The sequence below is a fragment of the Anaerococcus sp. HMSC075B03 genome (genome assembly GCF_001815585.1).
GTDB lineage: Bacteria > Bacillota > Clostridia > Tissierellales > Peptoniphilaceae > Anaerococcus > Anaerococcus vaginalis.
Genome location: NZ_KV821168.1, coordinates 1 through 57,671, shown reverse-complemented (window position 1 = coordinate 57,671; position 57,671 = coordinate 1). Strand labels below are relative to the sequence as shown.

Sequence of the window (57,671 nt, the reverse complement as noted above, 5' to 3'; positions counted from 1 at the left end):
CCTATCTTTTATGACAAAAATTACATTTAGGAATTTATTTAGGTATAAATCTAGAATGTTTATGACAATTTTTGGAGTAGGTGGTTGTACTGCACTTTTATTTTTTGGTTTTGCTATGATTGATTCTGTTAAAGATACATCTAAATTGCAAAAACAAGAAATTACAAAATATGATTTTATATCAATTTTTGATAAAAATGCCAAAGAAGAAAATAAAAAATCTTACGAAAGTATTTTAAAAGATACAGAATCTATGAAAATCATCTATGAGAATGTAGATGTAAGTTTGAAAGATAAAAATAAAAAAGTTAATTTAATTGTTTTTGATGATAGAGAAAGAATTGATGATTTTATAAAAATAAGGGATAAAAATAAGAAAAAAATTTCGCTTGATAATAATAAAGTTGTAATTAGTAAAAATTTATCAAATAATTTAAAATCAAATAAAAAATTAAAATTTGAATTAGATGATAAAATTGTAGAAACAGACATTAAAGATGTTGCCGAAAATTATATTGATGATTATATTTATATGACAAAAGACGCATATAAAAATAATTTTGGCAAAGATTTTATTGCAAATGCAAATCTTGTAAAAGCAGGCGGTCAAATTAAAAATAAAATATTGGAAAATAAAATAAGTCAAAGTATTATAGAGCCAAGTAAATTTTACGAAACGATGGACACTTTAATGGCAAATTTAAACCTAGTAATTGGAATTATTACCGTGGTTTCTATGCTACTTGCCGTTGTAGTTTTGTATAATTTGACTAATATTAATGTGAGCGAGAGAAAAAAAGAACTTGCTACTACAAAAGTTTTGGGATTTTATCCTAGAGAAACAACTTCCTATATTTATAGGGAAACATATATTTTGACATTTTTTGGCATTATTCTTGGATATATTTTAGGATATATTATGCTAAGATATGTTTTAATTGTAGCTGCACCAGATGGAATTTTTATTTCTTACAAAACTCATTTATCATCATATATATTTTCTGCCTTTATAACATTATTTACATCATTTTTGATAATGTTGATTGTTCATTTTAAATTAAAAAAAATAAATATGGCAGAAGCAATGAAAGCAGGCGAATAAAAAGCATTCGAGCCTGCTTTTTTTATATGTTATAATAATAAAGGTGATAATATGAAAATAATATTTTTAAGACATGGATTAACAGAATCAAATAAAGAATTAAAATTTTCAACTCCTAAGACAAAACTTTCAAAAAAAGCTTATATTGATTTGGATAAAAGCAAAAAAAATTTAAAAAATTACAAAATAGATAAGGTATTCACATCAAAATTAATAAGAAGTCAAGAAACAGCAAAATATTTGGGCTTTGATGAATTTATTGAAGATGAAAGACTAAATGAATTAGATTTTGGAGATTTTAAGGGACAAAAAGTTATAGAAACAAAAGAAAAATATAAAGATTTCTATAATAATTTAAAAAATAATCCTTACTCAACTAAATATCCTAATGGAGAAAGCGTTGAAGATTTAATAAAAAGAGTTAATGATTTTATAAAAGAAAAATCTATTTATGATGGAAATATTTTGTGTGTAAGTCATGGAATTGCAATTAGAGCAACTTTATTTACAGTCTTAAAAGATTTGGACAATTTCAAAAATTTTTGGATTGATAATGGTTCTATTACAGTTTTTGACATAAGTGAAAATAAAACAATGATTGAGTGTGTGAATTTGATATGAAATTTATCCATATTTCTGATATACATTTGGCTGATAAATTGGATTTTGATAGTTCATATAGCAAGCTAATAAGAAAAATAAAATGGGATAGCTTTGAAAAAATTTTGAAAGAAAATAAGGATGTAGATTTCTTGTTAATTTCGGGAGACCTTTTTGAAAGAGATTATTTTAGTCTAAAAGATTATCAAAAATTATTTGAAATATTTGAAGAATTTTCCAAAAATATATATTATCTTTGCGGAAACCACGATTATATAGATTCAAAAAATGAAATATTTTTCTCAGATAAACCTAAAAATCTTCACATATTTTCTAGTGAAAAATTTGATTTTTTTGAATATGAAAATGTGAGAATTTATGGAATTTCTTATAATGATAGGATATTTGATAAAAATTTTAACTATAATATAAGGCTTGATTACAATTTTTATAATATCTTTTTAGGCCATGGGGAATTTAATCAAAATAATTCAACTTATATGAATTTAGATTTGGAAAAAATAAAAAATCTTAAATTTGATTATGTTGGTTTGGGACATATTCACAAAAGAGAAAATTTTTTAAAAAATATTTTTTATGTAGGAAGTATAGAACCTGTTAGCTTCAAAGATAAGGGCGATTTTGGCTATAATTTAGTAGATGATTATGGTATAAATTTTATAGATTCTTCACAAATGAGTTTTAAAAGTTTAAAAATTGACTTAAATAATTTTGAAAACTTTTATGGATTAGAAAAATATTTGGAAAATCTTTTGGCTAAAAAATATAATTTTTTAGATATAAATTTATTAAATTACGATAAATTTGCTTTTGATGAGAAAAGTTTAAAGGAAAAATTAGATATTACTTATCTTAAAATTAATAGGGAAAAAAGCATAGATTATTATGAAAATTTAGGAAAAATTTATGAATCTTCTTTGCTTGGAGATTTTTATAAAAATGTTAAAGATTTGGATATGGAAGATCCTATTAATAAAAGATGTTTGGAAATTGGCTTTGATGCTATATTGAGGAGCAAGGATGAGCAAGATTTTTATTAAAGAGTTGAATTTAATTTCTTTTGGTAAATTTCAAAATAAATCCATAAAATTAAATCCAAATTTCAATTTAATTTATGGGGATAATGAAAGTGGTAAATCTACAATTTCTGATTTTATTGAAGGTGTATTTTATGGTTTTGATGATGGAAATAATAAAAGGCATTTCTCCTATAAAAAAGAAAAATACAAACCTTTAGGCTCTTATAAATATTTTGGAAATTTGATCCTATCATCTAATAATGAGGATTTTAGGATAGAAAGAAATTTTGATGATGGTTCATATAAAATATATAACTTGTCTTTGAAAAAAGAAATTTTTAGCAAAAAATCAAATTTAAATTTTCCTGGAGAATATTTTTTAAAATTAAATTATTCTTTGTATAAGAGTATAGCAAACAATTACCAACTTCAAAGTTTTGATAAGGATTCTAAAAAAGTTGTAATAGATTTTTTAAAAAATCCATCAAATGATATAATTTTTTCTCAATTAAAAGCTATTGATAATATAAAAGATTGCCTAAATAAAATTGGAAGTTCAAGGGCATATACAAAGCCTTACGCAAAAACTTTAAAAGAATTGGAAAATAAAAATGAAAAATTGGATAATATTAGAAATCTTAGAAAATCCTATAATAATGACATAATAAATTTGAAAAAACAAAGGGATGAAATAAAACTCTTAGAAGAAAAACTCAAAAAATCAAAAATAGATAGGGATAATTACAGAAAATTTAAAGCAAATTCTAATTATATTGAAGAAAAATCTAGGAAAGACCAGCTTAAAATAGTTGATAAAAAATTAGAAGAATATAAGGAATTTTCAGGAATTGACAAAGTATTTTTTGATAATCTTGATAGGCTTTTGGAAAAGCAAGATGATTTTTATAAAAATAAAAAAGATTATAAGATAAATTTATTTTATTTTTTAATAGGATTTATAATTTTACTTGTATCAATTTTTACAAAAAAATATTTTATTTTATTACTCCTACTTCCACTTTTTTTATTTTGTTTTTTTAAAGGTAAAATTTTAAATATAAATAGCAGAGAAGAGATTAGCAATTTAAATATAAAAATAAAAAATGAATTTTCCAAAATTTCTGTAAATTCTAAATCTTCTTATAAAAATGCAAAAAACAAATACAAAGACTATGAAAAATTAATTATAGAAAGAGATAAGACTTTAGAAATTTTAAAAATTCTTCAAAAACAGGAAAAATATGATGTGCCTATTGATTTTTCTTGTGATGAAATTGATATTTTGAAATTAGAAAATAAAATTAAATTTTATGAGAATTCATATTATAAACTTTTAGATGATAATTTAAAACTTGAAAAGAAGCTTGTAAGTGTTGAGGAAAAAATATCAAAAGAAGTTGATTTGATTGATGAAATTAATCAATTAAAGGAAAAATTAAATAATTTAGAAATAGAAATTTATGCGTGCAATAAAGCTATAGATATTATAAGTTCAAACAAGGATAAATTTATTTATAATAAAAAAATTCTATCTCAATTTATTAGTCAAATAATTAGAGAAATTTCAAAGGGGAAATATAAAAAAATTGATTTTGACAAAAACCTAGATCCTATCATAATAAGTTCTGATAATGAAATAATTGATATTGATAAAGTTTCAATAGGTTTTTTTGACCAAGTTAATTTTTCTCTAAGATTTGCTCTTTGTGAAAAATTATTAGATAATTTATTTTTGATTTTTGATGATGCTTTTATAAATTATGACAATGATAGGTTGAGGATGGCTCTGTTAAATTTGTTGGATTTATCAAAAAAATTTCAAATTATTTATTTTACATGTCACAAAAGAGAAAAAGATATTTTGGATGCAGAGGCTATTAATATAGATATAAAAAATATGGAGCAAGTATGATATATGCAATAGGAGATTTACATCTTGATTATACAGAAGAAAAATCCATGGAAGTATTTGGAAAATCTTGGCTTAATTATCAAGAAAAAATATTTAACAATTGGAATAAGATTGTAAATTCTGATGATACAGTTTTGATTGTGGGGGATATTTCTTGGGCTATGAATATAGAAGATGCCTACATTGATCTTAAAAAAATCGATGATCTTAACGGAAATAAAATAATGCTAAAAGGAAATCATGATTATTGGTGGTCATCCTTAAAAAAACTCAATGAATTAGATTTAAAATCTATTAAATTTTTGCAAAATAATTCTTTTTTTGAACAAGGCTATGAAATTTGCGGAACAAGAGGATGGATTAGCAGGGATAATAGTGAATTTACAGAACACGATGAGAAAATTTTTAAAAGAGAGCTACAAAGACTTAAAAATTCATTGGACTCTAGTAAGACAAATAATAAAAAAATTGTAATATTACATTATCCACCTCTTAATAGCGATAAGTCTTTGAATGAATTTTTTGGAATTTGTAAAGAGTATCAAGTAGAATGTGTATTGTATGGACATCTACATGGACCAGGGCATAAACAAATTTTTGAAGGTATAGTAGATGGTATAGAAATAAAATGTGTGGCAGGAGATTATATAAATTTTTTGCCAGAAAGGATAAGTTAATGGATAGAGAATTAGAAATCAAGGTATTAAATATTAATATCGAAGAAATGGAAGAAAAATTAAAAGCGAAAGGTGCAGAATTTTTGGGAGTAGAAATTCAAAAAAATCATACCTTTGCTCCAAAAAACGCAAAAGAATTTTCTAATGGTTATTTGAGAATTAGAGAAAAAACTGTAGATGATAAAAGAGAAGCAACAGAGCTAACTTTCAAAGAGGTTGTTGATAACAAAGATAATATAAGAGTAAATAATGAATACACAACTACAATAAATTCAACTTCAAATATGATAAAAATTTTAGAAGAAATTGGATTAGTTGAAAGATATGTTGGCGATAAAAAAAGAATTTCTTATAATTATAGGGGGCAAAGATTTGATATAGATATTTGGTCTAAAGATGTTTATCCTGATCCTTATATGGAAATTGAATTTACAAATGTAAATTTAATGGAAGAAATTCTAGATGAATTTGAAATTGATAGAAAAAATGTGACAAATGAATCAATTAACGAGTTAATCGAAAAACGTAAATAATTATTGACGAGTCTATATGCTTTTGGTATAATAGTAAAAACAAAAAAAGGAGTGTCAAATGCTAAAGATTAAAAATTTGTTAAGTGCAGAAGATTTGTTTAAAGATGATTTACTTGAAATAATTGATTTAGCAGAAGACATAATGAAGAGTCCTGAAAAATTTTCCAATTATTGTAATGGAAAGTTATTAGGGACTCTTTTTTTTGAGCCTTCTACTAGAACAAGACTTTCTTTTGAATCAGCAATGTTAAGACTTGGAGGAAGTGTTGAAGGATTTTCAAATCCAAAAGCATCAAGCCAAGCTAAGGGAGAAAGCTTACAAGATACAATTAGAACCGTAAGCCAATACGTTGATGTAATTGCTATGCGCCATCCACAAGAAGGAGCTGCAAAATTATCATCAGAAACATCAGATTGTCCAATAATAAATGCAGGAGATGGTGGACATCAACATCCAACTCAAACTCTTACAGATATTTTGACAATTTCAACTTATAAGAAAAGACTTGAAGGATTAAAGATAGGAATTTGTGGAGATTTAAAATATGGAAGAACAGTTCACTCTTTACTTAAAGTTATGACCTTGTTTGATAATAACGAATATGTTCTAATTTCTCCAGAAGAATTAAAACTTCCTAACTACATTAAAAAAAGTGTTTTTGAAAAAAATAATATAGAATATGTTGAAAAAAGATCTTTGGATAATTCTATAGATGATCTAGATATTTTATATATGACAAGAATTCAAAAAGAAAGATTTTTCTCTGACAACCAATATACAAGATTAAAAGATTCATACGTATTAAATAGAGAAAAATTAGCAAATGCAAAAAAAGATCTTGCAATCCTACATCCACTTCCAAGAGTAAATGAAATTGACAAAGATGTGGATGATGATCCTAGAGCTTTATATTTCCAACAAGTTAAATGCGGAATGTATGCTAGAATGGCACTAATTATAAAATTATTGGAGGCTAATAATGATTGAGATTACTTCATTAAAAAATGGAATTGTAATAGACCATATTAAACCAGGATTAGGAATAAAAATTTTTAATCTTTTAAATCTAGACCAACTTGATGATGAAGTTGCCCTAATATTAAACGCAAACTCTTCCTCTCAAGGAAAAAAAGATATAGTAAAAATTGCAAATAACTTAGATATTAATTTAGATGCTGTATCAATAATAGACCCAAGTGCAACAGTAAACTTCATTGAAGAAGAAAAAGTTGTAGAAAAGAAACAATTAGAATTACCAGAAGTTAGCAAGGGAATTTTAAAATGTCAAAATCCAACTTGCGTATCAACCACAGAAAGAAATATTGAAAGCAAATTTATATTGATAGATAAAAAAGAAAAAATGTACAAATGTGCTTATTGCGATCACATATATGACGTGGAGGAGTAATGAAACAAATTTTTACAAATCTTGTTGCCATTGATGATATAAATATATCAAAAAGGGACATCTTTGTAGAAGATGGATTTATAACAACTGAATTTAAATCTGATGAGGAAACTGAGATTATAGACTGTAATGGTCTTGTCTTGGTTCCTTCTTTTGTGGACATGCATACTCATTTTAGAGATCCTGGATTTACCTACAAAGAAGATTTAAAAACAGGATCAATGTCAGCTCTAAAAGGTGGATATACAACTGTAAATTTAATGCCAAATACAAATCCAATTGTATCAAGCAAAAAAGTATATGAAGATATTGTTAAAAGAGCAAAAGATTTAGACTTAATAGATATAAAACAAGTTTACTCAATAACAAAAGATTTTAAAAGCGATGACCTATCTCATTTAAAAGATTTACCAGAAGGATTATTGTTCTTGTCAAATGATGGTAAGGGAGTTGATGATGATTTTTCCATGTATCAAGCTATAAAAATCGCAAAGAAAAATAATTTAAAATTTACCTTGCATGAAGAATGTAAGGAAATTTCAAAATATGATTATGAAATAGCAGAAGATGTGATGACTTTGAGAGATTGTTATTTATCTTATAAGATGGATATGCCGATTCATTTTTCTCACGTTTCTACAAAAGGAGCAATTGAGGCAATAAGATATTTTAGAGATTTGGGAGCGAATATTACATGCGAAGTAACACCTCATCATATATATTTTTCTGATAGAAAAGAGTTAAAAGTAAATCCACCAATTAGAAAAGAAAAAGATAGATTGGCCTTATTAGATATGATAAAAAAAGGATATGTTGATTGTATAGCCACAGACCATGCTCCTCATTCAAAGGAGGAAAAAGAAAACGGTAAGCCAGGTTTCATTGGACTTGAAACAGCTTTTTCAACTTCTTATATGACTTTAGTAAAAGCTGGAATTATTTCATTAAATGATTTAATTAGGTTAATGTCAACAAATCCATCAAAACTTCTTGAAATAAAAAAAGGAAAAATAAAAGAAGGATACATGGCTGATTTTACTCTTATAGATTTGGATAAAATATATGAATATAAAGAAGAAGATATTTTATCAAAATCAAAAAATTCATTATTTATAAATCAAAAACTCCAAGGACAAATAGTAAGAGTTTACAAGAAAGGAATTTTGAAATATGACCTTAATGGAAAGACTTTATAAAAAAATCGAAGAAAATGGATTTGTTTGCGTTGGTCTTGATACATCACTAGATTATATTCCAGAAAAAATGAAGAAAAATAAAAGCGTAAGCGAACAATTATTTGATTTCAATAAGGAAATTATTGACAATACAAAAGATGTTTGTGCAATTTATAAAGTTCAAATTGCCTACTACGAATCTTATGGTATAGAAGGATTGCTTGCTTACAAAAATACCTTAAAATATTTAAGAGAAAATGATTTGTTATCAATTGCTGATGTAAAAAGATCAGATATTGCTCAAAGTGCAAGTCAATATGCAAAAGCACATTTTTCTGGAGATTTTGAGGCTGATTTTATGACTTTAAACCCTTATATGGGCATGGATTCAATTTCTCCATATCTTGAATTTATAAAAAATAAAGATAAAGGAGTGTTTGTTCTTTTAAGGACTTCAAATCCAGGAGCAAATGATTTTGAATGTTTAAGATTAAAGGATGACAGCGAATTATTTTATACAATTGGAGATAAATTAAAAGAATTAAATGATAAATTGATTGATGATTCAGTATACGGACCAATTGGACTTGTAGTTGGTGCAACTCACAAAGAAGAAGTTGAAAAAATCAGAAAAAGATATAATAATATGTTTTTCTTAATTCCAGGTTTTGGAGCACAAAAAGCCGATTCTTTAAATGTTTATAAATTGTTAAATTCATTAAACGGAGGAGTTGTAAATTCTTCAAGGGCAATTCTAAAAAATTATTTAAACTATGATGATGGAGAAGATAAAATAGGATATTATGCAAGAGAAAAATGCATAGAAACTAGAAAGGAAATCCAAGCTAATGGAATCTTATAGAGAAGCTTCTGTAATTTTTAATAAAAAAATAAAGGATGATATTTATTTTTGTAAAATAAAAACCAAATTGAATGCAAAAACTGGTCAATTTTTTATGTTAAGATGCGATAGCTTTAGAAATTCGCCACTTCTTTCAAGACCATTTGGAGTATGTGATCAAGATGATGAGTCTATGTCTTTTTTATACCAAGTAAAAGGCGTTGGAACAAAAATTTTAAGTGATTTAAAAGAGGGTTCAAAAGTAAAAATATTAGGACCTTTGGGAAATGGATTTGAAATAAAAAAAGGAAAAAAAGCTGCAATAGTTGCTGGCGGAATTGGAATAGCTCCACTTTTATATTTGGCAAAATCATTAGATTTAAAAGCAGATTTTTACGCAGGATTTAGTGATGAAGAATATTTTACAGATTATTTTAAAGATTATGTAAATTCTACAACTGTAACTATCGATAAAAAAGATAAAATTTTTATAACTGAAAAAATTGATACAGAAAAATATGATGTAATTTATGCTTGTGGACCCAATCAAATGTTAAAAACTTTGGCAAATAAAAATAAAAATTCTGAAATTCAAATTTCAATGGAAGCCCACATGGCATGTGGAATAGGAGCTTGTCTTGGCTGTACAGTAGAAAATGTTCATGGAGATTTTATAAGAGTTTGCAAAGATGGTCCAGTTTTTGATTCAAAGGAGATTTTCTAATGAGTTTAAAAGTGAATATTTGTGGAATTGAATTTAATAATCCGGTCATAGCTGCAAGTGGAACTTTTGGTTTTGGAAAAGAATTTGCAGACTATATCGACATAAATAAACTTGGAGGAATTTCTTCAAAAGGACTAACCCTACATAAAAATTTGGGGAACAAGGGAATAAGAATTTATGAAACTGCTGCTGGAATTATGAATTCAATTGGACTACAAAATCCTGGAATTGAATATTTTATAAAAGAAGAATTACCATTTTTGGAAACAAAAGATGCTGTAACAATTGCAAATCTTGGTGGACACAGCGTAGATGAATATGTTAAGGGAGCAATTTTACTCGATAAAACATCTGTCCCAATAATTGAATTAAATATTTCATGTCCAAATGTAAAAGAAGGCGGAATGGCTTTCGGAACAAATCCAAAAAAAGCTTGTGAAGTTATAGAAAAGGTAAGAAAAACTACAAAAAAAGTTTTGATGGTAAAACTTTCTCCGAATGTTGGAGATATAAAAGAATTTGTAAAAATTGCAGAAAATTCTGGAGCTGATTGTATTTCTCTAGTAAATACTTTTAATGCCCTTGCAATTGATGTTGATAATAAAAAAGCTGTTTTTGAAAATAAAACCGCAGGTCTTTCTGGACCTTGTATAAAACCAATTGCTTTAAGAATGGTTTATGAAGCAAGCAACGCTACAAATTTACCAATAATTGGTATTGGTGGAATTTCAAATTACAGGGACTGTTTGGAATTTATTATGGCTGGAGCAAGTGCTGTACAAGTTGGAACAAGTAATTTTGTAGATTTTAATACAATGATAAATATAATTGATGATTTAGAAAAATACATGCAAAGAGAAAATTTAAATTCATTAGAAGAAATAAGAAAAATTATATAGGAGAGATTATGGATAGAACAATTGAATTATTAAAAAAATCTGATGCGCTATTAGAAGGACATTTTTTATTATCAAGTGGTAAACACTCAAAAAAATATATTCAATGTGCAAAATTAATAGAAAATCCTGTTTATTGTGAAGAAGTTTCAAAAATAATTGCTGAAAAAATAAAAGAATCTGGCATAAAAGTAGATTTGTGTGTTGGCCCTGCAATGGGCGGAATAATTATAGCTTATGAAGTTGCAAGAGCTTTGGGAGTTAATGCAATTTTTACAGAAAGAGTAGATAATATTATGACTTTAAGAAGGGGATTTGAAATAAAAAAAGGTATGAATGTAATTATAGTTGAAGATGTAGTTACAACAGGAAAATCTTCTTTTGAAACTGTTGATGTAATTGAAAGCTATGGAGCAAAAGTAAATGCTTTAACATCAATTGTAAATAGATCTGGAAAAAAAGAAATTAATGGTTTAAAATTATTATCTGCAACTGAGCTTAACATTGAAACTTATGATCCTGATAATTTACCAGAAGATTTAAAAGATACACCAGCTGTAAAACCAGGTTCTAGAAAATAAAATTTGCAATCTAGCATGAGAAATGATATAGTAGTTGTAATTGTTTTGTTACTATTTATTTATGAAAGAAGGAAGATAAAGGATGAATAAAAAGAGATTTAAAATTTCATTTTTATCTTTTTTAGCTATTGTTCTTGTGCTAGTTATTTCGACAGGATTGGAAAAATCATCTCTAGCTGCAAAAAACAAAGGTAAAAGAGATAGCTTGATTAATGGAGTAAATGAAATTAGCAATGAAACCTTAACTTTAAGACAATCTAGAATTGAAAGATTTGAAAAATTAGAAAAAGATTATAAAGAATTGAACGATAAAGGATCTGATGAATTAAGCAAAACATCAATGTTGTATTTAACAAACAAAACTAATTTAACTGCTGAGGAACTTGAATATGGTCTTAAAAATACAAATTTACAAGGTCTTGGAAAAGATTTCAAAAAAGCAGAAGAAAAGTATGAAGTAAATGCGATTTTATTGATGGGAATGGCAAAACACGAAACTGGAAATGGTCATTCATACCTTGCTAAAACAAAAAATAATTTATTTGGCTTTAATGCTATCGACCAAGATCCTATTAACAGTGCAAATACTTTTAAAGATAAGGGCGAATCAATAGATCATGTTGCTAAATTTCTAAAAGAAAATTATTTAAGTGAAGATGGAAAATATTATAATGGAATATCTACAAAATCTATAGGAAAGTTATATGCTAGCGATCCAGAATGGTCAAATAAGGTAGATTATATGATGAGAGAAGTTTGTAGAAATATTCTTCAGGAAAAATAGACTAAACTAAAAGTTTTAGTCTATTTTTTTGTTTAATTTTAAAATGAATTTAACTCTTTTATTATTTAAAATAATTTGAATAAAAATTTTATAGACTTATTAGCCTTTAATCTGTTATAATTTTTTTATGAATATAAAAGATAAATTAATTATTAAAATTGCAAAATTTAGTAAATTTTTACTAAAACTTACAAATCATAAAGCTACAAGCTTGCCAGGGAAAATCGCTTATAATTTAGATAATGATATTTTGGATGCTTTAAGCGAAAATACAAAATTTATTTTTGTAACTGGTACTAATGGGAAGACTATGACAACTCATTTTGTTACAAATATTTTGAGAAAGCACTATAAAAATGTTTTTACAAATGATTCTGGTTCTAATATGATTCAAGGTATAATAACAGTTTTGTTGGATATTCCTAAAAATGAAAATGCACTTGCGATCTTGGAGGTAGATGAAGCTAATCTTGTTAGGATAAGTAAATTTTTAAAACCAGATTATGTTATTTTAACCAATATTTTTAGAGACCAAATGGATAGGTTTGGAGAAATTTATAATGTTTATAAAAAAATTATGGATGGACTTAGCGAATGTAGAGATGTAAAAATAATTGCCAATGGAGATTTGCCAATTTTTTCATACGATGAGCTAAAAAAATATAATCCTATTTATTATGGAATAAGAGAAGATGATAAAGAATTTAATTCTTATAATCTTGAGGCAGAATTTAATAGTGATGGAATTTTATGTCCAAAATGTAATTCAATTTTAAAATATAAATTAGTTAATTATTCTTCTTTGGGAGATTTTTCTTGTCCAGAATGTGATTTTCATTCTCCTAAATTATCTTATAATATTGGAGAGATTATTTCTATGGATGCAAATTTTTCAAAATTTAAAGTAAATGGAGAAATTTATGAAACTCAAATTGGAGGATTTTATAATATTTATAATGCTTTAAGTGCAATAGCTCTTGCTAAAGAATTGGAAATCCCTTATGAAAAAATCTATGAAGGCTTAAAATTTCAAGAACACGTATTTGGTAGACAAGAAATAATTAAGATTGAAAATAAAGAAGTGATAATAAATCTTGTCAAAAATCCTACAGGTTTAAATCAAATTATTAATCTAATGCTATTAGAAAAAGAGCCAATTAGCTTATATTGCTTGTTAAATGATAATTACGCTGATGGGACTGATGTTTCTTGGATATATGATTCTTATTATGAAAAACTTAAAAAATTAAATATTAAAAGCATAAAAGTTTCGGGAACTAGAAAAACTGATATGAAAAGAAGACTTGAGATATCTGATATTTATGGTGGGGAAATCGTAGAAATAGACTATGAAAATGAAATTTTTGATAATATAAAAAATGAACCAACAGAAAAAATTTATATACTTTCTACTTACACAGCTATGCTAAGACTCAGGGAGGTACTAAAACTTAAATGATTATAAATATTTGTCATCTATATGGAAATTTATTAAATACTTATGGTGATGTAGGAAATATTATGGCTTTAAAATATTTTGCTCAAAAAAAAGGTCACGAAGTAAATATTGAAGTAGTAAGTTTAAAAGATGAATTTGATTATAGAAAATATGATTTTGTTTTTTTTGGCGGAGGACAAGATTATGAGCAATCAATTGTAGAAAAAGATTTGGAAAGTAAAAAAGAAAATTTAATAAAATATATTGAAAATAACGGCTTATTTTTGGCAATTTGTGGTGGCTATCAATTAATGGGACAATACTATTTTGATGCTTACAATAATAAAATTGAAGGCTTAAAAATATTTGATTATTATACAAAAAACCAAGAAAATGGAAATAGATTTGTTGGAAATATTGAAATTAAAGATTTGCAAAATGGACAAATTTATCATGGTTTCGAAAACCACGGTGGGATAACTATTTTAAATGATAAAAACAAAGCTTTTGCAAGTGTTGTATCAGGCAATGGAAACAATGGTGAGGATTTAACAGAAGGGTTTAGATATAAAAATAGTTTTGCATCTTATTTACACGGACCACTTCTTGCTAGAAATGAAAATTTGGCAAATACATTCATTAAGATTATAGAGAGTAACAAAAGATAAATAAATAAATTTTAATTCGCTTTAATCGACTATTGCACTGAATGTAATAAGTTGATATAATATACATGAAAAGCAAAACGTATTGTAATTATAATTATAGGAGTTTAAATGAAAAAAGATATTGAGATTGCTAGAGAAGCAAAGATAAAAGATATTGAAGAAATAGCAAATTATCTTGAAATTAGTGATTATGAAAAATATGGCAAATACAAAGCCAAAATTAATCCATGCTTTGATGAAAAAAAAGATTCAAAACTTGTTTTAGTAACAGCAATTTCTCCAACACCTTTTGGTGAGGGAAAAACTACTATGAATGTTGCCTTATCTATGGGATTAAATAAATTGGGCAAAAAATCTATTTCAGTTCTTAGAGAGCCATCTTTGGGACCTTCTTTTGGAATTAAAGGAGGAGCTTGTGGAGCAGGATATTCTCAAGTTATTCCTATGGAAGATATAAATCTTCATTTTACAGGAGATTTTCATGCAATAACAAGCGCAGTTAATTTAGTAGCTGCTATGATTGACAATCATATCTACCAAGGAAATGAAAAAAATATTGATCTAAATAATATTTTATGGAAAAGATGCGTTGACTTAAACGACAGAGCTCTTAGAGAAGTTGTTGTAGGTTTGGGCAAAAAAACTGATGGAGTTACAAGACAAGATGGGTTTGATATAACTGTTGCAACAGAAATGATGGCAGTATTTTGTCTAAGTAATGATCTTTACGATTTTAAGAAAAAAGTTGCAAAAATGATAGTAGCTTATGACACAGATGGCAATGCTGTAACGGTTGACGATATAAAAGCAACAGGTCCTGTTTGTGTATTAATGAAAGATGCATTAAAACCAAATTTATGTCAAACTTTAGAAAACACACCAGCAATCATTCATGGTGGGCCATTTGCAAATATAGCTCATGGTTGTAATTCAATTATTGCTACAAAAACTGCACTATCTTTGGCGGATTTCGCTGTAACAGAAGCAGGATTCGGTGCAGACCTTGGAGCTGAAAAATTCTATGATATTAAATGTAGACAAGCTGGACTAAAACCAAATATGACAGTTGTTGTAGCTACAATAAGAGCATTAAAATATCATGGTGGACAAGATTTGAAAAAAATTGATGAAGAAAATATTGAAAGTCTAAAAAAAGGATTTGATAATTTAAGAATTCATCTTGAAAATCTAAAGAAATTTTCAAAAAATATCGTTGTAGCTATAAATAAATTTGATCAAGATACAAATAAAGAATTAGAAACTCTAAAAAATCTCGTAGAAAACTTATCACTTAAAGCATTTGAATGTGATGTTTACCACAAAGGTTCTGAAGGTTGTCTTGAAATTTGTGATTATATCATAGAAAAAAGTAAAAACGAAAATGATTTTAAAGTTTTATATGATGAAAAATTACCTATTGAAGAAAAAATTGAAATCATAGCAAAAGAAATTTATAGGGCTAGTGGAGTAAAATATTCTAAAAAAGCTTTAAATGAAATTAAAAGAATTAACAATTTAAATTCTGATAAATTACCAATATGTATTGCTAAAACTCAATATTCCTTATCAGATGATCCAACAAATTTAAATCCAGATAGCGAATATGAGATTACTATAAATGATATTAGATTAAATCAAGGTGCAGGCTTTATAGTAGCCCTAACTCAAAATATTTTAACAATGCCAGGTCTTCCAAAAAGACCAGCAGCATACGATATAGATATTGATGATGATGGTAATATCATGGGATTATTTTAGGAGATAAATATGACAGATTCAAAATTACAAAGTAAAGAATTAGATGAATTTTTTGATGCTATTTTAATGTTAAAAAATAGAGATGAATGCTACGATTTCTTTGAAGATGCTTGCACAGCAAGAGAACTTCAATCAATTTCTCAAAGACTACAAGTTGCAAAATTATTAAAAATCAGAAAAACTTATAGTGAAATAGAAGAACAAACTGGAGCATCAACAGCAACAATTTCTAGAGTAAATAGATCACTTCACTATGGAACTGATGGATATGATTTAGTTTTGGAAAAATTAATTGAAAATAATTTAAAAGAAGAAAAAAATAAAAAATAAATTAAAAAAATTTAGAAATTAAGACGAATTTATCAATTTGATAGATTCGTTTTTTTATTTTAAAATTGTCTTTGATCTGATTAATTTATTTTTTTATAAAATTTTTATGCTTTAGATTACTTTGTTTCTTGTGGTATAATTATTAGGATGAAAGGATGTGAAAAATGGACTTATCTAATTTAAATGATAAACAAAAAGAGGCAGTTTTACACGACAAAGGTCCCTTGCTTGTTGTTGCAGGAGCTGGGAGTGGAAAAACTAGAGTATTAACAACAAGCATTGCTTATTTAATAAAAGAAAAAAATGTAAATCCAGTTAATATTTTAGCTATAACTTTTACAAATAAGGCTGCCAATGAAATGAAAGAAAGAATATCAGATCTGTTAGATGAGGATGTTTCTCACTTATGGATTGGTACTTTTCATTCTATTTGTGCAAGAATACTTAGGATGAATATAAATAAAATAGGATATGACAATAATTTCACTATATACGATACAAATGATCAAAAAACATTAGTAAAAGAAATTATTAATGATTTAAATTATAAAGATGATATTAGCCCAAAAGAGGCTTTAAACCTTATAAGCTATTGTAAAAATAAATCAATTAGTCCAAAAGAATTTTTAAATATTAATACTTTTTATGCAAAGCAAGAAGAATATTATAATATTTATAAAAATTATGAAAAGAAAAAATTTGAATACAATTCTTTAGATTTTGATGATTTGATTTTAAAAACTTTGGAATTATTTGCTGAAGATTCAAATACTTTGAAATTCTATCAAGATAAATTTGAATATCTTTTTGTAGATGAATACCAAGATACTAACAAAAGCCAATATGAGTTTATTAAATTTATTGGAAAAGCTCACAATAACGTTAGAGTTGTTGGAGATGCAGACCAATCAATTTATAGTTTTAGGGGAGCTGATATTAATAATATTTTGGACTTTGAAAAAGACTTTAAGGATGCAAAGACTATAAAACTTGAAGAAAATTATAGGTCAACTTCTAATATTATTAATGTTGCAAATAAACTAATCAAAAATAATAACGAAAGAAAAGAAAAAAATCTTTGGACATCAAAAAATGATGGTTCAGAAGTTTTGTATAAAAAATCTTCTGTAGAATCCGAAGAGGGAAAATTTGTTATAGATGAAATAAATTCCTTGTTAAATGATGGATATAAGCTAAAAGATATGGCGATTTTATATAGGATGAATGCTCAATCAAGGATTTTTGAAGAATATCTTATGAAAAATTTACTTGATTATAAGGTTGTTGGGGGACTTAAATTCTATGATAGAAAAGAAATAAAAGACCTAGTTTCTTACCTAAAAATTTTAGTAAATCCAAAAGATGATATTAGTTTAAAAAGAATAATAAATGAACCAAAAAAAGGAATAGGCGATAAAACTGTAGAAAAATTAGAAAAAGAAGCTAATAAATTAGGATTTTCTTTAACAGAACTTGTTTGTGATCCGTCTTTGTTTTCAAATCTTTCTACAAAATTAAAAAGTTCTTGTGAAAAATTTTATAAGCCATTAGCAGAAATTTTTGACAATTATAAAGATTATGACATTGTGGAATTGATAGAAGAAATACTTGATAAAAGTGGATACATAAAAGCTTTGGAAGAATCTTATTCTGTAGAAAATAGGTCAAGGATTGATAATTTAAATGAATTTATTTCCTCAGCAGCAGAATATCAGTCAAATAATCCGGAAGATAATATCTATGATTATTTAGAAAATTTATCTCTTTTATCAGATCTTGATAAAACTGAAAATAGTGATGATGCTATTTCTCTTATGACGATTCATTCAGCCAAAGGACTTGAATTTAAAGTTTGTTTTGTTGTTGGAATGGATGAGGGATTATTCCCATCAAAAAGATCTATAGATGAGGGAAATATTGAAGAAGAAAGAAGACTTTGCTATGTTGCAATAACAAGAGCAATGGAAAAATTATATCTTTCAAGCGCAGAAATTAGAAGGCAATTTGGTCAGGCTGTATATTATAAGCCTTCAAGATTTTTAAATGAAGTGAAATCTCTAATCAAAAAAATTGACCAAGATAAAACTCCTGCCTACTCTCCTTATGTAAAAATGAAAAGCAATGAAGCTTATATGAGAGATAAGGCAAGAGAGAGTGTTCTAAAGAAAAATACTGTAAAAGAATCATCAAAAGAAGATTTTCAAATTGGAGATAAAATTATTCACACCAAATGGGGCGAGGGAATGATAGTTCAAGTGAAAAAATCAGACGATGGCAATGAGCTTGTTGTAGCTTTTGATAAAAAAGGATTAAAAAAGCTAAACCAAGATTATGCTCCAATTAAGAGGATTTAAAAATGGATAATATAGATAAAATTAAAATAGATGAATTAATAGATAAAATAAATGAATTAAATTATCACTATTATACCTTAGATAATCCAATAGTTTCAGATGGAGAATATGACAAGTTGTATGATGAGCTTTTAAATCTAGAAAAAAAGACAGGTTATGTAAATGAATTTTCTCCAACCCAAAGAGTTGGTGGAGCAATATTAGATAAGTTTGAAAAGCATTTTCATATTACAAGGTTATATTCCCAAGATAAATCGCAAAATATAACTCAATTAAAAGATTGGCTTATAAGAACTAAAAAATTACGAGACCAATATAGTAAAACCCATGAAGATAAATTAGAAGAATTAGAATTTATTACAGAATATAAGTTTGACGGTTTAACCATTAATTTAACTTATGAAGATGGATTATTAAAAACTGCAGCTACAAGAGGAAATGGTATAGAAGGAGAAGATGTAACCAAACAAGTTTTAACTATTCCGACCATTCCAACAAAAATAAAAGAAAAATCATTATTAGAAATTCAAGGAGAAGCTGTAATGCCCTTGTCTAGTCTTAAAAAATATAATGAAGAAAATGAAATACCTTTAAAAAATGCAAGAAATGCTGCGGCAGGCGCAATAAGAAATCTTGATACAAGTCAAACAAAAAAAAGAAATTTAAAAGCTTATTTTTATCAAATTTCAACAAATAGTCTTGATTTTAAAACTGAAGAAGAAAAATTAGAATTTTTAAAAGAACAAAAACTTCCAGTTTATCCTTATAAAAAAGTAATAAAAAAATTTGATGATATAGTAAAAGAAATTGATTTTATAAAAGAAGAAAGACATCATATTGATGTTTTGACAGATGGTGTTGTAATTAAGGTTAATGATGTAAAAACTCAAGAAGTTTTAGGATATACTAATAAATTTCCAAGATGGTCTATTGCTTATAAATATGATCCAGAAGAATACACAACAACTTTATTAGATGTTGTGTGGAATGTAGGTCGATCAGGAAAAGTTACACCGTCAGCAATCCTTGAACCAGTTGACTTTTCTGGAGTGACTGTTCAAAGAGCCACCCTTAATAATTACGATGATATTTTAAGAAAAAAAGTAAAAATTGGTTCAAAAGTTTTTATTAGAAGATCAAATGATGTAATTCCTGAAATTTTGGGAGTTGTTGATGAAAATCAAGAAAACACAAAAGAAATAGAAAAACCGGATAAATGTCCTTATTGTCACAGTGAATTAATTGAAGGGAATGTTCATATATTTTGTCCAAATTCAATTTCATGTACTCCTCAATTAAAAGCTAGAATGGTACATTTTGCATCAAGAGATGCAATGGATATAGAAGGTTTGTCTGAAAAAACCATTGAATTATTTATAAATAAATTAGGCATTAAAGAAATCTATGACCTTTATGATATTACTTATGAAGATTTGATTAATTTGGAATCTTTTAAAGAAAAAAAGACCAATAATTTATTAAATGCCATTGAAAATAGCAAATCTTGTGAATTAAATCATTTTATCCATGCAATTGGAATTCCAAATGTAGGGATAAAAACTGCAAGAGATTTGGCAGAAAAATATAAAAGTTTTGATAAACTTAGAGAAAGTAAGCAAGAGGACTTAATCGAGATTGAAGATATAGGGGAAAAAACGGCAGAGGACATAGTTGATTTTTTCAACGACCCTAATATCAAAAAATCATTAGATATTTTATTGTCTAAAGGAATTAAAATAAAAGCTATTGACACTAGCGAAAAATCTAATTCACTTGATGGAATGAAAATTGTTATAACTGGTACAATAGAAAATTACAAAAGAAATGATATTAAAAATTTAATTATAGAAAACAATGGAGATGTTACTTCTTCAGTATCAAAAAATACTGATTTGGTTTTGTGTGGCGAAAAACCTGGAAGTAAAAAAGAAAAAGCAGAAAAATTGGGTGTAAAAATTTTAGAAAATCAAGAATTATTTGAATTTTTAAAAAATTTAGAGGAGGAATAAATGGACAAAAATGAAGTTATAAGAATTTATAAATTAGCAAATCTTGATTTATCAAATCAAGATATTGATATAATTTCTGATAAATATAATAAAATTTTAGATTTTATTGACCATATTTTTGATGTGGATTGTGAAGATGTAAAAATGACTGAAATGTTAGATAATCATAATGCTGTATTAAGAGAAGATATTGAAGGAAAATCATTAGATAGACAAGAGGCTCTAAAAAATGCAAAAGATACAGAATATGGTTATTTTAGATTGAATTGGAAATTATAAGGAGCTATTATGGATATTAAAAATACTATAGATAAATTTATAAATAAAGAAATTTCAGTCTATGAAAATACAAAAAATGTATTAGAAAAAATTAAAAATGATAATTTAAATGCTTATATTTCTTTTAATGAACAAGATAGCTTGGATAGGGCAAAATATTTAGATGAAAAATTAAATAAAGGCGAAAAAATTGGAACTTTATTTGGAATTCCTGTAAGTGTAAAAGATAATATTTCGTATAAAAATATGAAATTAACTTGTGCATCAAAAATGTTAGAAGATTTCGAGCCAGTTTATAATGCAACTGTTGTAGAAAATCTATTAAAAGAAGATGCTATTATTATTGCAAAAACGAATATGGATGAGTTTGCAATGGGAGGCTCTGGAGAAACTTCATATTTTGGCCCAATAAAAAATCCTTTAGATGAAAGTTTAATTCCAGGTGGTTCTTCATCAGGCTCTGCCGTTAGTGTTGCAAAAGGAGATGTTTTAGTTTCTCTTGGAACTGATACAGGTGGGTCAGTAAGACAACCTGCAAGTTATTGTAGCATCATTGGTTATAAACCTACATATTCACTTATGAGTAGGTATGGTGTTGTTTCTATGGCAAACAGCTTAGATCAAGTTTCATTATTTGCAAAAAATGTAGAAGATTTAAGAATAATTGCTAATGCAAGTCAATCGCCTGATAAGTTAGATATGACTTCTTGCCTAGATTTTTATAATTTTGAAAAAGAAAATTTTAATTTTTCTGGTAAAAAAATTGCGGTTATAAAAAATGAAGCTAATATTTATAATTTAGATAAAGAAGTAGAAGATGATTACAATTATGCAATAAATATTTTAAAAGAATTGGGTGCAGAAATTTGTCCAATAGATTTAAAATATTCTAAATACGCAAACGAAGTTTATAATGTTGTAATGAGCTCTGAAGTATCAAGCAATCTTTCAAGATTTGATGGAATTAGATATGGTCACCAAACTGATGAGTATAAGAATGTTGAAGAATTATTTATAAAAAATAGGTCTGAAGGTTTTGGAGAAAATGTTCAAAGAAGAATTGCACTTGGAACTATGTATTTATCAAGTGAAGATGATCAAAAAATTTATAAACAAGGTTTAAAATTAAGAACATTAATCATAGAAGAGTTTAAGAATATTTTTGAAAATCATGATTTATTCATTACTCCAACAACTGTAGATTTACCTTCTAAATTAGGAGTTTATACAGATAATCCGCTTAAAGATTTTTCTTCAGATATATTTAATGTTTGTGTAAATCTAACAGGTTCTTGCGGAATTTCTATTCCAGTTAGAGATGGAATATCTGGAAGTATTCAAATTATTGGAGATAGATTTAAGGATAAAGATATAATAAATGCTTGCGAAACTTTCGAAAGGAAAATAAATGAAAACTAGAACTATTATAGGATTAGAAATTCACGTCGAATTATCTACAAAAACCAAAATGTTTTGTTCCTGTAAAAACGAATTTGGAGCCGTTCCAAACACAAACACTTGTCCAATTTGCTTAGGACACCCAGGAACATTACCTTTAATTAATAAAGAAGCTGTAAGATATGCTATAAAAGCAGGTCTTGCCCTAGATTGTGAAATAAGAGAATCAATGAAAATGGATAGAAAAAAATATTTTTATCCAGACCTTGTAAAGGGATACCAAATAACCCAACAAGACGAGCCTTATGCTGTTGGTGGACATATTATTTTAAGTGATGGAGATGAAATTAGACTAAATTCTATTCACATGGAAGAAGATACAGCAAAATCTAATCACGATGAAAGTAATAACACCCTAATGGATTATAACAGAGCAGGACTTCCTCTAATCGAAATTGTTACAGAACCAGATTTAAAATCTGCTAAGCAAGCTAGAGAATTTGTAGAAAAATTATCTCAAACTTTGAGATTTTTGGAAGTTTCAGATTGCATAATGGCAGAAGGTCAAATGCGTTGTGATGTAAACATAAATTTAGAAAATCTTGATAATGGAGAAAAAACAGCAATATCTGAGATTAAAAATCTAAATTCAATAAAAGCAATCGAAGATGCTCTTTTATTTGAAACTGATAGACATAAAAAAATGCTTGAAGAAGGAAAAAAATCAGTAAAAGAAACTAGAAGATGGGATGACGATTCTCAAACAACAATTTCTATGAGAACTAAAGAAACTGCTAATGATTATAGATTTTCTATAGAAGCAGATATACCAAGAATTGAGCTTAGCAAAGAATTTATTAATGAAATAAAAGAAAATTTACCAGAATTGCCTGAAGCAAAAGCAAAAAGATATATGAAAGAATATAAGCTTTCAGAATATGATGCAAAGCTTTTGTCAAACGATAGAAAACTTGCAAATTTATTTGAAAAAACAAATGATTTGGTAAAAAATCCTAAGGAAGTTTCAAATTGGATATTAAGTGAGCTTTCAAGAAGGCTAAATGAAAGTGAAATTGAAGCAGACCAAATGAATTTATCTGTAGAAAATTTCTCTAAATTAATAAATTTAGTTTTGTCTAATAAAATTAACAATAATGTTGGTAAAAAACTTTTAAGAGAAATTTTCGAATCAAATGAAGATCCAGAAAAACTTGCTAAAGACAGAAATCTTCTTCAAATTAATGATGAAAATTTCTTAGAAGATGTAGTTAAAGAAGTTTTAAGCGAAAACGCTCAGTCAATTGAAGATATAAAAAATGGTAAAGATAGAGCTTTTGGATTTTTAGTTGGTCAATGTATGAAAAAAACTAAAGGAAAGGCTAATCCACAACAAATAAATACCTTATTAAAAGAAAGAATAGGAGAATTATAAGAGTAAGCTTTTTAAGCTACTCTTATTTATTATGAATATACTTATAGAAAATGTAAAAATCCTCACAATGGCAGATGGGGAAGTAATAAAAAATGGAAATATTTATATAGAAAATGAAAAAATAAAAAAGATTACAAGTGATAAAATTGATTATTCTTATGATAAAAAAATAGATGGCAAAAATTATCTTGCTATGCCTGGTTTTGTAAATGCTCACACCCATGTTGGAATGAGTTTATTTAGAAATTTTAGCGATGATGTTGAACTAATGACTTGGCTGAATGAAAAAATTTGGCCTTTGGAAGATAAATTAATTGCAGAAGATGTTTATTGGGCATCGCTTCTATCACATGCTGAAATGATTATGACAGGAACAACAAGTTTTGCAGACATGTATTATTTTGAAGATCAAACAATAAAAGCCTTAGAAAAATCAAAAATGCGAGCACAAATTTCTAGAGGACTCACTCTTGAAGATAAAAATTATAAAAAAATTGAAGAAAATATTGATCTTTTTAAAAAATATGAAAATAGTCAAAATGGTAGAATCAATATAGCTTTTGGTCCTCACGCAGTTTACACAACAGATAAAAATTATCTAAAAGAAATAAATAAATACGCAAAAATATATAATATTCCAATTCATATTCATTTATCTGAAACAAAAACAGAAAACACAGATTGTATGAAAAGATTTAATCAAAGTCCTACTGAAGTTTTTGAAGAATGCGGAATTTTTGAAAATAAAACAATAGCAGCACATGGAGTTTATTTATCAGATAAAGATTTAGATATTTTATCAAAATATGATGTTAGCGTAGTTCACAATCCTTCAAGTAATTTGAAACTTTCATCGGGATTTTTAGATTGTACAAGAGTGATTAATAAGAAAATAAATTTAGCTATGGGTACAGATTCATCTGCAAGCAATAATAATTTATCAATGATAAAAGAAATTTCTTTGACATCACTTGTGTCAAAATATAATAATCCTCAAAATTTAAAAGCTTATGATGTTTTAAAAATGGCTACAATAAATGGGGCGAAGGCATTGGGACTTGACGATAAAATTGGAACTTTAGAAGAAGGAAAACTTGCAGATATTATTTTAATTGATTTAAATAATCCTAACCATACACCGCAAAATAATTTGATTTCATCCTTGCCTTATTCAACTTTTGATAAAGATGTTTCTTATGTAATAATTAATGGTGATCTTGTGTATGATGATAAAAAATTTGTTTATTTAAATGAGAAAGAAATAATTAAAAATGCAGAAGAATCATTTCAAAAATTGAGGAATAGAAAATGATAGGAATTGACATAGTAAATATTGAAAAATTTAAAGAAAAATTAGAAAAAAAAGATTTTGAGAGTAAAATATTTACTGATAATGAAATTCATTATTCTAAAAAAAAGAAAAATTCAATACAAACTTTTGCTGGAATTTTTGCAGCAAAAGAAGCTATTATTAAGGCTTGCGGCTTTAATTTAGCCTACATATTGAGAAAAAAAATAGAAATCAAACATAAAGGTAATAAACCTATTGTTTTTATTGATAAAAATGAAGCACAATTAAATTTGAGTATAAGCCATGACGGAAATTATGCTCTTGCAATTTGTTTCAAGAAAGAAAATTATATTGAAATAAATAAATCTGTAAAAAAATTATTAAAAGATAGACCAAAAGATGGACACAAGGGAGATTTTGGAAAAGTTGCAATAATTGGTGGACAAAAAGGAATGGCTGGTTCTGTTTATTTGTCATCTTGTGCATCTTTACGTTCGGGATGTGGTCTTTCTTATATTATTTGTCCTTCATCCATTTCTGATATTTTACAAATAAAATCTACAGAAAGTATAATAAATGAGGTAGATTGTGATTATTTTTATTACTCAGAAAAAATAAGCAATGATATTTTATCACTAATAAAAAATAAAGATGCAATAGGAATTGGTCCTGGTATGGGCAAGGGAAATAATCTTTATAAATTAATAGAAAAAATAATCCAAAATTTTGATAAAAATCTATTAATTGATGCAGATGGACTAAATGCTTTGAAAGAAAATATTGAAATAATAGATAAGAAAGAAAATATTGTTTTAACTCCGCATGAAATGGAATTTTCTAGAATTTCAAATTTGCCTTTATCTTATATAAAAAAAAATAGGGCAAAAGTTTCTTTTGAATTTGCAAAAAAACATAATATTGTTTTAGTTTTGAAAGGAAAAAATACAATTGTTACAGATGGTGTAAATATTTACATAAATGAATCTGGAAATAATGGAATGGCGACAGCTGGTAGTGGAGATGTTTTGACAGGAATTTTACTTTCAAATTTAGCTATTATGAAACCGTATAATGCGGCGGTTTTGTCTGTTTACATTCATGGGCTTGCTGGAGATATTTATTCTTTAGAAAATTCTCAAGATTCACTAATAGCTAGTGATATTATAAAAAATTTACCAAAGACCTATAAATTAATGAGGTGTTAATGATGGAAGAAAATTATTTATTAGTTGATTTAGACAAAATATTAAATAATATCAAATCAATAAAAGAAAAATCTCAAAATTCAAAATTTTGTGCAGTTTTAAAGGCTGATGCTTATGGGCTAGGTTCTTTAGAAGTTGCAAATTACATAAAAAATTACATAGATTACATAGCTGTGGCTCAATTTAAAGAGGCAAAATATTTAAGAGATAAGGGAATTAAAACTCCTATTTTAATATTAGGATATTTGCCTATAGATAAATATAATGAATGTGGCAAATTAGATATTGATGTAGTAATTTATGATTTAGATTATGCTAAAGAGATAAATAGTAAATTAAATTCAAAAATAAATTGTCATATTGGGCTTGATACAGGACATACAAGAATTGGATTTAGAGATTTTGAAATAGAAAAAATAAAAAAATTAAAAGAGCTTGAAAATTTAAATTTCATAGGAGCTTTTTCTCATTTTGCAACAGCTGATGAGAAAGATTTAACATATACAAATGAACAATATAAAAAATTCGCATATATAATAGACAAAATCAAAGATGATTTTGATTTGAAATTAGTTCATATTGCAAATTCTGCAGCATCAATGGAATATGATTTTAAATCAGACTTGTTGAGGGTTGGAATTTCTTTGTATGGCGTTTATCCATCTGATTATATAAAAGAAATTTCAAAAATCAAATTAGAACAAGCTTTTGAATTTAAAGCACAAATTTCTTTTGTAAAAAATGTAAAAAAAGGAACAAGTATTTCTTATGGCAGAACCTTTACTGCTAGTAAGGATATGAAAGTTGCTACAGTTGCAATAGGTTATGCAGATGGATTTAAAAGAGCATTTTCAAATATAGGAGAAGTTTTAGTTAATGGAAAACTAGCAAGAGTTGTTGGAAGAGTTTGTATGGATCAAATGATGATTGATGTAAGTGATATTGATTGTAAAATAGGAGATTATATTACTCTTTATCCAGATATTTACAAAGAGGCAAAAAAAATTAATACAATCCCTTATGAATTAATGACTTCAATTTCAAAAAGAGTTCCTAGGATTTATAAATGCAATTCTAAATTTATAGGAGAAAATAATGAAAGTTAAAAGAGGAGATTTATTTTATGCAGATCTTTCTCCTGTTGTAGGTAGCGAACAGGGTGGAGTAAGACCTGTAATTGTTGTGCAAAATGATATGGGAAATAAATATTCTCCAACAATTATAGTAGTTCCTGTTACAAGTCAATTAAAAAAATCAAAATTGCCAACCCATGTTTCTTTAAGTGCAAATAAATTTGGTTTGCCTAAAAATAGTGTTGCTCTTCTTGAACAATTGAGAACAATCGATAAGAGAAGGTTAAGAGATAAATTAGGTTCTTTTGATAAGTCGGTAATGTTAAAAATTGATGCAGCAATTGCCATATCTGTAGGAATAGATTAGTGAAAATAAATTTTAAAAATTTATTAATAGTATTCCTGTCGACTATTTTCATTTTCTTGCTTGTTAATAAAAAAGAAAATACATATACAAATTTAGATGAATTAGAAATTACTTATATAGACGTAGGTCAAGGAAACGCAGTTTTAGTAAAAACAAAGGACAAAAGTCTATTAATAGATGGGGGAAATAGATATAATAGTAGATATTATTATAATTATTTTAAAAATAAAAATCTTAAAAAAAAGCAAGTTAAAGAAATCTTTTAATTAAGAATTTTCTAAAACTTGCTTTTTTATTTTTTTATTCACTAACACCTGCTATCATTCTAGCCAAACGATCTGAATCTCCGCTACCTGTAACTATAACTTGATCATCTTTTTTAATATCAGACAATAAGTATTCTTTTACCTTTTCAAATGTAGGAATATATTTTGCACTTTTTCCAATTTTAATTAGAGCATCAACTACATCTTTACTAGAAATACTTGGATCAAATGGTTCACGTGCTGCAAAAATATCAGTAATTATAACTTCATCAGCTTCATCAAAACATTTAACAAATTCATTAAACAATCTCTTAGTTCTAGTGTAAGTATGAGGTTGCCATACACAAATAAGTCTTCCTTTTGTGTGTTCAGCCAAGGCGTTTAAATTAACTTGAATTTCTGAAGGATGGTGACCATAATCCAAAATAATATTGCAATCATTAACATTTCCTATTAATTGCATTCTTCTTTCAAGACCAGTGTAGGCTTCGATATTTTTTTTGATCGTTTTTATGTCAACACCACTTTCTAAAGTAGCAATAATTGATGCGCAAGCATTATTTATATTATGTCTTCCAAGAATTGCTAACTCAAAATGTTCAACATCTCCATTTTTCATTATCAAATCAAATCTAGGCTTACCACTTTCATCAAAACTTATATTAGTAGCATTATAATCAGCATCAGGATTATCTTGTCCATAGGTAATCAATTGTCCTTGAACTGCGTCTATAACTAATTTATTATTTTCTTCATTTAAATTCAAAATTGTTTTTGAATCTTTACTTTGATTTCTCAAGTAAAATTTAAAAGTTTCAACTATGTCATTTATGTCTTTATAATAATCAAGATGATCCTCGTCAATATTTAAAATTATTCCAATTGAAGGGTAATAATATCTTATATTTCCTTTATATTCACAAGCTTCTGTAACTAATATATCCTTATCGCCAACATGAACATTTCCTTCGATTTCATCAAGATCTCCACCCAATAAAATAGTAGGATTTTTTGTAGAATTCATAAGAATTTTTGAAATCATACTTGTTGTTGTACTTTTTCCATGAGAACCAGAAACAGCAATAGAATTTTTGTAATTTTTCATCAAACCACCCAAGAAAACTCCACGACTTACTACAGGAATATCAAGTTTTCTAGCTGCAACTAATTCTTCATTATTTTCGGCGATTGCGTCTGTATATATAACTAAATCTGGATTTTTAATATTTTCTTTTTTTTGTCCAATTGTATATTTAATTCCATTTTTATCTAAATGTTTGCTTGTTTCAGAAATTGAAATGTCAGATCCTGTAACCTTATAACCATTATTATTTAATAAAATAGCAATACCACTCATGGAAATTCCACCAATTCCTATCATATGTATATTTTTATATTTATAATCATTTATATTAAATTCGAACATTGATGCTCCTTTATTTTTATATTTTTTGCCTAACTATTATACCATAAAATTTATACAAAGACCATTAATTTGATATTTCTAACAACTTTTACTAAATTGACAGTAAAGTCATAAAATGATAATCTTTATTTATAAGCAAATAGTTAGAGAGGTTTTTAATGAAATATATAATAGGAAATGATCATGGTGGTATTGATCTAGTTGATAGCGTAGAAGAAAAACTTTTAGAGCTTGGACACGAAGTTGAAAAAGTTGGAACATTTACAAAAGAATCTTGTGATTATTCGGATTTTGCAAAAATATCATGCGAAAAAGTTTTAAATAAAGAAGCTGATTTTGCTGTTTTAATTTGTGGGACAGGAATAGGAATGAGCCTTGCTGCCAATAAATTTAAAGGCATAAGAGCAGCTTGCGTGTCTGAGACATATTCTGCAAAAATGTCTAGAGCGCACAATAATAGTAATGTTTTGTGTATAGGCTCAAGAGTAATTGGCTCAGAAGTTGCAAAAATGATTGTAGAAACTTTTGCTACAACTGAATTTGAAGGCGGACGTCATCTTAAAAGAGTAAATAAAATCAAAGAAATTGAGGAGAATAATTAATGTTTGATAAAAAAGATTTAAAAGCTGTAAATGCAATAAGATGTTTATCAATAGCACAAATTGAAAAAGCAAACAGTGGCCATCCAGGTCTTCCAATGGGAGCAAGTCCTATGGCTTATATTTTGTGGAATAAAATAATGAATGTCAATCCTAAAAAAAGCAATTGGCACAACAGAGATAGATTTGTTTTGTCAGCTGGCCACGGATCAGCTATGCTTTACTCTCTATTACATTTATCAGGCTATGATTTGAGTATTGACGATTTGAAAAATTTCAGACAAATTGGATCAAAAACTCCAGGCCATCCAGAAAGAAAACATACAGATGGTGTTGAAGTGACAACTGGACCTTTAGGTCAAGGAATTGCAAATGCAGTTGGATTTGCAATAGCTGAAAAACATCTTGCTGCAATGTATAACAAAGATGGATTTAATATAGTTGATCATTATACCTATGCAATTTGTGGTGATGGAGATTTGATGGAAGGAATTTCATACGAATCAATGTCTTTAGCAGGTCATTTAAATTTAAATAAATTAATAATTCTTCATGATTCAAATGACATTTGTTTGGATGGAAATTTAAATACATCTTTTTCAGAAAATATTGAACAAAGAGTTAAGGCTCAAAATTGGAATTATATAAAAGTTTTGGATGGAAATAACCTTGAAGAAATTTATGATGCAATTAATAAAGCAAAAGAAAATAATAATGGTCCAACTTTTATAGAAGTTAAAACAGTTATAGGTTATGGTTCAAAAAATCAAGGAACAAATAAAGTCCATGGTGCGCCAATAGGAAATGACGATTTTATAGAAGCAAAAAAATTCTACAATTGGGAATATGAAGATTTTGAAATTTCAGAAGATGTTTATGATACATTCAAAGAAAATATTCTAGAAAATGGTAAAAAATCATACGAAAAATGGGAAAAACTTTTAGAAGAATATAAGGAAAAATATCCAAAAGATTATAAAGAATACATTAATGGATTTGAAAGAAAATTACCAGAAAATTGGATGGAAGAAGTTAAAAAATATTCTCCTTCTGATGATAGTCTTGCAACAAGAGCTTCTAGTGGAGAAATAATTCAAGATTTAGCAAAAGTTACAAAAAATTTCTGGGGTGGAAGTGCAGATTTGTTTTCATCTAACAAAACAAATATAAAAAACGCTGAAAGATTTTCAGACACAAATCCTTGTGGAAGAAATGTTTGGTATGGAGTTAGAGAATTTGCTATGAGCGTAATAGCAAATGCCATTGTTGCACACGGCGGAACTTTCCATCACGTTTCAACATTTTTTGTATTTTCAGATTATTTAAAAGCAGGTTTAAGAATTTCAGCTCTTTCACAAATTCCTGTAACTTATGTTTTCACTCATGATTCTGTTGCTGTTGGAGAAGATGGACCAACACATCAACCAATAGAACAATTAGCAATGATTAGAACAATACCAAATGTAATAATGCTAAGACCAGCAGATGCAAATGAAGTTAGACTTTCTTGGAAAATTGCTCTTGAAAGCAAAAATTGTCCAGTAGTTATAGCTTTAACACGTCAAAATGTAAGTAATCTTGAAGATACACAAAATATTGATGATATTTCAAATGGAGCTTATATAATTAAAGATTCTGACAAAGAAGTTCCAGATGGAATTTTAATTGCAACAGGTAGTGAAGTAGAATTAGCTTTACAAACAAGAGATGAATTGAAAAAATCTAACATTGATGTGAGAGTTGTATCAATGCCATCAATGGAATTATTTAGAAAACAAGACCAAGCTTATAAGGAAAAAATTCTTCCAGCAAATGTTAAAAATAGAGTTTCAATTGAAATGGCAAGTTCATTTGGATGGAGCGAATTTACAGGAGATAAGGGAATAAATATTTCTATTGATAGATTTGGAATATCAGGTAATTTTAAAGATGTACAAAAAGAATTAGGATTTACTAAAGAAGAGATAGCAAAAAAATATATAGAAAAATATAATTAAATTATAGGGGGCTGTTGCAAAATTATTTATTACAATTTTGCAACAACCCTTTTTATTTTAAAAATATTTTAAAAAGTGATATTATATTACTAGAAATATAAAAAAAGGAGTAATTATGACAATACCAACACCGCATATTTCAGCAAAAAGTAAAGATGAAATAGCAAATACTGTTTTGATGCCAGGAGATCCTTTAAGAGCTAAATATATAGCAGAAAATTTTCTTGAAGATGCAAAAGAATTTACAAATACAAGAGGAATGTACGGATATACTGGTTATTATAAAGGAAAAAGAGTTTCAGTAATGGGAAGTGGAATGGGAATTCCTTCATCAATGATTTATTTTAATGAATTATTTAATTTTTATGATGTTGATACAATAATTAGGATTGGAAGTGCTGGAAGTATGCAAGAAAATATAAAATTACACGATATTGTTCTTGCAACAAGTGCTTGTAGCGAATCATCAATTAACGATAATTTATTTGGAAATATTCATTATTCTCCAACACCTGATTTTGATTTATTACTTGAAGCATACAAAAAAAGTCAAGAATTAGGATACACAACTCACTGTGGTCAAGTTCATTCGTCAGACCAATTTTATAGTGAAATGGATCCAAAAGTTTTTGAAAATTTACAAAAATATGGAGTTTTATGCGTAGAGATGGAATCTTATGGTCTTTTTACTGTAGCAAGAAAATATGGAAAGAGAGCCTTAGGAGTCTTTACAATTAGTGATTCCTTAGTATCTAACGAATCTGATAGTGCAGAAAATAGACAAAGTGCTTATACACAAATGATGACACTTGCTTTGGAAGTTGCACCAGAATAAGGAGATTAGATGTTAAAAAATATAATACTCGCTGCTGGAGAAGGTACTAGAATGAAATCTAATACCTCAAAAGTTATGACTAAAATTTTAAATAGAGAGCTTATAACTTATATAGTTGATGCTTGTTCATTTGAAAATTCAAATACTATAATAATTGGTGGAAAAAATAAGGATTTATTAAAAGAAAAATTTCCAAATATAGAAGTAAAAGAACAAAAAATTGGAGATGAATTTCCTTACGGAACAGCTTATGCTGTAAGTATGGCTATAGATTTAATAAATGACGATGATGATTGCCTTATTTTAAATGGAGATATTCCACTAATTACAAAAAAATCTCTTGAAGATTTTATTGATTTTCATAAAGAAAATAATAATAGCCTAACTGTTATGTCAACAAAAGTTGACAATCCAAAAGGATATGGAAGAATAATACGAGAAAATAATAAATTCCAAAAAATTGTAGAAGAAAAAGATGCAGACGAAAAAGAAAAAGAAGTAAATGAAATCAACGTTGGAATCTATGCTTTAAAAGGAATTGATTTAAAAAATTCTTTAAAAAAGATTAACACTAACAACAAATCTAACGAATTTTATTTAACGGATTGTATCGAAATTTTAAATAATGAAGGAAAAAAAGTAGAAGCTTATATGGCTGACAATCCAGACCAATTTTATGGAATAAATAATAAAAAAGAGCTAGCAAATGCTACAAAACTTTTAAGACAAAGAATTAATGATTATCACATGTTAAATGGTGTAATTATTGATAATCCTAGTATAGTAGATATTGAAATGGGCGTAAAAATTGGAAAAGATACTATAATATCTGGTCCATGTAAAATTTTAGGAAATACAGAAATTGGCGAAGATTGTATTATTGAAGGCTCATCTAGAATTGAAGATTCAGTAATAAAAGATAAGGTTAAAATTGACAATTCTGTAATAGAAAAATCTTTTGTTGATCAAGGCACAGATATTGGTCCATTTTCACATTTAAGACCTAAGGCTAAACTTGGCAAAAATGTTCATATTGGAAATTTTGTGGAAGTTAAAAATTCTAATGTTGATGATAATACAAAAGCAGGACACCTTGCTTATATCGGAGATTGTGATTTAGGTAAAGATATAAATATTGGTTGTGGTGTGATTTTTGTAAATTATGACGGTAAATTTAAACACAGATCAATTATTGAAGATGGAGCATTTATAGGATCAAATTCTAATATTGTAGCACCAGTTCATGTAAAAAAAGAGGGGTATATTGCTGCGGGCTCAACAATAACAAAAGATGTTGACCAAGGAGAGCTTTCAATAGAAAGAGCTGAACAAAAAAATATATCTGGTTACGTTGAAAAAAAGAAAAAAAGAGATTTGGAAAAGTTAAAGGAGCAAAATTAAAAATGAGTGAATGTTCAAGTTCATCACATATCAAAAGAGGCGATTTAGTTGTATTGGCAGGAAACTCTAATCCTGATTTAGCAGAAGCTGTTGCAAAGTCATTAGGCATTAAATTAGGAGAAGTTGAAGTTAAAAAATTTGCTGACAGTGAAATTAATGTAAAAATTAACGAAGCTGTAAGAGGCAAGGATGTATATATTATTCAGCCTACTTCTTATCCAACAAACGACAATCTAATGGAATTGTTAATTATGACAGATGCATGTAAAAGAGCATCTGCAGGTTATGTAAATTTAGTAGTTCCATATTATGGATATGCAAGACAAGATAGAAAAACTAGAGGAAGAGAACCAATTAGTGCTAAACTTGTAGCAAATCTTATGACTGTTTCTGGAGCTGATAGGGTTATAACAATGGATCTTCATGCTGGTCAAATTCAAGGATATTTTGATATACCTCTTGATCACTTTACTGCTATTAGATTATTGTCATCATATTTTAAAGAAAAAGCATTTGATAATCCAGATGAATATGTAGTAGTAAGTCCTGATTTAGGAGGAGTAACTAGAGCTAGAAGCTTTGCAGATTATTTGAAATTAACAATAGCAATAATTGAAAAAAGACGTCCAAGACCAAATGTTTCAGAAGTTATGAATGTAATTGGAGATTTTGAAGGTAAACATTGTATTTTAGTTGATGATATTATTGATACAGCTGGAACTATTTGCAATGCAGCAAATTATCTAAAAGAACATGGTGCAAAAGAAGTTTCAATTGCTGCAACTCACGGTGTTTTAAGTGGAAATGCTTGCGAAAATTTAGAAAATTCTTGCGTAAAAGAAGTAGTTATTACAGATACAATAAAATTACCTGAAGAAAAGAAAATTCAAAAAATCAAACAAATCTCAATAGCTCCTTTATTAGCTGAAGCTATAAATAGAATTAACACTTACGAATCAATAAGTGGTCTTTTTGAGGACGGTAAATAAAAATGTATTATATTGTAGGCTTGGGTAATCCTGGTATACAGTATGAGAACACAAGACATAACGCTGGCTTTATAACTATTGATTATTTGGCTAGAAAATATAGTATTGATGTAAGAAAAATTAAATTTAAATCTTTAATTGGCCAGGGAGTAATTTCTGGCCATAAAGTTATGCTTGTAAAACCTCAAACTTATATGAATAATTCAGGAGAAGCTATTAGAGAAATATATAAATATTTTGATTTTGAACATGATAAACTTATAGTTATTTATGATGATATAGATATTGATTTTGGAAGTATTAGAATAAGAAAAAAAGGTTCAGCTGGAACTCATAATGGAATGAAGTCAATTATTTACAATCTAGAATTTGATGATTTTCCAAGAATAAAAGTTGCAGTTGGAAAGAAACCTTCATATATGGATTTGGCGAATTTTGTATTAAGTGGATTTTCAAAACAAGAAGCAAAAATTATTGAAGAAGAAGTAAAGCTTGCAAGTGATGCTATAGAGATGATTTTAGAAGAAGGAATAGAAAAAACTATGAGTATGTTTAATTCAAAAAGGCTAGTTGAAGATAATGAATAGCCTTATTAATGAAATTTATAATATTAGTCAAGTTAAGGAAATAATTGAAAATTATAAAAAATTATCTCCAATATTTTTACATGGACTAACTGATGAGAGCAAGGCTCATATTTTTCAAACTCTATTTACTTATACAAAAAAAACATTAATTATTATTTGCGAGAATGAAAAAAAAGCTAAGCTAATGTGTGATGATATAAATTCATTGCAAGATGATTCTTGTATGTATTTTCCATCAACTGAAATTAACTACTATAATATTAAAAATTTAGAAAATAATAATGAAATAAATCGAATTGAAGTTTTAACAAAGCTTATTAATGAGGATAAGTTTATAATTACTACTACTTTAGATGCCTTAAGAAATAAATTAACTCCAAGAAAAATTTTTAAAGATAAGTCATTTAAAATTGATATTGATAGTGAATTAGATTTAAGAGAGGTAAAAAAATCATTTATAGAATTAAATTATGATTTTACAAAATTAGTTGAGTCAAAAGGAGAATTTTCTATTAGAGGCTCAATAATAGATTTTTGGCCTATAGAATATGATAATCCTATAAGAATAGAATTATTTGATACAGAAATAGATTCAATAAGATTTTTTGATAAAGACACTCAAAGATCTCTTGAAAATATTGATGAAATAATAATTAGACCAACAAAAGAGTTAATTTATGATAAAAATGATTATAAGAAAGTAATTGAATTAATAAAAAAAGATATAAAAAATATATCAGATTCAGGTAATTCTACAAAGTTAAAAGATAAATATAATCAAATAATTTCTTATCTCAATGATAGTTTATATATTGCAAATGAGGATTTAATTACTCCCTATAGAAATGAAAATTTTGATGACTTTTTTGCTTATTTAGATAAAGATTCAATATTTCTTTTTCAAGATTTAAATAGGTCAATTGACAATTTTTCACAAGATAAGGAAAAATCGGATCTGGATTTTACAAATCAGTTAGAAAATGGGGAAATATTTCCGTCATTTAAAAATATTAAAATAGATATAAATAAAATTTTTACTAATATCAAATCTTATCCTATAATAAATTCTTCAAGTTTATTAAAAAACAATAATATAATAAAAGCAAAAAAAATTATTGAATTAAAATCTATTGAGCAAGAAAATTTTAATAAAAATATTGAAAATTTCATCTTTAATATTAATTCTTTAGTTAAAAATAATGAAAAAGCCATTATTTTTGCATCAGATAAAAAATCTCTAGAAAGTATAAAAGAAATTTTTAATGAAAATAATATTGACAATTTTTCTATTGGTCTAGATTCTGATTTAAGTAATACCAATATAATCTTAACTGAAAATTCTTTATCAAGAGGTTATATTTTCACTGATAATAAAATAAATGTATATTCTCATAGGGATATTTTTGGTAAAGATAAATTTAAAAATAAAAAAACAAGAAAGAAACCAGTAAGCGCTAAAGATATAATAAATTATTCTGATATAGAAATTGGCGATTATGTAGTTCATGAAAATAATGGTATTGGTATATATAAAGGCATATCTAAAATTGAAGTAAATAATACCAAAAAAGATTATTTTGTAATTGAATACAAGGGAAATGATAAAGTATTTGTTCCTGTTGACCAAATGGATTTAGTTAGTAAATATATTGGCAACAAGGGGGACAAGCCAAAAATTTCATCACTTGGAAGTAATCAATGGAAAAAAGCTAAACAAAGAGCAAAAAAAGCAGTTGATGAAATAGCAGATGATTTGGTAGAGCTTTACGCAAAAAGATCAAAAGCCAAGGGACATGCCTTTAGTGAAGATACAACTTGGCAAAAAGAATTTGAAGAATCTTTTATTTATGAAGAAACAGATAGCCAAGTAAGATCAATTAATGAAATTAAAGATGATATGGAAAATATCAAACCAATGGATAGACTTCTTTGTGGAGATGTTGGTTATGGAAAAACTGAAGTAGCTTTAAGAGCTGCATTTAAAGCAATAATGGACGGCTATCAAGTTTGTTTTTTAGTACCAACTACAATTCTTGCAAGTCAACATTATTCTACAATGAAAGAAAGGTTTAAAGATTATCCTGTTGAGTGTGCTTTATTATCTAGATTTGTAAGTAAAAAAGAACAAGATAAAAATATAAAAAATTTAAAATCAGGTAAAATTGATATTATTGTAGGAACTCATAGGTTACTATCAAATGATATAAAATTTAAAAATCTTGGCTTGTTAATTATAGATGAAGAGCAAAGATTTGGTGTAAGACATAAAGACAAGCTAAAAAAATTAAAAGAAAATATTGATGTTTTAACTTTGTCTGCTACACCAATTCCAAGAACCTTACAATTATCATTAACTGGGATAAGGGATATGTCAACTTTAGATGAACCTCCAGAAAGAAGGCTTCCTGTAAATACTTACGTATTAGAATATGATTCATCAATTATAAAAAGAGCTATCGAAAAAGAGCTTGATAGGGATGGGCAAGTATATTTTGTCTATAATAGAGTTTATAATATCGAAAAAATTTACAATGAACTTGTTGAATTAATACCAGATGCAAATATTGCTATCGCTCATGGGCAAATGTCTGCAAAAAATCTTGAAAAAATAATGGAAGATTTTGTTAATGGGGATATTGATATACTTCTTGCCACAACAATCATTGAAACTGGTATGGATATACAAAATGTAAACACAATTATAGTTTATGATTCTGACATGATGGGACTTAGTCAACTTTATCAATTGAAAGGAAGAATAGGTCGATCATCTAGGTCTTCTTATGCTTATTTTACTTATGCCAAAGGAAAAGTATTAACTGAAATAGGTGAAAAAAGATTAAAATCAATTAAAGATTTTTCTGACTTTGGTAGTGGTTATAAAATTGCTATGAGAGATCTAGAACTTAGGGGCGCAGGAAATATTTTAGGTGAAAGCCAAAGTGGGCAAGTAGAAGCTATTGGATATGACTTATATGTTAAATTCTTGCAACAAGCTGTTAATAAAGCAAGCGGAAAAGAATTTAAATCTAGCGATTTAAATGACGTATATATTGACTTGAAAGTGGATGCCTATATTCCAGAATCTTATATAGAAGATCAAGGACAAAAAATAGAAATGTACACCAGAATATCAAGAATTGAAACTTTGGAAGACTATAGTTTTCTTGTTGAAGATTTGATTGATAGGTATGGAGATATTCCATTAATGGTTGACAATATAATGTACGTATCATTGGTAAAATCCCTTGCTGATAAATTAGGTTTTGATGAAATTAGAGAAGTAAAAAATGAAATAATAATATCTTATGACGATAGAAATAAATTTACTTTTGAGCAATTATCTCAAATTAATGAAAATTATCACGGAGAACTTTCATTTGACCTTTCACAAAATCCAGCTTTTAAATTACCAAATAAAAATACAAAACTGTTAGACTGTTACGAATTATTAAAAGTTATTAAAAATGTTAAGGAGAAAAAATGAACAAAAGACTTATAGCCTTAGTTTTAGCAACAAGTTTTGCATTAAGTGCTTGTGCTAATGATGGAGCAAAAGACAAAAAAGACAACGGATCAAATGAAACTCAAACTTCAGAAAGTGCAAAAGGAGAAAAATTACCAGATGATGCAGTAGCATTAGTTGGTGGCGAAAAAATCACAAAAGATTCTTATAAAGATGAAATGAGTTTTTATTCTGCAATGCTTGCAAGCAGACAACAATTAAAACCTTCAATTGTTCAAATGCTAGTTCAAGATAAACTTATAGCAGATGATATGAAAAAAAATAATGTAAAAGTTGATGATAAAGCTCTTGATGACAAATTTTTACAATATGTTCAACAATTTGGTGGACAAGAAAAATTTGATAAAATGCTTGAAGATTATAATATGAGCAGTGATAAATTTAAAGAAACAATTAAAAAAGATGAAATTTATCAAAAACACAGAGCTTGGTTTGAAGAAAAAAATCCAGTAGATGAAAAACAAATTAAAAAATATTACGAAGAAAATAAAGATACTCTAGCTCAAGTTAAGGCAAGCCATATTTTAGTAGCTGACGAAGCAACAGCAAAACAAGTAAAAGAAAAGCTAGATAATGGAGAAGATTTTGCAAAACTTGCAAAAGAATATTCAAAAGATACTGCTAATGCAGAAAAAGGTGGAGATTTAGGATACTTTACTAAAGATAAAATGGTTAAAGAATTTGCAGATAAAGCTTTTTCTATGAAAAAAGACGAAGTTTCTGATCCTGTTAAAACTTCTTATGGATACCATATAATAAAAGTTACAGATAAAAAAGATTCTCCAGAAGCATTAAAAGATGAAATTTCTAAAACTTTAAATGATAAAAAATATTCTGATTACCTTACAGACCTGTTTAACAAAGCAAAAGTAGTAACAGAAGATGGTCCTCAAAAGAAGGAAACAAAAAAAGAATCAAAAACATCTGATAATAAAAAAGATGAAAATAATAAAGAAAATTCCAATAGCAATAATTAGTATTTCTTTAATTTTACTAAGTTCTTGTTCAAAAAAATTTGATAAGGACAAGTATGTAGCTGTTGTTAATGATGAAGGAATAAGCAAAGAATTATTTGAAAAAGAATTAAGTTATTATCAAAAATTTTATTTAAAAAAATATGGAGATAAATTCTTAGATTCTAAATCTAAAAAGGGAGATTCTAATTATAAAAAATTAGAATCTGAACTTTTAGATTCTTTAATTATGGATCAAGCTATGCTTAATGATTTGAAAAAAAATGGAATCAAAGTAACAAAAAATGATTCTCAAGAAATAATCGATAAAATAAGCCAAGAAATTTCATCAAAGGATTCACTAGTTGAAAATGTAAAGTCATTTGGTGTTACAGAAGATGAATTTGAAGAAATTTCATATCAAGATTCAATTAGAAAAAAACACTATGATTATTTTTTAAACAATAATAAGGTTAAAGATTCTAAAATTTTAAAATATTATGAAGAGAATAAAAATCTCCATAAAAAATATAAGTATGATTGCTTGATTTTTGATGATAAAAAAGAAGCTATAAAAATAAGGTCTAATATTAAAAATTCTGATGATTTTAAAAATAATCTTAAAAATAAAGTTAGAAATTATGATATTTATAGGTCTGAGTTCGTTTATAACGATGATAATTTGCTTAAAGAATCATCACTAACCAAGGCAAATGAAATAAGTAATGTATTCAAATACAAAGATTCATACATAATTTTAATGGTTAATTCAATAAATAATAACAAAAAAAGTCTTTTACTTGATGCAAAAGAATTATATTTAAGAAACGAATATAATAATTATTTGAAAAATCTTATAAAAAATTCAAATATCAAGCTTTTTATTTGAAAAACGCTTGAAATAAATAAAATATATATGTATAATCTTACTTAGAGTTAAGCAGAATAGATTAAGATTGATTTATAAGGAGGATATATGAATAAATCAGAATTATTAGTTAATATCTCAGAAAAAAGTGGACTTAAAAAAGTAGAAGCTGAAAGAGCATTAAATGCTTTCATCGAAACTGTAACAGAATCTCTTAAAAAAGAAGAAAAAGTTCAACTTGTAGGATTTGGTACTTTTGAAACTAGAGACAGAAAAGCTAGAGAAGGAAGAAATCCTAGAAAACCTGATGAAGTTATCAAAATTCCAGCTTCAAAAGCTCCAGTATTTAAAGCTGGTAAAACTCTTAAAGAAGCAGTTAACAATAAATAATAATTCAATTTTATATGTTAAAAGCCCAGATTTTTTTCTGGGCTTTTTAATTTATTTTATTTTTTCATATAAGTTTTTTGGATTCTCATCCATATTTACGGTTACCGTTTTGAAATTTTCATAATAAACCATACCAGGTTTAGCTCCCTTTGCCTTGTTCACATTCTTTTTTTCTGTGTAGTCAACATCAACTTTATTTGATTTAGCTTGTGACGAGTTGGATGCAGCAAGGTAGGAGGCTATTTTTATATCATTTTCATTTAATAAATTGGTTTTTAAAATAACGTGACTTCCTGGAGCATTTCTTACGTGGTAAAAATAATCATTTTTATTTGCAAGTTTTAAAGTAATATAGTCATTTTGTCTTGAATTTTTTCCAACATATATATTACTATTATCCACAGTTTTAAACTGCATAGGTTTTGATTTGGCTTTAGTTTTTTTCTTATTTCTACTTGTATTTTTAATTATTTTATTTTCAATTAGTTCTTCTTTTATCTCATCTAAATCACTTATGCTTTCGCTTCTTTCAACAAAATCACATACTTGATTTAAATACTCTAATAAGTCTTTTTGCTTTGGAAGATCATCTTTTGCAAAATCTATGGAATTTTTAATTTTTTTGTATCTTTTATAGTAACTATCAACATTCTCCCATGGATTTTTTCTAGAATCTAGGCTTATTTTTATATCTTTATTGTTATTATAAAAATCTTTTAAAATTATTTCTTTATAGCCTTTGTTTAATTTATTTACATTTGCTGCTAGTAAATCGCCTTTCATTCTTATAGAATCCATATTTTTTTCTTTGCTTAGATTTTTATTTAAAATTTCTATTTTTTTATTAACTAATTTTATTTGACTATTTATTTTTCTTAATAAATTATTTTTAATTTGTCTAAGTCTATCATTGGATTTGTTTGATTCATAAAAATTTTCAATAGCATTACTCATAGATTTGCATAATATTTTTTCAAATCCAAGACCAGATAAATCAAAGGAATAAAATTCCTTATATTTTCTACTATTTTTATATAAAACTGGGCTGTAGGTATTATTAATTAATGAACTTCTAAGTTCATATAGATTATCATTAAGCAATTGTTTTTCATCTTCACTTACAAGTCCCCAATTTATTCTAGGATCAATATTTGATTTGTATATTAGCTCTTTGGCAATTGTAGGGGAAAATCCTAAATAATTTTCATATAAAAGTTTTTCTGGATTTTGATTATCTGCTATGTTTTTATCTAATTTTAAAATATCAAGTGAAAAATCTGATTCTAAAATGTTAATTTTATTGCTTTTTATAAATTTATATTCTAGACCTGGCAAGATTTCTCTAACTGATGACATTTTAAAATTTACTCTTTTAATCGAATCTATTATTTTATAATTTTCATCTGTTAGTATTATATTGGAATATTTTCCCATTATTTCTACTATTAATTTATTTGAAATATCAAAACCCATTTCATCGACTGAAGATATATGAAAAATAATAACCCTATCCATTTTGTATTGTTCAATATCAACAATTTTACTTTGATTTAAATATTTTCTTAAAACCATACAAAAATTAGGAGGGCTTATAGGATTTTCATATTTTCTTTCTGTAATATGAACTCTTGCCTCATTATTATTTGCACTTAATAATAATTTGTAGCTTTTTCCAACAGAATATATATTTAAAATAATATCATTTTTGGAAGGTTGGCTAATTTTTTGGATTTTTCCTCCAAGCAATAATTTTTTTATCTCAAAAGTTATGGCTTTTGTTACTAAACCATCGTAACTCATTAAATCACCTCTTTAATTTTTATATTTATATTATATCAGAATAATATACTTGAACTAAATTTTTGCATAATGTAAAATAGTAGTAATAAGGAGGCACGATGAAAAAAGGATTTTTATTAGTAATATCTGGACCTTCAGGTGTAGGTAAAGGAACAGTATTGCATGACCTTATGAATACACAAAAAAACTTAGTTTATTCAGTTTCTGTGACTACTAGGAAACAAAGACCTGGGGAAATAGAAGGAGTAAGCTATTTTTTTAAGAGTCATGAAGAATTTGAAAAAATGATTGAAGAAGATAAATTTTTGGAATATGCTAAAGTTCACGATAATTATTACGGTACACCTAAAGACTTCGTCGAAGAAAAAATCAATGAAGGTAAGATAGTAATTTTAGAAATAGATGTTCAAGGAGCATTAAATGTTAAGAAAAATATTGATAATGGAGTATATATTTTTCTAGCGCCTCCTAGCCTTAGTGAACTAAAAAATAGAATTGTTAATAGGGGAACTGAAACAGAAAGTGACATCAATCTAAGGATGCATAATGCAAGAAAAGAATTATCTTATATAAAAGATTATGATTACTTGGTTGTAAATGATCATTTGAATTCTGCTATAAATTTAGTAAATGAAATTATTAATGCAGAAAAACATAAAGTTTTTAGAGAAGAAATAGATTTTGAAAAGGAGTAAATATGAATAATCCATCTTTTAAAGAATTATCAGAAATAAGTTCAAGTAGATACGAAATTTGCATGATGGCTGCAAAAAGAGCAAGAAGAATTGTAAATGGTTCAGATTTATTGACTAAAGAAGTAGAAGATAAACCTGTAACTCAAGCTTTACATGAAATAATGGAAGGAAAAGTAGAAAAAAATGATTAAGGGTAAAAATATTCTCCTAGGTGTTAGTGGGGGAATAGCCGCTTATAAAGTTTTAGATCTTTGCTCAAGATTAAAAAAAGAAGGAGCAAACTTAAAAATTATTATGACAAAGGCTGCTTGTGAATTTGTTAGTCCTTTGTCTTTTGAAACTATGGGAAAATGTCTTGTCTATTCTGATATGTTTGAAGGAAGTCATGAGAAGGTTCATCACATTGAGCTTCCAAAATGGGCAGATGTTTTTTTGGTTGCACCATTAAGTGCAAATACGCTTGCTAAAATGACTTATGGCATTGCAGATAATATGCTTACAGCCTCACTTTTAGCTTGTGATAAAGACATAATTGTAGCTCCTACTATGAATACAAATATGTTAAACAATAAGGCAACTCAAAATAATCTTAAAACAATTAAAGAAAGAGGAGTACATATAATTAATCCAAATTCAGGACTTCTTGCTTGCGATACAAGAGGAGATGGGAGAATGGAAGAACCTGAAAATATTGTAAGATACCTTGATTATTATTTTACAAAAAAAGATTTAAAGGGAAAAAAAATTATTGTTTCTGCTGGACCAACTGTAGAGCCAATTGATTATGTAAGATTTATAACAAATAAATCTAGTGGTAAAATGGGATATAATATAGCCATAGAAGCTTTCAAAAGAGGTGCTGATGTTAAATTAGTATCTGGTCCTGTAAATCCTATTAAGACAAATGGAATTGATAAAATCAATATTAGAACTAATTTAGAATTAAAAGAAGCAATTGATAAAGAATTTGATGATTGTGATGCCTTAATTATGTCAGCTGCTCCTACAGATTATAAGGTTAGAGAAGTAAGCGATAAAAAAATCAAAAAAAATGGCGATAATTTAAATCTAGAATTGATTGAAAATGTTGATATATTAAAATATTTTGGAAATAAAAAAGATAAACAAGTTTTGATTGGTTTTGCTGCAGAAACAGATGACCTTATAAAAAATGCAAAAATAAAATTAGAATCAAAAAAGGCAGATTATATTATAGCTAATGATTTGAAAAAGAAGGGCGCAGGTTTTGATGTAGATACAAATATTGCATCAATTCTTTCAAAGGATAAGGTTGAAAAACTTGATATAATGACAAAAAAAGAATTAGCTAATAAAATTTTGGATCTTTTGGTTTAGGTGATAATTTGTTTTGTTATGTAATACTTGATAGTAAAAGTAGATTTTTGGATAAATCTTTTACTTATCACATACCTGATAAATTTAAAAATAAAATAAAAAAAGGGATGAGGGTTATTGTCCCATTTGGCAAAGGCAATAAGAATACTATTGCCTTTGTTTACGATATAGTGGAAAATTTGAATGAAAACTTTGAAATAAAAGATATTGTAGATATTATTGATTCAAAAAATCTCGTAGATGATGAATTAATTAATTTAGCTTTTTTTATGAATAAAAGGTATCTTTCTCCTTTAAGAGCATGTATAAAACAAGTCTTACCACCTGGAAATATTAAAGAAATCAAAGAATATTTTTATAAAACAAAAAATTTGGATAAAAAAGATAAGCTATATAAAATTTTAGAAGATAAAAAGTCTTTGGAAGATTTAATTAATAATTATGGGTTAGATATAGATACTTTAAGAAAATATAAAAAAAATAAACTAATAGATTCTTATTTTGACATTAATTCAAATCAAAATATTAATTATAAATACTTACTTAGTCTATCTGAAAATTATATGGAAATTAAAATTCCAAAAAATGCCAAAAAACAAATAGAAATTATTAATTATCTCAAGAATAATAAAAATGCAGATTATAAAAATGTATTAAGTAAGACAAACTCAAGTAAAAGTTCTTTAGATTCTCTTGTTAAGAAAAATATTGTAAAAATTAAAAAAATAGAAGTAAATGAATCTTTGGTTAAAGAAATAATAAGTTATGGCAAATTCTCATTAAATCACGAGCAAGGTCAAGCCTTTAATAAAATTATAAAAAATCCTAACGAATCTTATTTATTAAAGGGAGTTACTGGAAGCGGAAAAACTGAAGTTTTTTTACAAATTGTAGAAGAAAACCTAAAAAAGGGAAAAGATTCAATAATTCTTGTTCCAGAAATATCATTAACTCCTCAGACTATAGAGAGATTTCAAGGAAGATTTAAGCAAAAAATTGCTATAATGCACTCAAGGCTAAGTCAAAAAGAAAGATTTCAACAGTGGAGAATGATTAAAAATGGAGAAGTTAAAATTGTAGTAGGAGCAAGAAGTGCAATTTTCGCTCCATTTAAAAATCTTGGTCTAATTATAATTGACGAAGAACACGACAAAAGTTATATATCTTCCCAAGATCCAAAATTTCATACTGATGAGTTGGCCTTATTTAGAAAAAAATACAACAAGGCAACTTTAATATTTGCATCAGCCACTCCATCTATTAAAACTATGACTAAAGCTCTAGATGGAGACTATAAATTACTTGAACTAAAAAATAGAGTAAATGGAAAACTTCCAAAAGTAAACATTGTTGATATGAGAGAAGAATTGAAAAGTTCAAATTATTCAATGATAAGCTCTTTACTATATGAAAAAATTAAAGAAAAACTAAAAAATAAAGAGCAAACAATTTTATTTTTGAATAAAATAGGACATAATTCCTTTACTTTTTGCAGGCAGTGTGGATACGTAATAAAGTGTGAAGCATGTGATGTTTCTATGACCTACCACAAAAATGTATCCAAATTAGTATGTCATTATTGTGGAAGAACAAAAAACCAACCTCATATTTGTCCTTCTTGTGGCTCAAATAAAATTAAAGAATTTGGTGCAGGGACTGAAAAATTGGAAGAAGAAATTAAAGTATTGTTTCCAAAAGCAAATATCATAAGAATGGATTCAATGACAGCAAAAAATAAAAAAACTTATGAAAAAATGTATAAGAATATGAAAGAAAAAAAAGTTGATATTCTTATTGGGACACAAATGATAGCAAAAGGTCTTGATTTTGAAAATGTAACCTTAGTTGGAATTATTAGTGCTGATTTATCTTTAAATCTTAATGATTACACAGCTTACGAAACAAGTTTTCAACTTTTAACCCAAGTTTCAGGAAGAGCAGGAAGGGCAGATAAAAAAGGCGAAGTGATAATACAAACCTATAGGCCAGATAATTTTGTAATAAATGCAGCAAGTAAAAATGATTACGAAAGATTTTATAAATATGAGATAGAAGCAAGAAAAGCTTTCGATTATCCACCATTTGTAAATTTGATTACTATTAAAGTATTAAACAAGTCGAGAATAAAATGCATAGACATATCGAAAAAAATAAAATATTATCTTGATTTAGAATATGAAAAAGATTTGGATGTTAAAATAATAGGTCCAAATCCATGCAAAATTTCTCGTATAAATAATAAATATAGATATAATATAATTATTAAAACGAATGAGGAAAAATTAGAAAAAATATCTGATTTTCTTACAAGACTTAAAAATTACTTTATAAGTAAAAGCAAAGACACAAGCATATTGATAGCACTAAATCCAAGTGATATAAATTAAGGAGAAAAAATGTTTGATTTTTTTAAGAAAAAAAAGAATGATGAAAAAGAAAATATCAAAAAAAATCTATCAGATGAAAATAATTTAGAAAAAAGCGAAGAAAATGAAAAAATACAAGAAATCGGACTTGAAGAAACTACAACTATAGAAGAAAATTTTCAAAATGAAAATTTTAAACAATTACAAGATGATGATACCGAAGAAGAATTAGGATTTTTTACTAAATTATCAAAGGGTTTATCAAAAACAAGAGAGCAATTTTCCTCAAAACTTAAAAACTTATTTACTGCAAATGTAAAAATTGATGATGACTTATATGATGAATTAGAAGAAATTTTAATATCAGCAGATATCGGTATGAAATCAACTATTGAAATAGTTGACCAATTAAAATATGAAATTAAAGAAAAATCAGTTAAAAATGCTGATGAAATTTTTCCTTTGCTAAAAGAAATTATGGAAAAAAAATTAGATGAAAAAAATCTTGAAAATAAATTAAATATTTCAAAAGATAAGCTAACAGTAATTTTAGTTATAGGGGTTAATGGAGTTGGTAAAACAACTACTATAGGAAAACTTGCCAATAACTTGAAAAAAGATGGATACAAAGTAACTTTAGCAGCTGCCGATACATTTAGGGCAGCAGCAATTGAGCAACTTGATTCATGGGCAAAACAATCAAATACACAAATGATTGCTCACAAAGAAGGATCAGATCCATCAGCAGTAATTTTTGATGCAATCCAAGCAGCAAAAGCAAATAAGTCTGATGTCTTGATTTGTGATACAGCAGGAAGACTTCACAACAAAAAAAATCTAATGAATGAATTAGAAAAAATAAATAGAACAATTTCAACTCATGCTAATAATGCAAATAGAGAAAATTTATTAGTTTTAGATGCAACTACAGGACAAAATGCAATAAGTCAACTTAGAGAATTTAAAAATGTTTGCGATATTACAGGATTGATTTTAACAAAACTAGATGGAACTGCAAAAGGTGGTGTGATTTTCCCATTACAAGTTGAACTTGAAGTTCCTGTTAAGTATATTGGTGTAGGAGAAGGAATAAATAATTTAGAAAAATTTGATTCTAAATCATTTGTTGAAGCAATGTTCGAATAAACTTGTAATATATTATAATTTATGGTATATTACATAAGTACTATGCACATCTTTGGATAGGTTTGCGTTGCTAATTTAATTAGTTTAAAATCTAGTAGAAAAAGATGGAAGAAAATAAACGGAGGTAAGATATATGTCAATAGTATCAATGAAAAAATTATTAGAGGCTGGTGTACATTTTGGTCACCAAACAAGAAGATGGAACCCAAAAATGAAAAAATTCATCTTCACAGAAAGAAATGGAATCTATATTATAGATTTAGCAAAAACTGCAAATCAAATTGAAAAAGCTTACGAAACAATTAGAGATATTGCTAGTGAAGGTGGAACAGTTTTATTTGTAGGAACAAAAAAACAAGCTCAAGATTCAATTGAACAAGAAGCTAAAAGATGTGGTCAATACTATGTATCTAACAGATGGTTAGGTGGTATGTTGACAAACTTTAACACAATTAGAAATAGTGTAAACAAACTTAAAAAATATGAAACAATGGAAGAAGATGGAACATTTGATCTTTTACCAAAAAAAGAAGTTCTACAATACAACAAAGAAATGGATAAATTAGAAAAAAATCTTGGCGGAATCAAAGATATGGAAGATTTACCAGATGTATTATTTGTTGTGGATCCATCAAATGAACAAATAGCAGTTCACGAAGCTAGAATCTTAGGTATTCCAGTTATTTCAATTGTAGATACAAACTGTGATCCAGATGTAGTAGATATTGCTATTCCTGGAAATGACGATGCTATAAGAGCTGTAAAACTTATTACTTCTTTAATGGCTGATGCTGTAATAGAAGGAAATCAAGGTAGTGAATTCGCAGTAAGCGAAGAAGACTTTGAAGAAAGTGATGAAGAAGAAACAGAATCAGAAGATTTAGAAGAAAACGATCAAGAAGAATCTATTGAGGAATAATTAGGAGGATATCATGGCAGTAAGTGCAAAATTAGTAAAAGAATTAAGAGAAAAAACTGGCGCAGGAATGATGGATTGTAAAAAAGCTTTAACTGAAACTGATGGTAATATAGATGATGCTATAAAACTATTAAAAGAAAAAGGACAAGCTACTTTAGATAAAAAAGCTGATAGAATTGCTGCTGAAGGAATTATTGGTTCATACATTCACAACGATAAAATTGGTGTAATCGTTGAAATCAATACTGAAACAGATTTTTCAGCAAATACAGACACAGTTAAAGAATTTGCAAAAAATATAGCTATGCATATAGCTGCTTTAAATCCACTATACATTTCAGAAGAAGACGCTGATGAAAAAGATGTAGCAGAACAAAAAGAAATATTAATTAAACAAGCTATGAATGAAGCTAATCCAAATATGCCTGAAGACAAAAAAGAGATGATTGCTCACAAAAAAGTTGAAGGTAGACTTAAAAAATATTTCAAAGATGTATGCTTAATGGATCAACAATATATCAAAAATCCAGATCTTACAATAGAACAATATCTAAGAGATACTGCAAATAATGTAGGAGAAAACATCAAAATCAGAAGATTTGCTAGATTTGAAGTTGGCGAAGGTTTAGAGAAAAAAGAAGAAGATTTCGCTAAAGAAGTTCAAAGCCAAATGAATGCTTAATAATTAAATTATAAAGAAAGCCTTTTGGCTTTCTTTTTTTACAAAGAATCCATAGTAATTTACTATGATTTTTTTCTTAATCGTTTGAAAGATTATTTTTTTACTATATAATATTAACAATTGAAAAAATTAAATGATTTTTAAATTTTAAATTTTTATATATAATTTTGAAAGGAGAATTAATGAAAATTTATAATAACGCAAAAGAAATAATTGGAAATACTCCATTATTAAAATTAAATTCCTTGAAAAAAGAAGGTAGAGCAGATATTTATGTAAAAGTTGAAAAAAATAATATAGCAGGCTCTATCAAAGATAGAATAGCTTTGTATATGATAGAAGAAGCAGAAAAAAATGGAAAACTAAAAAAAGGCGATACAATTGTAGAACCTACTAGTGGAAATACGGGCCTAGCTCTTGCTGCCCTTGCTGCTGCAAAAGGATATAAATGTATATTAACTATGCCAAGCTCAATGAGTATAGAACGATCAAAACTTGCTCAAGCCTACGGAGCTGAAGTAATAAGGACAACAGAAAATGGTCTTCAAGGATCAGTTGATAAGGCTATAGAATTATCAAAAAAAGACGGATATTTTATGCCAGACCAATTCTCAAACCCTGCTAATATAAAGGCTCATTACGAAACAACTGGTGTTGAAATTTTAAATGAAATATCTCCAGATGCTTTTATTGCTGGAGTTGGAACTGGTGGAACTGTAACAGGAGTTGGCAAAAGACTAAAAGAAAATAATAAAAATGTAAAGATTTTTGCAATTGAACCAGCAGAAAGTCCTTTATTATCAGGTGGTAAAGCATCAGGTCATAAAATCCAAGGAATCGGTGGAAACTTTATTCCTAAAAATTTAGATTTTGATTTAATAGATGGAATTGTTGATGTTAAAGGCGATGATGCTATAAAAATGTCTAGATACTTAGCTAAAAACGAAGCCTTAGCTGTTGGAATTTCTTCAGGAGCTAATGTATGTGGTGCAATAGAAATTGCTGATAAGCTAGGCGAAGGTAAAAAGGTTGTTACTGTTTTGCCAGATACAGGCGAAAGATATTTATCAACAGAATTATATAATATAGAATAATATGACTTTTGAAGAATATAAAGATGAATTAGTTAAGGCGGCTTTAGAAAAAGATCCTGCCTTAACTAAGGAAGAAGATGCTTTGAGATTTTCTCCAGGAATTAAGGCTTTATTAGCTCATTTTGAGGCACACAAATTATATTTACAAGGAGAATTTTCTAAGGCAAATGAGATTAGTCAAAAAGCTAGAAGAGAAACCGGCATTGAAATCCATCCTGGTGCTAAGATTGGAAGAAGATGTTATATAGATCATGGAATGGGTGTTGTAATCGGAGAAACTGCTGAAATTGGCGATGATGTGTTAATGTATCATGGAGTTACCCTAGGTGGTTTGAAAAATGCAAGAGTAAAAAGACATCCAACTGTTGGTAATAATGTTTTAATTGGAGCAGGTGCAATTTTATTGGGAAATATCACCATAGGTAATTTTTGTAAAATTGGTGCAAATTCTGTAGTTTTAGATGATGTGCCAGATGATTGTACTGCAGTAGGAGCTCCAGCTAAAATTATAAAACATAAACATAATAAATAAGACAAGGGCTGTTATTTAATTTTAAATTATTAACAAATATTTTAAAATTAACAGCTCTTTAATTTTAAGAGGTAGTATGTACAAAAAATTTAAATGGTTTATCAAGTATTATAAGAAATATTATATCATTGGAGTTATATTTTTATTATTAAGTGATATTGTTTCACTATTTTTGCCATATATTATTGGAAAATTAATTGATTTAATATACAATAATTCAATTGATTTAAATAATTTTATTAAAATTATATCCTTTACTATATTTGTGGTTATTTTAAAATATTTTTTGGCTATGGGATGGTCTTATAATGTTTTTAAGGCTAGTGGAAGTATAGAATATTTAGCAAGAAATAAGTTAATGAGAAAATTTTTAAACCAATCCCAAGAATTTTTCGAAAAAAATTCTACAGGATCTCTTATGGGAAAATCTACCAATGATATTTCCCAAATATCAATAATGGCAGGTTATGGAACTTTAGCACTAATAGATGCTACAATTCTTCCTTTTAGTATAATTTTGGTTATGATTTTTACTATCGATTTAAGACTTACTTTGCTTTCTATTTTACCACTACCTTTTATTGCTATTATCTATTTTAAAATAGGGGATAAGATTTACGATAAGTCAAAAAAAGTAAATCAATCCTTTGATAGGTTAAATGATAGTGTTTTGGAAGATGCAGAAGGTATAAGGCTTATTAGGGTATTCAATATAGTTGAAAATAGAAGGAAAATATTTTATAAAAATGCTGATGAATTAGCTACAAACAATATAATTCTTGCAAAATATCAAGCACTTTTAGCTCCTGTAGAAAGAATTATAACTTCACTTACTTTTATTATAGCAATAGGATTTGGCTCATATTTAATGAGTTTAGGAAAAATTTCTATAGGTCAAATTGTTTCTTTTACTTATTATTTAAATATGCTAGTTTGGCCAATGTATGCTCTAGGAGATTTTATAAATTTAAAAGAGCAAGCTAGCGCTGCTATGGATAGGATAGATGAAACTTTAAATTATAAAGAGGAAATAAAAAATACAGATAATAAAAAAAGCGTCAATTTCCCATTGGATATAAAATTTGATAATCATAATTTTAAATATCCAAGTTCAAAAGAAAATATATTAAACGAAATAAACTTATCTATAAAAAATTCTAAATCTTTGGGGATTTTAGGAAAAACTTCATCAGGCAAAACTACTCTGATTAAACAAATTTTAGACTTATATAAGGTTGATAAATCTGATATATATTTTAATGATGATATTTCATCAGATATTTCTTTTAAAAGTTTTAAGGAAAATCTTGGGTATGTTCCACAAGAAAATATGATTTTTTCAGATACTTTAAGAAATAATATCTTATTTGCAAAAGAAGATGCCAGTGATGAAGAGTTGAATTCGGCAATAGAAATAGCAGATTTTAAAAAAGATATAGATGATTTTCCTGAAGGTCTTGAAACTATTACTGGAGAAAAAGGAGTTTCATTATCAGGTGGACAAAAACAAAGATTGTCTATTGCAAGAGCTGTATTAAAAAATCCAGAAATTTTAATCCTAGATGATGCTATGAGTGCTGTTGATGCCAATACTGAAAAAAATATTATTACAAATTTAAATAAATATAGGAACAATAAAACAACAATTATAGTTGCTCATAGGATAAGCCAAGTGCAAAATTGTGATGAAATTATTGTTTTAGAAGATGGAAAAATTGTTGAAAAGGGAAATCATTATGAGTTAATGAAAAATGACAAATGGTATAAAAAACAATATGAAAATCAAATTTTAGGTGATATGTATGATTAAGGCAAATGAAAAGAAAAATTATAATAAATTAAAAACTTACGCATTAGATGAAAAAAAGTCTTTGCTTATTGGATTTATTTTTTCTTTTTTGCGAACTATACTTGAAATAATCGGACCTATGATTATTGCTTTTATAATAAATGATGTATTAAAATCTAGGCTTACACCACAAAGCTACAAAAAAATTGCTATACTATTATTTATATATTTTATCGTTTTTGTATTGTCAGGAATTTTATTAAATAGATCTAGAGTTAATTTTCAAATTGCAGCTAATAAAATTGCATCAAAAGTACAAAAAGATGTCTATGATAAAGTATCAACTTTTCCAATTTCCTATTTTGATAATCTTCCATCAGGAAAAATCGCATCAAGAATAACCAATGATACAAATAAATTAAAAACAATGTTTCAACTATTGTTTTCTGATATTATAAATTCCTTAATATTAATCATTGGTCTATATATAACACTTTTATTTACTGATACAATTGCAGCTTTAATGCTTTTGATACTCATGCCTATTGTGTATTTGATATTTAAAACTTATTTAAATAAAACTTATGCATATACAAAAGATATAAAAATCTATACAGCAGATGTCAATGCAAAAATTAATGAATATATTCAAAATATGGAAATCATTCAAGTTTTTAATAGAGAAAATTATATTTTCAAAAAATTTGATAATATAAATAAAAAAATATACGATTTGAATATAAAATTATCCAAATTAAGATCTTATTCAGGTTATAGAGCTATGGATATTATTCAATTTTTAGCTATAATAATCGTGCTTATTTATTTTGGTCTTGGCTCAATTACAAATATATATTTTGTAACAATAGGTTCTTTATATATGGCAATAGACTATACAACTAAAATTTTCAATAATATCAATACAATAATTATGAGATTTGGAGATGTTGAAGATGCTCTAAGCTCAGCAAATCACATATTTGAACTTTTAGAAATGAAATCTATGGAAAAATTAGAAAATAAAAAAATAAATTTAGAAAATGACATTTATTTTGATGATATTTATTTTTCTTATGATAATGAAGATGTAATAAAAGGAATTACATTTGAAGTTAAAAATGGAACATCCCTTGCTTTTGTTGGGCAAACAGGTTCGGGCAAATCAACTTTGATAAATCTGCTTTTAAATTTTTATTTTCCAAGAAAGGGAAAAATATATATAGGAAATACCAACATTAATAAAATAAATAGAGATTTATTGAGAAAAGATATGGCGGTTGTTTTGCAAGATGCTTTTTTATTCAAGGCTAGCATAAAAGAAAATATTAGCTTGGGAGAAGATTTTACAGATAAAGAAGTTATAGAATCATTAAAAAAAGTTGGTGGACAAAAATTATTAAAACGAGGTATTGACAGCAAAGTTTTAGAAAATGGATCTAATTTAAGCCAAGGCGAAAAACAACTCATATCATTTGCAAGAGCTTATATAAGAGATCCAAAAATTCTGATTTTAGATGAAGCAACATCAAATATAGATACAGAAACCGAAAAAATAATTCAAGAAGGTATAAATGAATTAAAAAAAGACAGAACAACTTTTATAGTTGCTCATAGATTATCAACAATAAAAAATGTAGACAAAATTATCGTACTATCACACGGCAAAATTTTAGAAAGCGGCAATCACGAACAATTAATCCAAAATAATGGAGAATACAAAAAAATGTATCTAAAACAAATGAAAGAAAAATAAATTTAGAAAAACTTTTTCGTATAAATATAGATTTATGATATAATTATTTATAGGATGAAAATCCTAATTACAGGAGGTGATAAAATGAATTTTAATCAAATTATTCTATCTGTCGCCTTCATAATATTAGCTTTTTTTATAGGCTATCTTTGTAGAAAAAAAATAGGTGAATCAAAAATTTCTTCTGCAGAAGAATTATCTGCAAGAATTATTGATGAAGCAAATAGAGATGCCGAATCTCTAAAAAAAGATGCACTAATAAGTGCTAAAGATGAGATTTCTAAACGCAAAAAAGAAAGCGAGCAAGAAATTAATAAAAAAAATAATGAACTTGCTACAAAAGAAGGTCATCTTTTAAAAAAGGAAGAGAGTCTAGACAAAAGATCCTTATTATTAGATAAGAAATCTGATGAAATCTCTAGTGACCAAAAAAAGTTAAAACAAAAAGAAGACAGAATTGAGAAACTTATCGAAGAACAAGAGTTGAAGTTACAAGATATTGCTGGACTTACAACAAATGAGGCCAAAGATATTTTACTTCAAAGCTTAAAGAATGATGTTGTTCATGAACAAGCTAAAATCATTAAAGAATTTGAAGAAAAAACTAAAAATGAAAGTAAAAAATTAGCTTCAGAAATTCTAGCAACAACAATTCAAAGATATGCGGCTGATGAAGTAGCAGAAAGTACAGTTACAGTAGTATCATTGCCAAACGATGAAATGAAAGGTCGCATAATTGGAAGAGAAGGTAGAAATATCAGAGCTTTTGAACAATTATCAGGAACAGATATGATAATTGATGACACACCAGAAGCTGTAGTAATATCTGCATTTGAACCAATCAGAAGAGAAATAGCTAAAGTAGCATTGGAAAGATTAATACTTGATGGAAGAATAAATCCATCAAGAATCGAAGAAATGCTAATGAAAGCAGAAGATGAAGTTGAACAAAGAATAATTGAAGACGGACAAAGAGCAATTGAAGAAGTGGGAATACACAATCTTCATCCTCAACTTGTAAGACTTGTAGGAAAACTTAAATTTAGAACTTCTTATGGACAAAATGTTTTAAAGCATTCCATAGAAGTTGCAAAAATCGCTGGAATGTTAGCTCAAGAACTAGGACTCGACGACAAAGATGCTAAAAGAGGAGGCCTATTACATGATTTAGGAAAAGCCATAGATCATGAAGTAGAAGGAACTCATATATCAATAGGAGTCGAAGCTGCCAAAAAATATGGCGAAAACAAAAATGTAATTAATTGTATTGAATCCCATCACGGAGATGTAGAAGCTAATTGCATAGCTGCAATCCTAGTACAAGCATCAGATACAATTTCAGCAGCAAGACCTGGAGCAAGGAGAGAAAGCTTAGAAAATTATATTAAAAGACTAGAAAACTTAGAAGAAATTGCTAATTCATTTGATGGTATAGAAAAAACTTTCGCCGTTCAAGCTGGAAGAGAACTTAGGGTAATGATAAAACCTGAAAAAATATCAGACGATCAAATGGTTGTAATTGCTAGAGAGATTGCACAAAAAATCGAAAATGAATTAGAATATCCTGGTCAAATAAAAGTTAATGTAATTAGAGAATCAAAAGCAATAGAATATGCTAAATAAAATAAAAAGAGAGGAAAAATCCTCTCTTTTTTTGTGCTTTTTTAATGTTAACTATTTTGAAATAACATATAGATCATTAGTATTGATTATCAATTTTTACTAAAGATTCATTTTTTTTGTAGGAAAATTGACATTTATATATATATATATAATGGAACTATAAGCGTACTTGCTAAGGAGGAATACAAAAAAATGAATCATAA

The 57,671-nt window shown here is 26.8% G+C and carries 52 protein-coding genes (1 of these 52 running past the window's edge); 50 read left to right on the top strand and 2 right to left on the bottom strand.

The window, feature by feature from the left end:
• The 28 genes from HMPREF3045_RS01965 to HMPREF3045_RS01830 all read left to right on the top strand — a co-directional run.
• Positions 1–1,102, top strand: the final stretch of a protein-coding gene (locus tag HMPREF3045_RS01965; protein ID WP_070736901.1) for an FtsX-like permease family protein. The gene continues 2,399 nt to the left of window position 1, outside the view; 1,102 of the gene's 3,501 nt are visible here — the last part of the coding sequence; its start codon lies beyond the left edge, outside the window; its stop codon occupies positions 1,100–1,102.
• A 51-nt stretch (positions 1,103–1,153) separates the two neighbouring features.
• A complete protein-coding gene (locus tag HMPREF3045_RS01960) occupies positions 1,154–1,723 on the top strand; it encodes a histidine phosphatase family protein (RefSeq protein WP_070736900.1) in 570 nt (189 codons plus the stop codon).
• On the top strand, positions 1,720–2,763 hold the full coding sequence (locus tag HMPREF3045_RS01955; protein WP_070736899.1) for a metallophosphoesterase family protein: 1,044 nt from the start codon (positions 1,720–1,722) through the stop codon (positions 2,761–2,763). Before HMPREF3045_RS01960 ends, HMPREF3045_RS01955 begins: the two co-directional genes overlap by 4 nt.
• Positions 2,744–4,654 carry an ATP-binding protein gene (locus HMPREF3045_RS01950; RefSeq protein WP_070736898.1) on the top strand — a complete coding sequence of 637 codons (1,911 nt, stop codon included), beginning with the start codon at positions 2,744–2,746 and terminating at the stop codon, positions 4,652–4,654. The genes HMPREF3045_RS01955 and HMPREF3045_RS01950 overlap by 20 nt, the downstream gene beginning before the upstream one ends.
• The gene (locus tag HMPREF3045_RS01945) at positions 4,651–5,331 is read left to right on the top strand and encodes a metallophosphoesterase (RefSeq protein ID WP_004838875.1); all 681 of its coding nucleotides are present in this window, start codon (positions 4,651–4,653) and stop codon (positions 5,329–5,331) included. Before HMPREF3045_RS01950 ends, HMPREF3045_RS01945 begins: the two co-directional genes overlap by 4 nt.
• Positions 5,331–5,864 (top strand): class IV adenylate cyclase, encoded by a 534-nt coding sequence (locus HMPREF3045_RS01940; RefSeq protein ID WP_070606974.1) that lies wholly within the window; start codon positions 5,331–5,333, stop codon positions 5,862–5,864. The genes HMPREF3045_RS01945 and HMPREF3045_RS01940 overlap by 1 nt, the downstream gene beginning before the upstream one ends.
• A gap of 58 nt (positions 5,865–5,922) precedes the next feature.
• The gene (gene pyrB, locus HMPREF3045_RS01935; protein ID WP_004838873.1) at positions 5,923–6,852 is read left to right on the top strand and encodes an aspartate carbamoyltransferase; all 930 of its coding nucleotides are present in this window, start codon (positions 5,923–5,925) and stop codon (positions 6,850–6,852) included.
• On the top strand, positions 6,845–7,273 hold the full coding sequence (locus HMPREF3045_RS01930) for an aspartate carbamoyltransferase regulatory subunit (RefSeq protein WP_004838872.1): 429 nt from the start codon (positions 6,845–6,847) through the stop codon (positions 7,271–7,273). Before pyrB ends, HMPREF3045_RS01930 begins: the two co-directional genes overlap by 8 nt.
• Positions 7,273–8,469: a dihydroorotase gene (locus HMPREF3045_RS01925; RefSeq protein WP_070736897.1), complete on the top strand. Its 1,197-nt coding sequence runs from the start codon at positions 7,273–7,275 to the stop codon at positions 8,467–8,469. The genes HMPREF3045_RS01930 and HMPREF3045_RS01925 overlap by 1 nt, the downstream gene beginning before the upstream one ends.
• On the top strand, positions 8,444–9,310 hold the full coding sequence (gene pyrF, locus HMPREF3045_RS01920) for an orotidine-5'-phosphate decarboxylase (RefSeq protein ID WP_070606968.1): 867 nt from the start codon (positions 8,444–8,446) through the stop codon (positions 9,308–9,310). Before HMPREF3045_RS01925 ends, pyrF begins: the two co-directional genes overlap by 26 nt.
• Positions 9,297–10,013 carry a dihydroorotate dehydrogenase electron transfer subunit gene (locus HMPREF3045_RS01915; protein ID WP_070736896.1) on the top strand — a complete coding sequence of 239 codons (717 nt, stop codon included), beginning with the start codon at positions 9,297–9,299 and terminating at the stop codon, positions 10,011–10,013. Before pyrF ends, HMPREF3045_RS01915 begins: the two co-directional genes overlap by 14 nt.
• Positions 10,013–10,912, top strand: coding sequence for a dihydroorotate dehydrogenase (locus HMPREF3045_RS01910; protein ID WP_070736895.1), 900 nt, complete (start codon positions 10,013–10,015; stop codon positions 10,910–10,912). Before HMPREF3045_RS01915 ends, HMPREF3045_RS01910 begins: the two co-directional genes overlap by 1 nt.
• A gap of 8 nt (positions 10,913–10,920) precedes the next feature.
• Positions 10,921–11,490 carry an orotate phosphoribosyltransferase gene (pyrE, locus tag HMPREF3045_RS01905; protein ID WP_070736894.1) on the top strand — a complete coding sequence of 190 codons (570 nt, stop codon included), beginning with the start codon at positions 10,921–10,923 and terminating at the stop codon, positions 11,488–11,490.
• Positions 11,491–11,572: 82 nt separating this feature from the next.
• On the top strand, positions 11,573–12,274 hold the full coding sequence (locus tag HMPREF3045_RS01900) for a glucosaminidase domain-containing protein (RefSeq protein ID WP_070606957.1): 702 nt from the start codon (positions 11,573–11,575) through the stop codon (positions 12,272–12,274).
• A gap of 127 nt (positions 12,275–12,401) precedes the next feature.
• The gene (locus tag HMPREF3045_RS01895; protein ID WP_070736893.1) at positions 12,402–13,733 is read left to right on the top strand and encodes a Mur ligase family protein; all 1,332 of its coding nucleotides are present in this window, start codon (positions 12,402–12,404) and stop codon (positions 13,731–13,733) included.
• A complete protein-coding gene (locus tag HMPREF3045_RS01890; protein WP_070606766.1) occupies positions 13,730–14,380 on the top strand; it encodes a type 1 glutamine amidotransferase in 651 nt (216 codons plus the stop codon). Before HMPREF3045_RS01895 ends, HMPREF3045_RS01890 begins: the two co-directional genes overlap by 4 nt.
• Before the next feature lie 108 nt (positions 14,381–14,488).
• On the top strand, positions 14,489–16,138 hold the full coding sequence (locus HMPREF3045_RS01885) for a formate--tetrahydrofolate ligase (RefSeq protein WP_070736892.1): 1,650 nt from the start codon (positions 14,489–14,491) through the stop codon (positions 16,136–16,138).
• A 9-nt stretch (positions 16,139–16,147) separates the two neighbouring features.
• On the top strand, positions 16,148–16,468 hold the full coding sequence (locus tag HMPREF3045_RS01880) for a YerC/YecD family TrpR-related protein (RefSeq protein WP_004838856.1): 321 nt from the start codon (positions 16,148–16,150) through the stop codon (positions 16,466–16,468).
• A 164-nt stretch (positions 16,469–16,632) separates the two neighbouring features.
• On the top strand, positions 16,633–18,822 hold the full coding sequence (locus HMPREF3045_RS01875; protein ID WP_070606760.1) for an ATP-dependent helicase: 2,190 nt from the start codon (positions 16,633–16,635) through the stop codon (positions 18,820–18,822).
• A gap of 2 nt (positions 18,823–18,824) precedes the next feature.
• Entirely contained in the window at positions 18,825–20,831 is a 2,007-nt protein-coding gene (gene ligA / locus HMPREF3045_RS01870) for an NAD-dependent DNA ligase LigA (protein WP_070736891.1), read from the top strand.
• Positions 20,832–21,110: an Asp-tRNA(Asn)/Glu-tRNA(Gln) amidotransferase subunit GatC gene (gatC, locus tag HMPREF3045_RS01865; RefSeq protein ID WP_070606757.1), complete on the top strand. Its 279-nt coding sequence runs from the start codon at positions 20,832–20,834 to the stop codon at positions 21,108–21,110. It begins immediately after the preceding gene.
• Between the two features lie 9 nt (positions 21,111–21,119).
• Positions 21,120–22,529: an Asp-tRNA(Asn)/Glu-tRNA(Gln) amidotransferase subunit GatA gene (gatA, locus tag HMPREF3045_RS01860; protein ID WP_070606754.1), complete on the top strand. Its 1,410-nt coding sequence runs from the start codon at positions 21,120–21,122 to the stop codon at positions 22,527–22,529.
• Positions 22,519–23,940, top strand: a complete 1,422-nt coding sequence (gene gatB, locus HMPREF3045_RS01855) for an Asp-tRNA(Asn)/Glu-tRNA(Gln) amidotransferase subunit GatB (protein ID WP_070736890.1) — start codon at positions 22,519–22,521, stop codon at positions 23,938–23,940. Before gatA ends, gatB begins: the two co-directional genes overlap by 11 nt.
• Positions 23,941–23,971: 31 nt before the next feature.
• Positions 23,972–25,252, top strand: a complete 1,281-nt coding sequence (locus HMPREF3045_RS01850) for an amidohydrolase (protein WP_070736889.1) — start codon at positions 23,972–23,974, stop codon at positions 25,250–25,252.
• Positions 25,249–26,436 (top strand): NAD(P)H-hydrate dehydratase, encoded by a 1,188-nt coding sequence (locus HMPREF3045_RS01845; RefSeq protein WP_070736888.1) that lies wholly within the window; start codon positions 25,249–25,251, stop codon positions 26,434–26,436. Before HMPREF3045_RS01850 ends, HMPREF3045_RS01845 begins: the two co-directional genes overlap by 4 nt.
• A gap of 2 nt (positions 26,437–26,438) precedes the next feature.
• Positions 26,439–27,542, top strand: coding sequence for an alanine racemase (alr, locus tag HMPREF3045_RS01840; RefSeq protein WP_070736940.1), 1,104 nt, complete (start codon positions 26,439–26,441; stop codon positions 27,540–27,542).
• The gene (locus HMPREF3045_RS01835) at positions 27,532–27,876 is read left to right on the top strand and encodes a type II toxin-antitoxin system PemK/MazF family toxin (RefSeq protein WP_004838841.1); all 345 of its coding nucleotides are present in this window, start codon (positions 27,532–27,534) and stop codon (positions 27,874–27,876) included. Before alr ends, HMPREF3045_RS01835 begins: the two co-directional genes overlap by 11 nt.
• Positions 27,876–28,142, top strand: a complete 267-nt coding sequence (locus HMPREF3045_RS01830; RefSeq protein ID WP_070736887.1) for an MBL fold metallo-hydrolase — start codon at positions 27,876–27,878, stop codon at positions 28,140–28,142. The genes HMPREF3045_RS01835 and HMPREF3045_RS01830 overlap by 1 nt, the downstream gene beginning before the upstream one ends.
• A 34-nt stretch (positions 28,143–28,176) precedes the next feature.
• Here HMPREF3045_RS01830 and murC read toward each other — a convergent pair whose 3' ends face one another.
• Positions 28,177–29,568: a UDP-N-acetylmuramate--L-alanine ligase gene (murC, locus tag HMPREF3045_RS01825; protein ID WP_070736886.1), complete on the bottom strand. Its 1,392-nt coding sequence runs from the start codon at positions 29,566–29,568 to the stop codon at positions 28,177–28,179.
• 158 nt (positions 29,569–29,726) lie between these two features.
• Here murC and rpiB point away from each other — a divergent pair, with 158 nt between their 5' ends.
• The 10 genes from rpiB (at position 29,727) to HMPREF3045_RS01775 (ending at position 41,713) form a co-directional block, all read left to right on the top strand.
• A complete protein-coding gene (gene rpiB, locus HMPREF3045_RS01820) occupies positions 29,727–30,170 on the top strand; it encodes a ribose 5-phosphate isomerase B (protein ID WP_070736885.1) in 444 nt (147 codons plus the stop codon).
• Entirely contained in the window at positions 30,170–32,164 is a 1,995-nt protein-coding gene (gene tkt, locus HMPREF3045_RS01815; protein ID WP_070736884.1) for a transketolase, read from the top strand. Before rpiB ends, tkt begins: the two co-directional genes overlap by 1 nt.
• Positions 32,165–32,279: 115 nt before the next feature.
• Positions 32,280–32,999: a purine-nucleoside phosphorylase gene (gene deoD / locus HMPREF3045_RS01810; protein WP_004838836.1), complete on the top strand. Its 720-nt coding sequence runs from the start codon at positions 32,280–32,282 to the stop codon at positions 32,997–32,999.
• Positions 33,000–33,008: 9 nt separating this feature from the next.
• Entirely contained in the window at positions 33,009–34,400 is a 1,392-nt protein-coding gene (gene glmU / locus HMPREF3045_RS01805) for a bifunctional UDP-N-acetylglucosamine diphosphorylase/glucosamine-1-phosphate N-acetyltransferase GlmU (protein WP_070736883.1), read from the top strand.
• 2 nt (positions 34,401–34,402) lie between these two features.
• Positions 34,403–35,389, top strand: coding sequence for a ribose-phosphate diphosphokinase (locus tag HMPREF3045_RS01800; RefSeq protein ID WP_026074028.1), 987 nt, complete (start codon positions 34,403–34,405; stop codon positions 35,387–35,389).
• Positions 35,390–35,391: 2 nt separating this feature from the next.
• Positions 35,392–35,976: an aminoacyl-tRNA hydrolase gene (gene pth, locus HMPREF3045_RS01795; protein WP_070736882.1), complete on the top strand. Its 585-nt coding sequence runs from the start codon at positions 35,392–35,394 to the stop codon at positions 35,974–35,976.
• Positions 35,969–39,463 (top strand): transcription-repair coupling factor, encoded by a 3,495-nt coding sequence (mfd, locus tag HMPREF3045_RS01790; protein WP_070736881.1) that lies wholly within the window; start codon positions 35,969–35,971, stop codon positions 39,461–39,463. Before pth ends, mfd begins: the two co-directional genes overlap by 8 nt.
• Positions 39,460–40,479, top strand: a complete 1,020-nt coding sequence (locus HMPREF3045_RS01785; protein ID WP_070606719.1) for a foldase protein PrsA — start codon at positions 39,460–39,462, stop codon at positions 40,477–40,479. Before mfd ends, HMPREF3045_RS01785 begins: the two co-directional genes overlap by 4 nt.
• Positions 40,442–41,344 carry a peptidylprolyl isomerase gene (locus HMPREF3045_RS01780; RefSeq protein WP_070736880.1) on the top strand — a complete coding sequence of 301 codons (903 nt, stop codon included), beginning with the start codon at positions 40,442–40,444 and terminating at the stop codon, positions 41,342–41,344. Before HMPREF3045_RS01785 ends, HMPREF3045_RS01780 begins: the two co-directional genes overlap by 38 nt.
• Positions 41,345–41,431: 87 nt before the next feature.
• Complete coding sequence (locus HMPREF3045_RS01775) at positions 41,432–41,713, top strand: HU family DNA-binding protein (protein ID WP_004838829.1); 282 nt, start codon at positions 41,432–41,434, stop codon at positions 41,711–41,713.
• A gap of 51 nt (positions 41,714–41,764) precedes the next feature.
• On the opposite strand, the gene HMPREF3045_RS01770 is transcribed toward HMPREF3045_RS01775, so the two are convergent.
• Positions 41,765–43,513, bottom strand: coding sequence for an Rqc2 family fibronectin-binding protein (locus tag HMPREF3045_RS01770; RefSeq protein WP_070736879.1), 1,749 nt, complete (start codon positions 43,511–43,513; stop codon positions 41,765–41,767).
• 98 nt (positions 43,514–43,611) lie between these two features.
• Between HMPREF3045_RS01770 and gmk the strand changes: the two genes are divergently transcribed.
• The 12 genes from gmk to rny all read left to right on the top strand — a co-directional run bounded on the left by gmk (position 43,612) and on the right by rny (position 57,468).
• Positions 43,612–44,208 (top strand): guanylate kinase, encoded by a 597-nt coding sequence (gmk, locus tag HMPREF3045_RS01765; protein ID WP_004838827.1) that lies wholly within the window; start codon positions 43,612–43,614, stop codon positions 44,206–44,208.
• Positions 44,209–44,210: 2 nt separating this feature from the next.
• Positions 44,211–44,399 carry a DNA-directed RNA polymerase subunit omega gene (rpoZ, locus tag HMPREF3045_RS01760; protein WP_004838826.1) on the top strand — a complete coding sequence of 63 codons (189 nt, stop codon included), beginning with the start codon at positions 44,211–44,213 and terminating at the stop codon, positions 44,397–44,399.
• Positions 44,392–45,564, top strand: coding sequence for a bifunctional phosphopantothenoylcysteine decarboxylase/phosphopantothenate--cysteine ligase CoaBC (gene coaBC, locus HMPREF3045_RS01755; RefSeq protein WP_070606711.1), 1,173 nt, complete (start codon positions 44,392–44,394; stop codon positions 45,562–45,564). The genes rpoZ and coaBC overlap by 8 nt, the downstream gene beginning before the upstream one ends.
• Before the next feature lie 8 nt (positions 45,565–45,572).
• On the top strand, positions 45,573–47,951 hold the full coding sequence (gene priA / locus HMPREF3045_RS01750; protein ID WP_070736878.1) for a primosomal protein N': 2,379 nt from the start codon (positions 45,573–45,575) through the stop codon (positions 47,949–47,951).
• 9 nt (positions 47,952–47,960) lie between these two features.
• On the top strand, positions 47,961–49,076 hold the full coding sequence (ftsY, locus tag HMPREF3045_RS01745; protein ID WP_070736877.1) for a signal recognition particle-docking protein FtsY: 1,116 nt from the start codon (positions 47,961–47,963) through the stop codon (positions 49,074–49,076).
• Positions 49,077–49,209: 133 nt separating this feature from the next.
• Positions 49,210–49,995 (top strand): 30S ribosomal protein S2, encoded by a 786-nt coding sequence (rpsB, locus tag HMPREF3045_RS01740; RefSeq protein WP_070606702.1) that lies wholly within the window; start codon positions 49,210–49,212, stop codon positions 49,993–49,995.
• Positions 49,996–50,005: 10 nt separating this feature from the next.
• The gene (gene tsf, locus HMPREF3045_RS01735) at positions 50,006–50,677 is read left to right on the top strand and encodes a translation elongation factor Ts (RefSeq protein WP_180362997.1); all 672 of its coding nucleotides are present in this window, start codon (positions 50,006–50,008) and stop codon (positions 50,675–50,677) included.
• Positions 50,678–50,859: 182 nt separating this feature from the next.
• A complete protein-coding gene (gene cysK, locus HMPREF3045_RS01730) occupies positions 50,860–51,771 on the top strand; it encodes a cysteine synthase A (protein ID WP_070736876.1) in 912 nt (303 codons plus the stop codon).
• A 1-nt stretch (position 51,772) separates the two neighbouring features.
• On the top strand, positions 51,773–52,303 hold the full coding sequence (gene epsC, locus HMPREF3045_RS01725; RefSeq protein WP_070736875.1) for a serine O-acetyltransferase EpsC: 531 nt from the start codon (positions 51,773–51,775) through the stop codon (positions 52,301–52,303).
• Positions 52,304–52,379: 76 nt separating this feature from the next.
• Positions 52,380–54,113, top strand: a complete 1,734-nt coding sequence (locus HMPREF3045_RS01720) for an ABC transporter ATP-binding protein (RefSeq protein WP_070736874.1) — start codon at positions 52,380–52,382, stop codon at positions 54,111–54,113.
• Entirely contained in the window at positions 54,106–55,845 is a 1,740-nt protein-coding gene (locus HMPREF3045_RS01715; protein ID WP_070736873.1) for an ABC transporter ATP-binding protein, read from the top strand. Before HMPREF3045_RS01720 ends, HMPREF3045_RS01715 begins: the two co-directional genes overlap by 8 nt.
• 84 nt (positions 55,846–55,929) lie before the next feature.
• Positions 55,930–57,468, top strand: coding sequence for a ribonuclease Y (gene rny, locus HMPREF3045_RS01710; protein WP_070606687.1), 1,539 nt, complete (start codon positions 55,930–55,932; stop codon positions 57,466–57,468).
• Positions 57,469–57,671 lie beyond the last annotated feature (203 nt).

What these genes read in the sequence shown, in the direction of transcription:
- HMPREF3045_RS01960 (WP_070736900.1), top strand. Translation starts at nt 1,154, where the DNA reads ATGAAAATAATATTTTTAAGACATGGATTAACAGAATCAAATAAAGAA.
- HMPREF3045_RS01955 (WP_070736899.1), top strand. Translation starts at nt 1,720, where the DNA reads ATGAAATTTATCCATATTTCTGATATACATTTGGCTGATAAATTGGAT.
- HMPREF3045_RS01950 (WP_070736898.1), top strand. Translation starts at nt 2,744, where the DNA reads ATGAGCAAGATTTTTATTAAAGAGTTGAATTTAATTTCTTTTGGTAAA.
- HMPREF3045_RS01945 (WP_004838875.1), top strand. Translation starts at nt 4,651, where the DNA reads ATGATATATGCAATAGGAGATTTACATCTTGATTATACAGAAGAAAAA.
- HMPREF3045_RS01940 (WP_070606974.1), top strand. Translation starts at nt 5,331, where the DNA reads ATGGATAGAGAATTAGAAATCAAGGTATTAAATATTAATATCGAAGAA.
- pyrB (WP_004838873.1), top strand. Translation starts at nt 5,923, where the DNA reads ATGCTAAAGATTAAAAATTTGTTAAGTGCAGAAGATTTGTTTAAAGAT.
- HMPREF3045_RS01930 (WP_004838872.1), top strand. Translation starts at nt 6,845, where the DNA reads ATGATTGAGATTACTTCATTAAAAAATGGAATTGTAATAGACCATATT.
- HMPREF3045_RS01925 (WP_070736897.1), top strand. Translation starts at nt 7,273, where the DNA reads ATGAAACAAATTTTTACAAATCTTGTTGCCATTGATGATATAAATATA.
- pyrF (WP_070606968.1), top strand. Translation starts at nt 8,444, where the DNA reads ATGACCTTAATGGAAAGACTTTATAAAAAAATCGAAGAAAATGGATTT.
- HMPREF3045_RS01915 (WP_070736896.1), top strand. Translation starts at nt 9,297, where the DNA reads ATGGAATCTTATAGAGAAGCTTCTGTAATTTTTAATAAAAAAATAAAG.
- HMPREF3045_RS01910 (WP_070736895.1), top strand. Translation starts at nt 10,013, where the DNA reads ATGAGTTTAAAAGTGAATATTTGTGGAATTGAATTTAATAATCCGGTC.
- pyrE (WP_070736894.1), top strand. Translation starts at nt 10,921, where the DNA reads ATGGATAGAACAATTGAATTATTAAAAAAATCTGATGCGCTATTAGAA.
- HMPREF3045_RS01900 (WP_070606957.1), top strand. Translation starts at nt 11,573, where the DNA reads ATGAATAAAAAGAGATTTAAAATTTCATTTTTATCTTTTTTAGCTATT.
- HMPREF3045_RS01895 (WP_070736893.1), top strand. Translation starts at nt 12,402, where the DNA reads ATGAATATAAAAGATAAATTAATTATTAAAATTGCAAAATTTAGTAAA.
- HMPREF3045_RS01890 (WP_070606766.1), top strand. Translation starts at nt 13,730, where the DNA reads ATGATTATAAATATTTGTCATCTATATGGAAATTTATTAAATACTTAT.
- HMPREF3045_RS01885 (WP_070736892.1), top strand. Translation starts at nt 14,489, where the DNA reads ATGAAAAAAGATATTGAGATTGCTAGAGAAGCAAAGATAAAAGATATT.
- HMPREF3045_RS01880 (WP_004838856.1), top strand. Translation starts at nt 16,148, where the DNA reads ATGACAGATTCAAAATTACAAAGTAAAGAATTAGATGAATTTTTTGAT.
- HMPREF3045_RS01875 (WP_070606760.1), top strand. Translation starts at nt 16,633, where the DNA reads ATGGACTTATCTAATTTAAATGATAAACAAAAAGAGGCAGTTTTACAC.
- ligA (WP_070736891.1), top strand. Translation starts at nt 18,825, where the DNA reads ATGGATAATATAGATAAAATTAAAATAGATGAATTAATAGATAAAATA.
- gatC (WP_070606757.1), top strand. Translation starts at nt 20,832, where the DNA reads ATGGACAAAAATGAAGTTATAAGAATTTATAAATTAGCAAATCTTGAT.
- gatA (WP_070606754.1), top strand. Translation starts at nt 21,120, where the DNA reads ATGGATATTAAAAATACTATAGATAAATTTATAAATAAAGAAATTTCA.
- gatB (WP_070736890.1), top strand. Translation starts at nt 22,519, where the DNA reads ATGAAAACTAGAACTATTATAGGATTAGAAATTCACGTCGAATTATCT.
- HMPREF3045_RS01850 (WP_070736889.1), top strand. Translation starts at nt 23,972, where the DNA reads ATGAATATACTTATAGAAAATGTAAAAATCCTCACAATGGCAGATGGG.
- HMPREF3045_RS01845 (WP_070736888.1), top strand. Translation starts at nt 25,249, where the DNA reads ATGATAGGAATTGACATAGTAAATATTGAAAAATTTAAAGAAAAATTA.
- alr (WP_070736940.1), top strand. Translation starts at nt 26,439, where the DNA reads ATGGAAGAAAATTATTTATTAGTTGATTTAGACAAAATATTAAATAAT.
- HMPREF3045_RS01835 (WP_004838841.1), top strand. Translation starts at nt 27,532, where the DNA reads ATGAAAGTTAAAAGAGGAGATTTATTTTATGCAGATCTTTCTCCTGTT.
- murC (WP_070736886.1), bottom strand. Translation starts at nt 29,568, where the DNA reads ATGTTCGAATTTAATATAAATGATTATAAATATAAAAATATACATATG.
- rpiB (WP_070736885.1), top strand. Translation starts at nt 29,727, where the DNA reads ATGAAATATATAATAGGAAATGATCATGGTGGTATTGATCTAGTTGAT.
- tkt (WP_070736884.1), top strand. Translation starts at nt 30,170, where the DNA reads ATGTTTGATAAAAAAGATTTAAAAGCTGTAAATGCAATAAGATGTTTA.
- deoD (WP_004838836.1), top strand. Translation starts at nt 32,280, where the DNA reads ATGACAATACCAACACCGCATATTTCAGCAAAAAGTAAAGATGAAATA.
- glmU (WP_070736883.1), top strand. Translation starts at nt 33,009, where the DNA reads ATGTTAAAAAATATAATACTCGCTGCTGGAGAAGGTACTAGAATGAAA.
- HMPREF3045_RS01800 (WP_026074028.1), top strand. Translation starts at nt 34,403, where the DNA reads ATGAGTGAATGTTCAAGTTCATCACATATCAAAAGAGGCGATTTAGTT.
- pth (WP_070736882.1), top strand. Translation starts at nt 35,392, where the DNA reads ATGTATTATATTGTAGGCTTGGGTAATCCTGGTATACAGTATGAGAAC.
- mfd (WP_070736881.1), top strand. Translation starts at nt 35,969, where the DNA reads ATGAATAGCCTTATTAATGAAATTTATAATATTAGTCAAGTTAAGGAA.
- HMPREF3045_RS01785 (WP_070606719.1), top strand. Translation starts at nt 39,460, where the DNA reads ATGAACAAAAGACTTATAGCCTTAGTTTTAGCAACAAGTTTTGCATTA.
- HMPREF3045_RS01780 (WP_070736880.1), top strand. Translation starts at nt 40,442, where the DNA reads ATGAAAATAATAAAGAAAATTCCAATAGCAATAATTAGTATTTCTTTA.
- HMPREF3045_RS01775 (WP_004838829.1), top strand. Translation starts at nt 41,432, where the DNA reads ATGAATAAATCAGAATTATTAGTTAATATCTCAGAAAAAAGTGGACTT.
- HMPREF3045_RS01770 (WP_070736879.1), bottom strand. Translation starts at nt 43,513, where the DNA reads ATGAGTTACGATGGTTTAGTAACAAAAGCCATAACTTTTGAGATAAAA.
- gmk (WP_004838827.1), top strand. Translation starts at nt 43,612, where the DNA reads ATGAAAAAAGGATTTTTATTAGTAATATCTGGACCTTCAGGTGTAGGT.
- rpoZ (WP_004838826.1), top strand. Translation starts at nt 44,211, where the DNA reads ATGAATAATCCATCTTTTAAAGAATTATCAGAAATAAGTTCAAGTAGA.
- coaBC (WP_070606711.1), top strand. Translation starts at nt 44,392, where the DNA reads ATGATTAAGGGTAAAAATATTCTCCTAGGTGTTAGTGGGGGAATAGCC.
- ftsY (WP_070736877.1), top strand. Translation starts at nt 47,961, where the DNA reads ATGTTTGATTTTTTTAAGAAAAAAAAGAATGATGAAAAAGAAAATATC.
- rpsB (WP_070606702.1), top strand. Translation starts at nt 49,210, where the DNA reads ATGTCAATAGTATCAATGAAAAAATTATTAGAGGCTGGTGTACATTTT.
- cysK (WP_070736876.1), top strand. Translation starts at nt 50,860, where the DNA reads ATGAAAATTTATAATAACGCAAAAGAAATAATTGGAAATACTCCATTA.
- epsC (WP_070736875.1), top strand. Translation starts at nt 51,773, where the DNA reads ATGACTTTTGAAGAATATAAAGATGAATTAGTTAAGGCGGCTTTAGAA.
- HMPREF3045_RS01720 (WP_070736874.1), top strand. Translation starts at nt 52,380, where the DNA reads ATGTACAAAAAATTTAAATGGTTTATCAAGTATTATAAGAAATATTAT.
- HMPREF3045_RS01715 (WP_070736873.1), top strand. Translation starts at nt 54,106, where the DNA reads ATGATTAAGGCAAATGAAAAGAAAAATTATAATAAATTAAAAACTTAC.
- rny (WP_070606687.1), top strand. Translation starts at nt 55,930, where the DNA reads ATGAATTTTAATCAAATTATTCTATCTGTCGCCTTCATAATATTAGCT.